Below are 46838 nucleotides of genomic sequence, written 5' to 3'. Positions count from 1 at the left end.
GAAGACCGCGCCGCGCAGGAGATCGCGGAGAATATCCAGACCCGGCTGGCGTCGTTCTTCGTCGCGGGTAGCTGACGGCTGAAGACTTTACCCTCCCCTGAAGGGGGAGGGTCGACGCGAATGTAATGAGCGGCGGGGTGGGGTGAAAGTCTCTCCCCTCGCACAGTGCCCGCGTTGAGAGATCACCCCACCCCGTCTCACATGTCGCTACGCTCCATGTGAGCCGACCCTCCCCCTCCAGGGGAGGGTAAGCTGGATCCCACTCCATGGTCGCGCTTCGCGGAAGAGAGATCGACGCTTTTCTCGCCCGGCCCGATCCGGCGCGTCCCATCATCCTGCTTTACGGTCCCGATGCCGGCCTCGTGCGCGAACGGGCCGATGCGCTGCTGGCGTCCGCAGTCGACGACCCCGACGATCCGTTCTCGCTGGTGCGGCTCGATGGCGATGAGCTCTCCGCCGAGCCATCGCGGCTGGTCGATGAAGCCATGACCATACCGATGTTCGGCGGCCGCCGCGCCATTCGCGTCCGCGCCGGCTCGCGCAGTTTCGCCGGCGGAATCGACACGCTGGCCGATATGCCCCTGAAGGACTGCCGCATCGTGATCGAGGCCGGCGAGCTGCGGGCCGAATCGCCGTTGCGCAAGGCCTGCGAGCGCGCCAAAACCGCGGTCGCGATCGCCTGCTATACCGACGACGCCGGCGCGATCGCGCGATTGATCGACAGCGAGTTGCGGGTTTCGAACCTGGGCATCGCGGCCGACGCCCGCGCGGTCCTGATGTCGCTGCTCGGCGGCGACCGCCAGGCCTCGCGCAACGAACTGAAGAAGCTTGCGCTGTACGCGCACGGCGCGCGCGAGGTTACGCTCGACGACGTGATGGCGGTGGTCGCCGACGCCTCCGAGCTCAAGCTCGACCCGATCATCGACGGCGCCTTCGCGGGAAAACCGGACCTGGTGGAAACCGAATTCGCCAAGGCCATGGTGGCCGGCACCTATCCCGGCATGATCATTTCAGCCGCGCAGCGCCATGCCGCGTGGCTGCACAAGAACAGCCTCGCCGTGGCCGAGGGCGCCCCGGTATCGAGCTTGCTCGACAGCGGATTCCCGCGGCTGCATTTTTCAAGGAAGCCGAGCGCCGAGGCCGCGCTGCGCAATCTCAGCACGGCGCGGCTGGCCGGGATCATCGAACAGCTCGCGACCGCCGCGCTGGAGACGCGCAAGCAGGCGACGCTGGCCGCCGCGATCGCGCAGCGCGCGCTGATGTCGATCGCGGTCAATGCGAAGCGGCGGGGGTGAGTTAATCTTCACCTCTCCCGCTTGCGGGGGAGGTCGCGCGCGAAGCGCGCGGGTGGGGGCATGCATCCGCACCGCGGGCTGTTGAAGCACCCCCACACCGGCCCTCCCCCGCAAGCGGGAGAGGGAGAAGAACGCTACCTACCCCGTCGCCTCCAGCCGCCTTAAAATCTCGTCGAGCTGGTCGAGGTCGCCGTAGCGGATCTGCACGGTGCCGCCGGGATCGCGATGGTTGATGCTGACGGCCAGGCCCAGCATGTCGCTGACTCTCTTCTCAAGCGTGACCGTGTCGGGGTCCTTGACCTTGCCGCCACGCGCCTTTTGCGGTTTGCGCACCGGCACGCCCTCGACATGCGCCAGCGCTTCGGCCTGGCGCACGTTGAGACCTTCCTCGACGATGCGCTTCGCCGCCGCCACCGGATCGGGCACGCCGATCAGCGCGCGCGCGTGACCCGCGGACAGCTGGCCCGAGGCGATAAGGGCCTGCACGCCGTCAGGCAGCTTGGTCAGCCGCATCATGTTGGCGACATGGCTGCGGCTCTTTCCGACGATTTTTGCGATTTCGTCCTGGGTGCGCTTAAACTCGTTGGCCAGCGCGTGATAGCCCTGCGCCTCTTCCAGCGCATTGAGATCCTCGCGCTGCACGTTTTCGATGATCGCGATTTCGAGCGCGTCGGAATCGCTGACATCGACCGGCACGATCGGCACTTCGTGCAGTCCGGCGATCTGCGAGGCGCGCCAGCGCCGTTCGCCGGCGATGATTTCAAAGCGATCCTGCGCGCCCTTGACCGGACGCACCACGATCGGCTGGATCACGCCATGCTGCTTGATCGAATCCGAGAGCTCGCCGAGTTCGGCATCGGAGAAGCTGCGGCGCGGATTGCGCGGATTGGGTTTGAGGAATTCGATCGGCACCTTGCGCTGCGAGCGCGGCCGCTCCAGATGCGCGGCCTCGCCGCCGACATCCCCGATCAGACTTGCAAGACCGCGGCCCAGTCGCGAACGCGCTTCGTCGGCCATCGCCAGCTCCCTTGGATTCACTCGTCGCACTCCGGAATTAGACGCCTGGATTCTTTCATCCTTCGAGGCTCGGGGCGTTGCCCCTCGCACCTCAGGATGACGCTGTGCCTGTTGCCGTCACCCTGAGGTGCGCGCTCTTGCGCGCCTCAAAGGGCGATGCCCAACTCAATGCGTGCGTAGCTCGCGCTCGCGCTGGATCACTTCGGTCGCTAGCTTGAGATAGGCTTCGCTGCCGACGCATTTGAGATCGTAAACCAGCACCGGCTTGCCGTAGGACGGCGCCTCGGAGATGCGCACGTTGCGCGGGATCATGGTGTTGTAGACCTTGGCGCCCATGAACTGGCGGACGTCGGCGACGACCTGGTTCGACAGATTATTGCGCGAGTCGAACATGGTCAGCACGATGCCGTGGATCGACAGGTTTGGATTGAGGGTCGAGCGCACCTGCTCCACCGTCTGCAGCAATTGCGACAGGCCTTCGAGCGCGAAGAACTCGCATTGCAGCGGCACCAGGATCGCATCCGACGCCGCCATCGCATTGACGGTCAGAAGATTGAGCGACGGCGGGCAATCGATCAGCACATAGCTGTAATCGGCATCGGGGGCGGCGTCGGTGTTCAGGGCGGCGATCGCATCGCGCAGGCGGAAGGCGCGGTCGCGGGTCGCGCCGAGTTCGAGCTCGAGGCCGGAAAGATCCATCGTCGATGCCGCGATATGCAGGCGCGGCACCGCGGTCGGCACCACGGCGTCGCGCAGCGGCGCCTCGCCGATCAGCACGTCATAGGTCGAGCAGCTGCGGCTGCGGCGATCGATGCCGAGGCCGGTGGAAGCGTTGCCCTGCGGATCGAGGTCGACGATCAGCACCCGCTCCCCGATGGCCGCGAGCGCGGTGCCGAGGTTGATCGCGGTGGTGGTCTTGCCGACGCCGCCCTTCTGGTTGGCGAGCGCCAGGATGCGCGGATGGCCGGCCGGGTGATTGGCCTTATCCTCTTGATCTATTTGATCTATTACGGTCATACGCTGGCGCCATTTGCTGTCGCGGATGGATTTCGTCGTTCGATCCGGTCGAGCTCGACGATCCAGCCTTGTCCGCCGGTGCGGCTGGAATGAAGATGTGGCTTGATATTCCAATATTTAGTGGCTTCGGTCAATTCAGCCTCTACATCTTGGCCTTTGAGAAGGAGCGCCTTCGCGCCGTGTCTCACCAGCGGCTCCGCAAAGCCGATGAGCTGGTGTAGCGGAGCCACCGCCCGGGCTGTGACGCAATCGACCGGCCCGGCAATTCTATCCACACTATCCCCGATATCCGCGAGGTGAACCTGGCCGGGCGAGTTGGTAACTCGCAGCGCCTCGCGAAGGAACGCGGCCTTCTTGGCATTGCGCTCGACCAGGTGGATGATCGCGCCCGGCGTCTCCGCCAGCGCGCAGGCCAGCACCACCCCGGGGAAACCTCCACCGCTGCCGAAGTCGGCCCAGACCCTGGCCGACGGAGCGATGGCCAGCAGCTGCAGCGAATCGGCGATGTGGCGGGTCCAGAGATTGGGAAGCGTCGACGGCGCCACCAGATTGGTCTTGGCCTGCCACTCCAGCAGCAGCGCGACGTAACGATCCAGCCGTACCTCGGTTTCACGTGAAACGGGCGTCAACGCCAGCGCAGCCGCTTTGTCGGCGGGGAGGATGGGAGATTTTGTCTGGCTTGCTGCTTTGGTCATCTAGTCGGGGGTCTTCGGTTGCACGGACGTCGGAATGTTTGGCCCAAGCCCTGTTTCACGTGAAACGGTCTATGCGGATGCCGCCGCCGGTTTCTTTCGCGCTTCCCGCCGCAGATACGCCGCCAGGATACCCAGCGCCGCCGGCGTCATCGAATCAATTCGCCCGGCCTGCCCCACCGTTCGCGGGCGCGCGGCTTCGAGTTTTGATCGGGCCTCGTTGGAAAGTCCCGGCACCAGGCTGTAATCGATATCCGCCAGGATCAGTCCCTCGTCGCGCCGGAAGGCATCGACGTCAGCGGTCTGGCGCTTGAGATAGACGTCGTATTTGGCGTCGATCTCGAGATGAACGGCGATCGCTGGGTCAATGGCCGACAACTCCGGCCAGATGCCGCGGACCTCGGTCCAGCCGATCTCGGGATAGGCCAGCAATTCGAACGCCGAACGGCGCTGGCCATCCCGGTTGAGCGCCAAACCATGCTTGCCTGCCTCATTGGGGGTAATGCTCAGGGATTTTGTCAGTGCCTTGGCATGGTTCAGCGCGGCCATCTTCGCGCCGTGACGGACCGACCGGGCCTGCCCCACGCAGCCCAGCGTGATGCCCTTGTCGGTCAGGCGCTGGTCCGCATTGTCCGCCCGCAGCGTCAGCCGGTATTCTGCCCGCGAGGTGAACATCCGGTACGGCTCGGTGATCCCGCGGGTCACGAGATCGTCGATCATGACGCCGAGATAGCCATCGGCGCGGTCGAACACGATCGGTTCGGCGCCGCTGGCAGCCAAGGCGGCGTTGAGACCCGCAACGAGGCCCTGCGCTGCCGCCTCCTCATAGCCCGTGGTGCCGTTGATCTGTCCCGCCAGGAACAGCCCCGGCAAACGCCGGGTCTGCAGGGTGGAGTCGAGTTCGCGGGGATCGACATGGTCATACTCGATCGCATAGCCCGGCCGGACCATCCGGACCCGCTCCAGACCCGGGATCGTCGCCAGGATCGCGAGCTGCACCTCTTCCGGCAGCGAGGTCGAGATGCCGTTGGGGTAGACCGTGGTGTCGTCGAGCCCTTCAGGCTCCAGAAAGATCTGATGCCCGTCGCGGTCGCCGAACCGGACGATCTTGTCCTCGATCGAGGGGCAATAGCGCGGCCCTGAGCTCTTGATCTGACCGGAATACATAGGCGAGCGATGCACATTGGCTCGTATCACCTCATGCGTCGCCGGCGTGGTGCGGGTGATCCCGCACTGAATCTGCGGCGTCGTGATCCGGTCAGTCATCACCGAGAACGGCTCCGGCGGATCGTCTCCGGACTGCATCTCCACAGCCGACCAGTCGATGGTGCTCCCGTCGAGCCGGGGCGGCGTGCCGGTCTTGAGCCGCCCGAGCGTAAAGCCGGCCTGTTCGAATGATTTGGAGAGTCCCAGCGCCGGGGCTTCGTCGACGCGGCCGGCCGGCCAGTTCTTTTCACCGAGATGGATCAGGCCGCGCAGGAAGGTGCCGGTGGTGATGACAACGGCGCCGGCAGACAGCTCGCGGCCATCGATCAGCCGGATGCCGGTGACTCGGCCGTCCGATACGGCGAGTTCGTCGGCTTCGCCCTCGATCACACTCAGATTGGCCGTCTCGCGGATGGCGGCCTGCATCGCAGCCGCATAAAGCTTGCGGTCCGCCTGGGCGCGAGGCCCCCGAACGGCCGGTCCCTTGCGGCGATTGAGCATGCGAAACTGGATGCCGCCGGCGTCGGCGACCCGGCCCATCAGCCCGTCCAGCGCATCGACCTCGCGTACCAGGTGACCCTTGCCGAGTCCGCCGATAGCGGGATTACAGGACATCGCGCCGATCGTCGCAAAACGATGGGTCACCATCGCCGTCCGGGCGCCCAGACGCGCAGCGGCGCCGGCGGCTTCGCAGCCGGCATGACCGCCACCGACCACGATGACGTCGAACGTTTCTGGCGAAATATTCATGTGAGGCTTTTATCGCGGGGCGGCGAAAGCCGGAAGTGGTAAGTTCGCCTCGTGAGCCTGTTTCACGTGAAACACCGGTTCCGGAGGGCGAAAAGGCGTTGTTTCACGTGAAACAATCCAGTTCCATCACGTTCCATGAAATGAACAAAGAAATATTACTTACTTCCCTATACAAAAATCCCGGAAGATCACGTCGAGAATATCCTCGACATCGACCCGCCCGAGCAACCGCCCCACCGAATAGGCCGCAGCCCGTAGCTCCTCGGCGGCAAGCTCCTCCCCGTTGCCGACGATCTCAACACTGCGCCGCAACGAAGCCGCCGTCTCCTTCAGCAATTTTCGCTGCCGTGCCCTGCCGATCAATCCACCGTCGTCCGAACCGAAATAATCATGGGCGAATCCAACCACCGCCGCGACCAGTTCCGGCATCCCGTCACCCCGGCTGGCCGAGATCCGAAATTCGGCCGCAGCGTCGCCCCGGCCCCCACCCCGATTTGCTTGCGCCCCAACGGCCGGATCCGAGTCGAGATCAATCTTGTTGCGCACCAGCCAAACCGGCGCAGTGGCCCCGGATAGAATTTTCTGGGGCTGCGCATCGGCCAGCCACAGCACCAGGTCGGCCTCGGCCGCACGGGCGCGAGCGCGCCGGACGCCCTCCTGCTCCACCGGATCGTCGGTCTCGCGAATCCCGGCGGTGTCGATCACCGTCACCGGATAGCCGTCGAGATCGAGCTGCACCTCGATGATGTCGCGCGTGGTGCCGGCATGCGGCGAGACGATCGCCACCTCGCGCCGCGCCAGATAATTCATCAGCGTCGATTTTCCGACATTCGGCGGGCCCGCGATCGCGACCACCAGGCCGTCGCGCAGCCGTTCACTGCGGCCCTGTGCCGCAAGGACTTCTTCGATTTCCGCAAGCAAGGCTTCGACTTTCAGCAGCGCCGGCGCGATCAGTTCGGCCGGCACGTCAGCCTCGTCGGAGAAATCGATCCCGGCTTCGATCAATGCCGAGGCCTCGATGATCTGGGCGCGCCAGTCGCGCGCGCGGTCGCCGAGCAGACCCTTCAACTGCCGCAGCGCCTGGCGGCGTTGCCGCTCGGTGTCGGCATGAATCAGATCGTCGAGACCTTCGGCCTCGGTGAGGTCGAGCTTGCCGTTCTCGAAGGCGCGACGGGTAAATTCACCCGGCTCGGCGGCGCGGATATTCTCGAAAGCAGCAAGCGCCGTGAAAAGCGCCGCCAGCACCGCGCGGCCGCCGTGAACGTGAAATTCCGCGACATCCTCGCCAGTCGCGCTGGCCGGTCCCGGAAACCACAGCACCACCGCATCGTCGATCGGCTGCTGCGCAACATCCCGCAACAGCACCCGCGTCGCCATCCGCGGCGCCGGAATCTTGCCGGCCAAAGCGGTCAGAACCGGACCGGCCTGGGACCCGGAGACTCGCACCAAAGCAATGGCGCTTGGCGGCCGGCCCGACGAAAGGGCAAAAATCGTCTGTTCCCGCGGATGCATCGCCTATTTGTGCCGGAGCCCTTGAAAAGGCAACGCTATTACCGCCAGCCGTTGGCTTCCCCCGAACCGGGGCGAGTGGGCGGGGGATGGATCGTAGGCCGCAGCATTCCCGCAGCGTAATTGTTGCAACGCATTATATCCGCCAACCCCGGCAGATGCCAAATATCTCATTACTTCAATATCTTAATACGACATCCGCGAACCGGTTGCCACGTCATGCCGCAGTTATGCTGCAACATGGACCGCAGCATAACCCTCCCAGTGGCATCGAAAAGGGCGCCCTCGCCTGTGCGAGGACGCCCCGTTCGCGATCCGCCAGATCGATCAGGTATTCATCGACTCGAAGAATTCCGCGTTGTTCTTGGTGTTGCGCAGCTTGTCGAGCAGGAAGTCGATCGCATCCATGGTGCCCATCGGATTGAGGATCCGGCGCAGCACGTACATTTTCTTCAGAAGTTGCGGATCGGTGATCAGCTCTTCCTTGCGGGTGCCGGAACGCGAAATGTCGATCGCCGGGAAAGTCCGCTTGTCCGAGACCTTGCGATCGAGAATCAGTTCGGAATTGCCGGTGCCCTTGAACTCTTCGAAAATGACCTCGTCCATGCGGCTGCCGGTATCGACCAGCGCGGTCGCGATGATGGTGAGCGAACCACCCTCCTCGATGTTGCGCGCGGCGCCGAAGAAGCGCTTGGGCCGCTGCAGCGCGTTGGCGTCGACGCCGCCGGTCAGCACCTTGCCGGATGAGGGCACCACGGTGTTGTAAGCGCGCCCCAGGCGTGTAATCGAGTCCAGGAGGATCACGACGTCGCGGCCGTGCTCGACCAGCCGCTTGGCCTTCTCGATGACCATCTCGGCGACCTGGACGTGACGAACCGCCGGCTCGTCGAAGGTCGAGGAAACCACTTCGCCCTTCACCGAACGCTGCATGTCCGTGACTTCCTCCGGACGTTCATCGATCAGCAGCACGATCAGATAGCATTCCGGGTGATTGGCGGTGATCGAGTGCGCAATGTTCTGCATCAGCACGGTCTTGCCGGTGCGCGGCGGCGCCACGATCAGGGCGCGCTGGCCCTTGCCGATCGGCGCGACGATGTCGATAACCCGCGCAGAAAGGTCCTTTCTGGTGGGGTCTTCGAGCTCGAGCCGGAAGCGCTGATCGGGAAACAGCGGCGTCAGATTGTCGAAATTGACCTTGTGCTTGGACTTCTCCGGGTCCTCGAAATTCAGCGTGTTGACCTTCAGCAGCGCGAAATAACGCTCGCCTTCCTTCGGGCTGCGAATATGGCCTTCGATGGTGTCACCGGTGCGCAATCCGAAGCGACGGATCTGCGACGGCGAAACGTAGATATCGTCAGGTCCCGGCAGATAATTGGCGTCCGGCGAGCGCAAAAAGCCAAAACCGTCGGAGAGAACCTCGACGACGCCCTCCCCGATGATGTCGGTTTCCTGGATCGCGAGCTGCGTGAGAATGGCGAACATCAGCTCCTGCTTGCGCATCGTGCTGGCGTTTTCGACCCCCTTTTCCTCCGCGAACGAGACGAGCTCGGCCGGCGTCTGGGCTTTGAGGTCTTGAAGTTTCATTTCCCGCATTGGGATGGTCCTGTGGAGTAACGTGGGGGAGGGTTGCGAGGAGGCTTTGAGAAAATGCGGACGCGAGCAAAAGCAAGGTCCGCAGGTCTGAGCAAGGAAAGCGCCGGTGAGGCTTCAAACCTGATGCGGCGGCCGGTTCGATGGAAAACCGGAACACGACCACATCCGCCTGCGTGGGGTGGGATTTCAGCAATATAGAAAATCGGACGGACTTCCGCAAGCAGGCCCGCGGTTCGGGATGTTGACGGCGAAACCCCTCAAAACGGCTTAACGATCACGAGAATCACGATGACGACCATCAGAACGGTTGGTACCTCATTGATAATACGGTAAAATTTCTGACGCCTGACATTCCTGTCAGCAGCAAAATCCTTCACCAGTCGGACGAAAAACCCGTGCACGCCCGACAGCACCAGCACCAGCAGCAATTTACCGTGGAACCAGCCGGCGGAAAGCCAGCCACCGGACCAGGCGAGGTATAGCCCGGCCAGCCAGGTCACGATCATCGCCGGATTGATGATTGCCTTCAGCAACCGGCGTTCCATGATCTTGAACGTCTCGGACTGCTTCGATCCGACCTCAGCGTCGCAGTGGTAGATGAACAGCCGCGGCAAATAGAGCATGCCAGCCATCCACGAGATGACCGCGATGACATGCAGCGCCTTGATCCATTCGTACATCGCGACGTCTCAACCCCGGTTGGCAAATTTCCGCCGCAGCCCCGGAACGTGTCACCGGATCGCAGCGTTGCGGTGAAGCAGGCTTAGCACGAGGGCGGTCCTGGCTCGACGGCAGACATATCCTCACCCCCAGCCTTTCTAAATAACCTAGTTTAGAATCTTAGGTTTGAGTCTAAGTAGCTGTGATTAGCGCCAGCGCAAAACCACCGCGACGTTGTCAGCACTTGTTCACATCCATCAACATATCCCGCGCTCATCCTGACAAGCCGGATATCATGATCTGTTTCATATGCTTGGCTGACTTGACGGACGGTTTATCAAGAGACAAGTCCACATAACCACACTATCATTGCACCGACCGCATGGAGTTATCCCGAACAGGAGGCCTGTGCAGAAAAAGCCGGGTTATCCCGGACAGCCCGGTTCGTGTTCGATTCTCTCAGGTAAACTCCACAGCGATTCACAGGATACACAGGGGTCTAGGTGCCTACGACCGGCAATTATTTTCATCTTCATCTGGTGTCCGATTCGACCGGTGAGACCCTGATCACGGTGGCGCGTGCGGTAGCCGCGCAATACGCCAATGTGACGCCGGTCGAACATGTCTATCCGCTGGTGCGCAGCCAGAAGCAGCTCGATCGCGTGCTCGATGAAATCGAGGAAGCTCCCGGAATCGTGTTGTTCACCCTGCTGGAAAAGGATCTGGTCGCCCGGCTGGAAGCCAAGTGCAGGGAAATGAATATCCCGAGCCTTTCGATTATCGGTCCGGTGATGCAATTGTTTCAGGCCTATCTCGGCGCCGCCACGACCGGCCGAGTCGGCGCCCAACACGTCCTGAACACGGAATATTTCAAGCGCATCGATGCGCTGAATTACACGATGATGCATGATGACGGTCAGCATGTCGAAGGGCTGGAAGAAGCCGAGGTGATCCTGGTCGGTGTATCGCGCACCTCGAAAACACCGACCTCGATCTATCTCGCCAATCGCGGCATCCGCACGGCCAATGTGCCGCTGGTCCCTGGCATTCCAATCCCGCATCAACTGGAGACGTTGAAGAAGCCGCTGGTGGTCAGTCTTCACGCCACGCCCGAACGCCTCATTCAGGTTCGGCAGAACCGGCTGTTAAGCATGGGTGACCGGGACAATGACACCTACATCGATCGGCAATCGGTCACCGACGAGGTCGCCTACGCGCGGAAATTGTGCGCGAGATTCAATTGGGCCCAGCTCGACGTGACACGGCGGTCGATCGAAGAAACGGCTGCTGCAATACTGAAACTGTTCACCGACCGGCAACGGCAGCGGATTTCCGAATGACGCTGTGGCGCGGCAAAGATCCGTTGATCCTGGCGTCGCAAAGCCGCACGCGGCAGATGCTGCTGGCCAATGCCGGCATTCATTTCGAAGCCGTTCCGGCCGACATCGATGAGCGCGCCGTGCAGCAATCCTCCGCCCTGTCAGCGCCTGGTGAAATAGCTGCGCTTCTTGCGCGCGTGAAGGCGCTTGACGTGTCGATACGCCAGCCGGAAAAATATGTCGTCGGCGCCGATCAGACCCTGGCGCTGGAGACCAGGCTGTTCAGCAAGCCGGCCGGCCGTACCGCGGCCGGCGAGCAGCTACGCGATCTAGCTGGCCGAACTCATGAACTGCACTCCGCCGTTGCGGTCGCGCGCGACGGCAAGATCATGTTCGAAAACACCGCTATCGCACGCATGACCATGCGGCAGCTCAGCGGGGCTGAAATCCAGACCTATCTGGATATGGCAGGAGAGGCGGTGACCTCCAGCGTCGGCGCCTACCAGCTCGAAGGGCTGGGGGTGCATCTGTTCGAGCGCATCGACGGCGACCACTTCACCATCCTTGGACTGCCACTGCTGGCCTTGCTCGGGTTTCTGCGCAACGAGCGGCTGCTTGGCATCTGAACAATTCCCGGGAACAAAAATTGGCGAACGTTGAATGATTATTCTTGGGCTGACCGGTTCGATCGGAATGGGCAAATCCACCACCGCGAAATTGTTCGCGGAAGCCGGCGTCCCGGTCTACGACGCCGATGCGGCCGTTCACCAATTGTATGAAGGCGAGGCGGCGCCGGCGATCGAAGCGGCATTTCCCGGTACCACCGTTGACGGCAAGGTCGATCGTCCGAAATTGTCGGCGCGCGTCGTGCACGATCCCGCGGCCATGAAACAGCTCGAGCAGATCGTCCACCCGATGCTGGGCGCCTCGCGGCAAAAGTTCTTCGCAGATGCCGAGCGGGCCGGCGCACCGGTGGCGGTGGTCGACGTGCCCTTGCTGTATGAGACCGGCGGCGAGAAACGCGTCGATGCGGTGGTGGTGGTGACGACCTCGCCGGAGAACCAGCGCGCGCGAATCATGGCGCGGGGCACCATGACCAGCGAAGCGCTCGATTCCATTTTGGCGCGTCAGCTGCCGGATGCCGAAAAGCGCAAGCGGGCGGATTTCGTGGTGGATACATCTGACGGTCTCGACCCGGTGCGGGTCCAGATCCGCGACATTCTGCAGCAGGTTGCTAAAATGCCGCAACGGCGCAGCTGATTCGCCGCCTTCCGGACCAGACCCATGCGCGAAATCGTTCTCGATACCGAAACCACCGGCCTCGACCCGCTGCGCGGCGACCGGCTGGTTGAAATCGGCTGTGTCGAGATGATCAATTGCATGCCGACCGGACAGACCTTTCACCGCCACATCAATCCGGAACGTTCCATGCCGGCCGAAGCCTTCGCCGTGCACGGCCTTTCCAGCGAGTTCCTTGCCGACAAGCCGCTTTTCGCCCATGTGGTCGACGAGTTCCTGGAGTTCATCGCCGATGCGCCGCTGGTGATCCACAACGCGTCGTTCGATATCGGCTTCATCAATGCCGAACTCGACCGCATCCAGCGGCCGGCCATTTCGCGCGACCGGCTGGTCGACACGCTGCTGCTGGCCCGCCGCAAGCATCCGGGGGTGTCGAACCGGCTCGACGATCTCTGCTCGCGCTATGCGATCGACAATTCCCGCCGCACCAAGCACGGCGCCTTGCTCGACGCCGAGCTGTTGGCCGAGGTCTATATCGACCTGATCGGGGCCCGGCAGTCGCAACTGATCCTGGCAACGGAGAGCCGCGATGTGCGCGCCGGCGGGTACGGCGAAATGCCGCGGCGGATGCGCGAGGCGCCGCTCGCGCCGCGCGTCAGCGATGAAGATCGCGCGGCCCATCGGGCTTTTGTCGCCACGCTGGGCGACAAGCCGGTCTGGAACGATTTTCTGGCTGGTTGACGGGAACCGGGTCCGTTCGCGTTAGCTCGGCTTTGCCTGCGAGGCCTGTGCCGCGGCCTGCCGTTCCAGATTCTGGCGATACAGACCGACGAAATCGACCGGATCCAGCATCAGCGGAGGGAATCCGCCGTCACGCACCGAGGTCGCAATGATCTCGCGCGCGAACGGGAACAGCAGCCGCGGGCATTCGATCATGACCAGCGGATGCAGGTTTTCCTGCGGTACGTTCATGATCCGGAACACGCCGGCATAGGCGAGATCGAAGCTGAACATCACCTTGCCGGCGTTTTCGGCCTTGCCCTCGACCGAAAGCGTCACTTCGAACTCGTTTTCGGCAATATTGTTGGCGCTGACGTTGATCTGGATGTTGATCGCGGGCTGCTGCTGCTGCGGCGCCAGCGAGGCCGGCGCGTTCGGATTCTCGAACGACAAGTCCTTGGTATACTGCGCCAACACGTTCAACTGGGGAGGAGCGGCCGCCTCGGGAGGTGTGCCATTGCCGTTGGTCATGAAAATCTCTCCTGGAGCCGAGCGGGCGGGTTTTACGTCTGAATTCGCTCGCGACGTATGAAAAGGCCGATGTCGGGGCGAGTGGCTATCATAGCCGCGGCTTGGTCCACAAGGACGACCATCGCCTGCGGCCGTCCGGGGCGCCCCAAGGGATCGGCCGGCTCGGGGGATCAGGCATCCGGTAGCCAGGCCGGATCGCCGCGGGAGGGCCTAAATTGTTGAATATGCGCCATTTCCGGACATGATCGGGTTTCCACCCACCGCAAAAACGCGCTACAATTCCGTCAGGGCAACAGGCAAGAGCCTTCGCTTGCAAGAGCCTTCGCTAGCAAGAGCCTTGGCCAGGCCCCGTTTCGTGCCTACATGCTGCAGACCCAATCCATGATTTAATCTCTGCCGTTTCCTGATCGAAACGCTCTACCACCGGCCCAATCCCGGTGCAGACCAGAAAGCGAATGCGACGTGGACATTTACACTATCATCTTCCTGGCGCTGGCGGTCTTTATCTTCCTGCGCCTGCGTAACGTTCTTGGACAGCGCACCGGAAACGAGCGGCCGCCGTTCGATCGCGCGTCGCGCAACGTGCTGCATGGCGCGCAGGACAATAATGTGGTGCCGATCCCGGGCGCGGTGATCGACCAGGCGCCGCTGGCGCCGACCGCGGATGTGGTCCCCCCGACCGACCGCTGGAAGGGTCTGGCCGAACCTGGCACGCCGCTGGCGCAGGGCCTCGACGCCATTGCCGCCCAGGATTCCTCGTTCGATCCCCGGCATTTCCTCAGCGGCGCCAAGAGCGCCTACGAGATGATCGTGCTGGCTTTCGCCAATGGCGACCGCCGCGCGCTGAAGGATCTGCTGTCGTCCGAGGTCTATGAGAGTTTCGAGGCGGTGATCAAGGATCGCGAGAAGCACGAGCAGAGGACGGAAACGCGCTTCGTCTCGATCGACAAGGCCGAGCTCGTCGGGGCGGAAGCCCGCGACCGCGCGGCGCAGCTGACCGTTCGCTTCGTGTCGCAGATGATCACGGCCACCCGAGACAAGGCCGGCACGGTTGTCGACGGCAGCGCCGAAACGGTCGCCGATATCACCGATGTCTGGACCTTCGCCCGCGACATCACCTCACGCGATCCGAACTGGAAGCTGGTTGGCACGGGAAGCGCTCAATAACGCGCGCGGCGCCGGCTGGTATGCCGTCGCGGTCGGCGCGACCGCTGCGGTATTGTCGCTGGCGCCATCGAGCGGGTTCGCCGGGCATCGTTCCCATGCTTCGCATCACGCGCGTCCGCATCTTCCCGCTGCCCGTCCCCTGCCATATCCGCAGCTCGCCTCGCCGCTGGAAATCGGCGGCGGCCAATATGCGCCGGTGGCCTGGGCCGATATCCTGGGCTGGCGCGAGGACGATCATCTGCTCGCCTACAAGGCGTTTCGCATCAGCTGCAGGCCGATCGTGGCGGAACGCAAGCCTCCGGCCGAACCGAAGGCGCTGGGTACCTCGCTGCGCGATCCCTGCCGGGCGGCCCGGGCGCTCGAAATTGACACCGCGGCCAGGGCCAAGACGTTCTTCGAAGAGCATTTCCTTGCCTTGCGAATTTCGCGGCTTGGCGAAGCCGAAGGGTTTGTGACCGGCTACTATGAGCCCATCCTGGATGGATCCAGAACCCAGACCGAAATCTACACCGTGCCGGTCTATCGCCGCCCTTCCAATCTATTCGTCCGCGGCGCCAGGGAGAGCCACGCGGGCTTGCCGAACAAGGGCCAGGTGTTCCGCAAGATCGGCCGCCGCAAGCTCGTGCCCTATTACGATCGCGCCGAGATCGAGGACGGCGCGATTGCCGGCCGCGGCCTCGAAATCGTCTGGCTGAAGAACCAGACCGATTTGCTGTTCACGCAGATCCAGGGCTCGGCGCGGGTGCGCCTCGAGGACGGCTCCACCGTCCGCATCAATTACGACGCGCATAACGGCTTCTCCTACACGCCGGTGGGCCGCATCCTGATCGAACGCAACATCATCCCCCGGGATCAGATGTCGATGCAGAAGATCCGGGAGTGGATGCAGCAGAACCCCGACGGCGCCAACGAATTGCGCAGGCAGAACCGCTCCTATGTGTTCTTTCGCGAAGTGAATCTTTCCGCCGCCGAAGAACCGGTCGGCGCGCAGGGTGTTTCGCTGAGCCCGGGCCGCTCGATCGCGGTCGACAAGGCGTTGCATGTTTATGGCACGCCGTTCTTCATCGAGGGCGAACTGCCGATCGAATCGGAACAATCGAAGACGCCGTTCCGCCGGCTGATGATCGCGCAGGACACCGGATCGGCGATCGTCGGTCCCGCGCGCGCCGATCTCTATTTCGGCGCCGGCGCCGAGGCCGGAAAAATATCGGGCCGGTTCCGGCACAATGCGCGCTTCGTCATGCTGGTCCCGAACAGCCTCGATCCCTCGGCGAGGGGCCGCAAGATGCCGGTACCGGACCCGCGGCCATCGGAGAAAATCGCAAAGCTGTTTCCGCAGGTCGATCCCCTGAAGGATCAGCCCCAGGACGGGACGGCTGCGAAAAGTGCGGCACCTGCTGCAGCACAGCCTCCCGCCGCCGTCGCTCCCGCGGCCACCGCATCGGCCGAGATCGCCAAACCCGTGCCGTTGCCGGAAGCGCGGCCGAATGTCGCCCCGAGCCGCGAAACGCGCCGCCATCGAGACCGCCATCATCGTCATCACCGCCACGGCCGATGAAACGTCCGCCCCCGATTCCGGAACTGCCCGCAGCGCCGCGGCGCCGGCGCAGCCTGAGCGAGGAAGAGCGCACGCTGTGGGAGAGCGTCGCCAAGCAGACAAAACCGCTGCGCAAAAGGGCCCGCGCCGCCAAGGCGCAGATTGCGCCCGCGGATCCCGCAACGCCGGCCGCCGCAAAACCCGCAACCCCGCCGAAGCTGCTTCCACCGGCTAAATTGCCGCGCGTTGCCAGACCCGCGTTGCCGCCGACCGCTCCGCCGCTGGCCCCGCTCGGGCGCCGCGAGCGTTCGCAGCTGTCGCGCGGACGCAAGGAGATCGATGCGCGGCTCGATTTGCACGGCATGACGCAAACCCGCGCCCATCGGGTGCTGTTCGGCTTCCTGCAGCGCGCCCACAGTGAGGGCCTGACCTTCGTGCTCGTCATCACCGGCAAGGGCAAGATTGGCGCGGAATCCGAACGCGGGGTGCTGCGCCGCCAGGTGCCGCAATGGCTGAGCCTGCCCGAATTCCGTTCGCTGGTGGTCGGTTTCGAGGAAGCCCATATCGGCCATGGCGGCGAAGGCGCGCTGTATGTGCGGGTACGACGATCGAGAATCTAACCCGTAGCGTTTTCGAGCGAAGTGGGTACCGGTTCGCGTAAAGAAAACGCGTCAAAATCAAAACGGCCGCACGATCCCGACGCGCGGGATCAACGTCACGATCGCGCCGAGAATGGTGGTCCTTCGATCATCGCTCGATATCATCGGCACCTCGCTCGAAGCCGGCAAGGTCTTGACCGCATGCAGGATCAGGAACATGCAGACCGCCCAGTTCGAAATCCAGCGTGAATAATCGAACACGATCGCGAACATCACCAGATAGGCCGCGCTGACGGCAACGATGCCGGCGATAACGATGCGGCGGTGCAACGGATCCGAGAGCGACCGGATCAGCCCGGCGAAATATTTCCAGAGCGGGGCGTGCAGCCAGATCAGCAGTGCGAATACCGGCACGCCCAACAGGTTGGACGGCATGCGTTCCCACGTATCGTGTATCTCCTGGGAAAGCGGCTGATACCATATAAGGCCAAAGGCATGGGTGTAGCGCAGCAGGTCCTGTTGCGACGGGTCGGCAATGCGGCCCTGCAGACGGGCGATGAATTCTGCCGCCGGGACCGACATCGTTCCTAGGAACTGCGCGGCGAAGAACAGAATGCCGACGGCCACCAATGCTGTCAGGCCGGCGATCGCACTCGATCGCGTTGGCCGCCGCCTCAGGTAATGGCGCAGCACCACGATGACCGCGATGGTCGGCACGTACATCAGGAAGTGGATGTGGTGGATCAGGATCAGGATCATCGAGGAGGCGGCGGCGAGCAGGACGAACCAGATCGAGCGCGCCGGGATCAGCAGCAAGCCGATCGCAAAAGCACAGCCGTAAATGTCGAAGTGGCCGAGCGTGTGCATGAAATTCTTCAGAAAGAACGGCGATCCCGCCATGAACACGAACAGCGGCAGGTGCGCGTCGTCAAAGCCAAAGGTGCGCCGGAACAATTTTGCGAACAAGGCGAGCGTGATCAGCCACACCGCGCCTGATAGCGCGAACACCAGCCACACCGGCACCTTGTCGAAGAACAACGCGACGCCCGCGCCGATCAGTGCGCGTTTTGTAAAGCCGAAATGATAATCGACCAGCAGATGAATGTAGGGAACATAGGGCTCGCGCGTCAGCTTGTAGAGCAAGACGCCGATCAGCACGGCGATGTTGACCGCGAGCATCAGCCGCCAGGGATTTTCCCGCAAACGCAGATTCATTCGGCACCCGAGACAGCGGTTCGATCCGCTGCGAACTATCACATGCCGGATATGCGGCGTGCAATGCCGCGATAACATTCGGCGTCGCCCCGGCGAACGCCGGGGTCCATACGCCGTGACATCGCGGTCAGGCTGGGTGGTAGATATGTCATCTACATGAGATGACCGGGGTTATGGGTCCCTGCGCCCCGTGCGCAATTGCGCACTAGGCAGGGACGACGATTGATGGATGCTTACAAAATAAACCGGCTCAGATCCGCGTTCTTGGCGAGGTCGCCGACATGTTTCTGCACATAGGCGGCGTCGATCTGGATGGTCTCGCCATGACGGTCGGGGGCGGCGAAGGAAATCTCGTCGAGCACCCGCTCCATCACGGTCTGCAGGCGCCGTGCGCCGATATTCTCGACGGTGGAATTGACCGCGACGGCCACATCGGCCAGCGCGTCGATGGCGTCGGGCGTGATATCGAGCGTGACGCCTTCGGTCTGCAGCAGCGCGATATATTGCTTGATCAGCGACGCTTCAGGCTCGGTCAGGATGCGTCGCATGTCGTCGCGGGTCAGTGCTTCCAGTTCGACACGGATCGGCAGCCGCCCCTGCAGTTCCGGCAGCAGGTCCGACGGCTTGGCGATGTGAAACGCACCTGAAGCGATGAACAGGATGTGGTCGGTCTTGACCGCGCCGTGCTTGGTCGAGACGGTGGTGCCTTCGATCAGCGGCAGCAGGTCGCGCTGCACGCCTTCGCGCGAAACGTCGCCGCCGGTGCGGCCGTCGCGCACGCAGATCTTGTCGATCTCGTCGAGAAACACGATGCCGTTGTTCTCGACCGCATGAATCGCTTCCTGAACCAGCTGATCGCTGTCCAGCAGCTTGTCGGATTCCTCGTTGACCAGGAGCTCGTGGGAATCCACCACCGTCAGGCGGCGGGTCTTGGTCCGTCCGCCCATCTTGCCGAAGATATCGCCGATCGAGATCGCGCCCAGCTGCGCGCCGGGCATGCCGGGAATCTCGAACATCGGGGCGCCGCCGGAAGATTGCGTCTCGATCTCGATTTCCTTGTCGTTGAGTTCGCCGGCGCGCAGCTTCCTGCGAAACGAATCCCGCGTCGAAGGGCCGGAGCCGGGGCCGACCAGGGCATCGAGCACGCGCTCCTCGGCGGCGAGCTGCGCGCGGGCCTGCACATCCTTGCGCTTGCGTTCGCGGGTCTGCGCGATCGCGACCTCGACCAGGTCGCGGATGATCTGCTCGACGTCTCGGCCGACATAGCCGACCTCGGTGAATTTGGTGGCTTCGACCTTGATGAACGGCGCGCCGGCCAGTTTCGCCAGCCGCCGCGCGATCTCGGTCTTGCCGACACCGGTCGGCCCGATCATCAGGATGTTTTTCGGCAATACTTCCTCGCGCAGCAGGCCGGTGAGCTGCAGCCGCCGCCAGCGGTTGCGCAGCGCGATGGAGACCGCGCGCTTGGCGTCGGCCTGGCCGACGATGAAGCGGTCGAGTTCGGAAACGATTTCACGGGGAGAGAAGTCGGTCATGGGTCCTAGCTAGGTTCAAAAGGTGGCCGGCACAAGCGGCATCGGATGATCGGCGGGGGCGGCGCCACGCCGGAGCGTCATGGGTTACGCACCATCAGCAGGGCCTCGCCTTCGGTAGTATCTACCAGCCGGTCCCTGATGAAACCCGCGTTTTCATATGCCCTGATGGCGCGGTGGTTGGTCGGATCGGGGTCGGTCACGACCTGCGGCGCGCCGATCTTGAACCGGTCATCGACGAAGCTGCGAATGAAAGCCGAGCCATGGCCGCATCCGATCATATCGGGCTCGCCGATGAACTGATCGATGCCGCGCGTGCCCGGGGGTTGTTGTCCGATGCCTGTATTCCATGCGGTGAGGTCGTAGCACTGGATGTAACCGAACGGACGGCCGGGTACCGAGACGATGAATTGATCCATCGCCGGCTCGTCGAGGTCGCCGCTTACCAACGAGTATTGTTCCGCGGGATCGCCCCACCATTCCCTGACATGAGGCAACGCGAGCCAGCGCCGGATCAGCGGAAGATCGGCCGCGATCATCGGACGGAAAATGTAAGGCGGAGCCATGACCGGCCGCGTTCCCTAAAGCGTCTCGAGGGTCACATTGCGGTTGGTATAGACGCAGATGTCGGCGGCGATATCGAGCGCCCGGCGCACGATGGTTTCGGCGTCCCTGTCGGAGTCGACCAACGCGCGGGCGGCCGCCAGGGCGTAGTTGCCGCCGGATCCGATCGCCATCACGCCGGTTTCCGGCTCCAGCACGTCACCCGTGCCGGTCAGGACCAGCGAGACATCCTTGTCGGCGACGATCATCATCGCTTCCAGCCGCCGCAGATAGCGGTCGGTGCGCCAGTCCTTGGCGAGTTCGACCGCGGCGCGGGTCAATTGCCCAGGATATTGCTCGAGCTTGCTTTCCAGCCGCTCGAACAGCGTAAAGGCGTCGGCCGTGGCGCCGGCAAAGCCGCCGATCACGTCGCCCTTGCCGAGTTTGCGGACTTTTTTGGCGTTGCCCTTGATGATGGTCTGGCCGATCGAGACCTGGCCGTCGCCGCCGATCACCACCTTGCCGCCCTTGCGGACCGTCAAAATGGTGGTGCCGTGCCAGACCGGCGACTGGGATTGTGATGCTTCCATGGAATTCCCTGTGTTCGCCCAAATCTAGGGATTGGCGCGTGCGGTTACAATCGCTGCCGTTGGATGCGTGATTTCGGTCACCATAGGGCGAAGTTCGGCGTCCCGCGGCCCATCCCGCAGTAGCGAAGGCGGCAGCGGCCTGTTAAAAGGGCCGCGTTTTCGGCCAAAGGAAAGCAGTTTTCATGCGCACGGCGACCATCAAGCGCAAGACCAAAGAAACCGATATCGAGGTAACGGTGAACCTCGACGGATCAGGCGTGTCCAACGTCGCGACCGGGGTCGGCTTTTTCGATCATATGCTCGATCTGCTGGCCCGGCATTCGCGCATCGACTTGACCGTGAAGGCGGTTGGCGATCTCCACATCGACGACCATCACACGACCGAAGATGTCGGCATCGCGATCGGCCAGGCCGTGAAGCAGGCGCTCGGCAACATGGCCGGGATCACCCGCTATGCCGGGGTCCATCTGCCAATGGACGAGACGCTGTCGCGGGTCGTGATCGACATTTCCGGCCGTCCGTTTCTGGTGTTCAAGGTGGAGTTTCCGCGCGACAAGATCGGTGCGTTCGATACCGAACTGGTCCGCGAATGGTTCAACGCCTTTGCGATCAATGCCGGCGTGACTTTGCACGTCGAGACCCTATATGGCGAGAACAGCCATCATATCGCCGAATCCTGCTTCAAGGGTCTGGCGAGGGCGCTGCGTGCGGCTGTCGCGATCGATCCGCGCGCCGCGGGCGAAGTGCCGTCCACCAAGGGTCAGCTCGGCGGCTGATTTACCAGCGTGATCCGGAAAAGTGGGAGCCGGTTTTCCGAAAAGATCATGCCCAAACCAAAGGTTCTCGGCGGAGAGATGCGATGCCGGTCTACACGGTTCATGCGCCAGTAATAAACGATGCGGAGGTTCGGGCGGCCGACAGGTTCGCCTTTGTTCGCGACGGCTTTCATTTCTGGGCTGCCCTGCTGGGGCCGGTCTGGCTGCTCTGGCATGGGTTGTGGCTGGCGCTGATCGGATGGATTATCGTGATGACCGCGGTCGGCTTCGGAATGTCGGCGCTCGGCGTTGGCGGAAACGCAATCCTGCTCGTCGACATCCTGCTGGCGCTGCTGATGGGCTTCGAAGCGGCGAGCCTGCGGCGCTGGACCCTGTCGCGGCGCAACTGGCGCCATCTCGACATCGTGGTGGCCGAGGATTGGGAAACCGCGGAGCGGCGGTTCTTCGATCGCTGGACCGCCAAGCAGCGCTCGCTCGTCAACGATCAACTGGCGATCGAGCGCGGCGGGCCGCCACCGACACGGGATATTCCGGGCCAGCCGTTTTCGCGGCCGCCGCCGTTGCCGCGAAGCGAGATCATCGGATTGTTTCCGGAACCGGGAGGTTCGCGGTGAGCGTCGCCATCATCGATTACGGCTCCGGCAATCTGCACTCGGCCGCGAAGGCGTTCGAACGCGCGGCGCGCAGCATGAATGTGCCGGAAAAGATCGTGGTGACCCGCGATCCCGAGACCGTGTACCGCGCCGATCGCATCGTGCTGCCCGGGGTTGGCGCGTTCGCCGATTGCCGCGGGGGTCTCGATGCGCTCGACGGCATGATCCAGGCCATGACCGAAGCGGTGCGCGACAAGGCGCGTCCGTTTTTCGGGATCTGCGTCGGCATGCAGCTGATGGCGACCCGCGGCAAGGAGCGTGTCACCACCGACGGCTTGAACTGGATCGCTGGCGACGTCGAAAAGATCGTGCCGCGCGAAGAAAATCTGAAAATTCCGCACATGGGCTGGAACACGCTCGACATGGTCCGGGAGCACCCGGTGCTTGAGCGATTGCCCCTCGGCCCGAAAGGCCGTCACGCCTATTTCGTGCATTCCTACCACCTCAATGCCACCAACGAGTCGGAAGTGCTGGCGCGCGCCGATTATGGCGGGCCTGTCACGGCGATGGTCGGCAGGGACACCGCGATCGGCACCCAGTTTCACCCGGAGAAGAGCCAGCGTTTCGGGTTGGCCCTGATTGCGAACTTCTTGAGATGGAAGCCGTGATTCTTTTCCTGACAGCGGCATCCTTTTCCCTCCCCCCGCGAGCCCTTGCGAGCGGTGGGGAGGGTCGACGCCGAAGGCGGCGGGGTGGGGGGTGTCTCGGCAAGGACCGCAGCATCGGTGAACGCCGCGCCACCCCCCACCCCCGACCCCTCCCCACCACTTCGTGGGGGGAGGGGAGTTCACCTGCGTCCTTGCGAGAAGGCGTTGCATGATTCTTTTCCCCGCCATCGACCTGAAGAACGGCCAGTGCGTCCGCCTCGAGCAGGGCGACATGGCGCGCGTCACCGTCTTCAACCTCGAACCAGCGGCGCAGGCGCAGAGCTTTGCCGCGCAAGGGTTCGAATATCTGCATGTGGTCGACCTCGACGGCGCCTTTGCCGGCAAGCCGATGAACGCGGCTGCCGTCGAATCGATGCTCAAGGCCGTCACCATGCCGGTGCAGCTCGGCGGCGGGATTCGCGATATCGCCACGGTCGAAGCATGGCTCGGCAAGGGCGTCACCCGCGTCATCATCGGTACCGCGGCGGTGCGCGATCCCGAACTGGTGAAGGGGGCTGCGAAAAAATTCCCCGGCCGCGTCGCGGTCGGTCTCGATGCGCGCGACGGCAAGGTAGCGGTCGAAGGCTGGGCCCGGACCTCGCAGGTCACCGTGCTGGAAATCGCGCAGCGTTTCGAGGATGCCGGTGTCGCCGCGATCATCTTCACCGATATCGCGCGCGACGGTCTGCTGAAGGGGCTCAATCTCGACGCCACCATCGAGCTTGCCGAAAGTATCTCCATCCCCGTTATCGCCTCCGGTGGTTTTGCCTCGATCGAGGACGTCAAGGCGCTGCTGACGCCGCGCGCGCGGAAACTGGCCGGCGCGATCGCGGGCCGTGCGCTCTACGATGGCCGTCTTGACCCCGCCGCCGCGCTGGCGCTGATCCGCAGCGCGCGCGCCGCGGCCTAGGAGCGATCCATGTTCAAGGTGCGCGTGATTCCCTGTCTCGACGTCAAGGATGGCCGCGTGGTCAAGGGCGTCAACTTCGTCGACCTGCGCGATGCCGGCGATCCCGTCGAGGCGGCGATTGCCTATGACGCCGCTGGCGCCGACGAACTGACTTTTCTGGACATTACGGCGACCCACGAAAATCGCGGCACCATGATGGAGGTGGTTCGCCGCACCGCTGAAGCGTGCTTCATGCCGCTGACCGTGGGCGGCGGGGTGCGCACCATCGACGACATCAAGATGCTGCTGCGATCCGGCGCTGACAAGGTGTCGATCAACAGCGCCGCCGTCAGCCGCCGCGAATTCGTCAAGGAAGCCGCGGAAAAATTCGGCGATCAGTGCATCGTGGTGGCGATCGACGCCAAGCGGGTCAAGCGCGGCGGTGGGGGCGAGCGCTGGGAGATCTTCACTCATGGCGGGCGCAATTCCACCGGGATCGATGCGATCGAATATGCCCAGGAAGTGGTCTCGCTCGGCGCCGGCGAAATCCTGCTGACGTCGATGGACCGGGACGGCACCAGGCAGGGGTTCGACCTGCCGCTGACCCAGGCGGTGGCCGACAGTATCCGGGTTCCTGTCATCGCCTCCGGCGGGGTGGGCAACCTCGATCATCTGGTCGAGGGCATCCGGCAGGGTCATGCGACCGCGGTGCTGGCGGCGTCGATATTTCACTTCGGGGAATTCACCATACGCCAGGCCAAGGATCACATGGTGCGCGCCGGGCTGCCGATGCGGCTCGATCCCTGACGACTTCTTATGACAGAAGTGCTACATCCCCCCGGGAGAAAGCGCCCGGATACCGTGGCGCGTGCGTGAGTTTGAGTTGATGTCGCGTTTCACGATTCATGATCTGGCTGCCACCATCGACACCCGTGCGGCGGCAGGGGGCGATACGTCCTACACCGTCAAGCTCCTCAGCAAGGGTGCCGAGCATTGCGCCAAGAAGCTTGGCGAGGAGGCGGTGGAAACCGTGATCGCCGCGGTCGAGAATGACCGCGAGCACCTGATCGCCGAAAGCGCCGATCTGCTGTTTCACCTGCTGGTGCTGTTGAAATGTCGCGACGTCCGGTTCGAGGAGGTCGAGGCCGCGCTGGCGCAGCGCGCCGGCACCTCCGGACTGGAAGAGAAGGCCGCGCGCAAGCGCGACACGTAACAGCCGGATCAACTAAAACCGAGGGCAAGGCTAGAGGCGGCTGATGGACATCAGGGCACCGGATCAACAATACAATCCATACCGGATATTCTCGCGGGAGCAGTGGGCGCGCCTGCGCGACGATACGCCGATGACGCTGGAGCCGGGCGAGTTCGAGCGGCTGCGTTCGATGCATGACCGCCTCGATTTGAAGGAGGTCGAGGACATCTTTCTGCCGCTGTCGCGGCTGCTGTCGATCTATGTCGACGCCACGCTGCGGCTCTATCAGGCGCAACGGCAATTCCTCGGCATCCGCGATCGCAAGGTGCCCTACATCATCGGCGTCGCCGGATCGGTCGCGGTCGGCAAGTCGACCACCGCGCGCGTGCTGCAGGCCCTGCTGGCGCGCTGGTCGCCGCGGCCCAAGGTCGATCTCGTGACCACCGACGGCTTTCTGTTCCCCAATGCGGTGCTGGAACGGCAGGGCCTGATGCAGAAGAAGGGCTTTCCGGAGAGCTACGACCTGCCGGCGCTGCTGTCGTTCCTCAGCGACATCAAGGCGGGACGGCGGCAGGTGCGGGCGCCGGTCTACTCGCATCTGACTTACGACATCGTTCCGAACCAATGGGTCGAGGTCGACCGTCCGGATATCCTGATCTTCGAGGGCGTCAATGTCCTGCAGACCGGACGGCTGCCGCGCGACGGCAAGGCGGTTCCTGTCGTGTCGGACTTCTTCGATTTCTCGGTCTATATCGACGCCGACGAACCGGTGCTGCGCGACTGGTACGTCCGGCGCTTTCTGGCGCTGCGCGACACCGCGTTTACCGACCCGCGATCGTATTTCCATCGCTATGCGCTGCTGTCCGACGAGGAAGCCACCGCCACCGCGCTGGCGATCTGGGAGCGCACCAACCTCGCCAACCTTGAAGACAACATCCTGCCGACCCGGCCGCGGGCGACGCTGATCCTGAAAAAGGGCGCCGATCACGTGGTCGAAACCGTGGCGCTGCGGCGGCTTTGAGTCGACGCACTACGCAGCGAGATGCCTCGAAGCCGCCAGGCCCGCCAGCGCCTCGGCGAGCTTTTCGCGGTCGAGCGGCTTGATGAGAAAGCCATCCATGCCGGCCTCGAAGCAGGCGTAGCGGTCTTCCACCAGCGTATTTGCGGTCAGCGCGAGGATCGGCGTCTGCCGGCCCGGCTGGCCGGCCTCGTGCGCGCGGATCCGCCGCGTGGTCTCGATGCCGTCGAGCCGCGGCATCTGGATATCCATCAGCACCAGGTCATAGGGCGCGCCGGCGGATTTGGCGGCGAGCCAGGATTCCAGCGCCTCCTCGCCATCGGTGGTGAGGACGGCATGGTGCCCCAGGCGCGTCAGCAATGAGCGCATCAACAGCGCGTTGATTTCGTTGTCTTCCGCCACCAGGATTGAAAGCCCGGGCGCCGGCGCGATGGAAGGCATCGCGACATTGTCAGGCGCATCGATCAGGGCATCGCCGGCCAGATCGGGCGCCGTCACTTCCGGCGCCATGCTCAGGCGGGTTGCCAGCGAAGCGGCGCGCAGCGGCTTGATCAGATAGCCGGTGAAAGCCGTGGAAATGGAGGATTGCAGTTCATGCCGGGTGGCCGGCGTGAACAGCACGATGCGTTGCGTCGCATGGGTGCGGGCGGCTTCGGCCAGCGCGGCGACTTCGCTGGCGCCGAGGGCGTGGTCGAGCAGCACGGCGTGCCAGGTCCGTTCCGGCAGCAGCGCCTGTGCCACCGAGATATCCGAGATCATGCAGGTCTGGCCGCCCCAGCGCTGCAGCCGCCGCGCGATCAGCGAAGCCTCGATGCTCTGCGGCGTCACCAGCATGATCGATTGATCGGTCAGGTCCGGCGCGGCAAAGGCCGGTTGCTCATTTGCCTTGCTTTCGGCGGCTGCGAGCGGAATCGACACTTCGAAGGTCGAACCTTTGCCAAGCTCGCTCTGCAGCGTGATGCGCCCGCCCATGCGCTTGACGATGCGCTCGGAGATGCTGAGGCCGAGGCCGGTGCCGCCATAGCTGCGCGCGATGCGCTCGTCGGCCTGCTCGAACTCGCGGAAGATCCGCTGCCGCGCCTCGGGCGCAATGCCGATGCCGGTGTCGCGCACCAGGAAACTGATTTCATTGGGCCACAGGCCGGGCTCGACGATCAGCGCCACGCCGCCGGTCGAGGTGAATTTGATCGCGTTGCCGGCGAGATTGAGCAGTACCTGGCGCAGCCGCGCAGCGTCGCCGATCACTTCCATCGGAAGACGCTCATCGACATAGGCCGCGATCTCGAGTTGCCGCGCCTGCGCCCGCGGCGCCAGCAGTTCGGTGATGTCCTCGATCAGCGCCGAAAGCGCGAACGGGCGGTGTTCGAGATCGATCTTGCCGGCCTCGATCTTGGAATAGTCCAGAAGCTCCTCGATAAGCGACAACAGCGCGTCGCCCGAGGTCTTCACCGCCTTCGCATAGGTCACCTGCTCCGGCGTCAACGGCGTATCCAGCAGCAGGCCGCTCATGCCGATGATGCCGTTCAGCGGCGTGCGGATTTCATGCGACGCCATCGCCAGGAAACGCGACTTGGCGCGGTTGGCGGCGTCGGCGTGATCGCGCGCCTCGCCGAGCGCGCGCTCGGTCTCGATGCGGTCGGTGACGTCGCGGCCGACGCTCTGCATCTCCGCTGGTCGACCGGCATCGCTGCGGACCAGGCCTTCGCGCCAGGCGATCCAGCGCGGGCCGAGCGCGGTCGCGATTTTCTGGTCGTGGATCCTGGTGCCGTTGCTCTCGATCGCAGTGGCGCCCTGCTCCAGAACGTTGAGCGCAAAGCGGCTGCCGACCAGTTTTTCGCGCGGCAGTTCGGCCAGTTCGCACCAGGCGTCGTTGGCGAAGGTGATGTGGCCGTCGCCGTCGCGCAGCACGATCAGGTCGCCCTGCGATTCGAACAGGCTGCGGGCGCGTTGTTCGGCTTCCTGCAGTTCCCAATTGCGGTCGACCATCGCTTCGTTATGCAGCGCCATCTTGCGCATGGTCTGCCGCACCCAGCGCAGCCGGAAACTCAGCGTGGCGAGCGCGAGGCAGGCGAGCGCGAACAGGAAGCTGGCGCCGATCGCGAAGGCGTGGGGATCGTAGCCGGAGCCCTCGACCCGGCTGCCGGAGATGAAGCCATAGGCGCCGCCGAAAGCGGCCGAGAAGATCATGAAGGAGCGGACGGTGAAGGTCAGCCACGGATGGCGCCGGGCGAAGCGGCGTATGTGGAGCCTGATCCGGAAAAACCGCCGCTTCATGCCGTGACCCTGGTGCTGTACCGCCGCATCTGTCGCGGCGCTGAAGATGGCGCGGCGACCTTGCGAAGTGCTTGAGGCCGGATGGCCTGGCGTCGTCCGATCGGAACGTGGTTTATGGAAAGTTAAGGAAAATTCAGAGCGCGGCAGCGAGCCGGCGTGGCGCGCCATTGGCGCCGACGATCAGGGCGGCAGCATCGCGCGCCGAGAAGTGCTTCGAACTGACATAAATCCGGTAATCGGCGGGGCCGTCCGGCGACAGGTAGATCACGGGGTCGGATACTGTTGATGTGGCGGAGATCGCCACGAAGCGGGTGGCGGCGTTGACCTCGCAGCCTTGTGAAGCGGGGGCTTCCGCGCTGTCGATATCGTCGAGCACGGCAAAATCGGCGGCGGCGGCATTGTCGGTGAGTTGCACCCGCACGGTGGCGAGGGAGGGATCGCGGGTGAAGCTGACGTGCGACTGCGCCTGCCAGGACAGCGAGGTGAGCTGGACCGAACCCTCGCCGATCGCCAGACAGGGCCGCGCGCCGGGCAGGAAATCGCCGCGCGCCAAAACGGCGGCAACCAGCAACGGAACGGCCGAAGCCAGGATCTTCAAACGCAGCATGATACGCACTCGCTCGCCGACAAGCCCGCGAACCGCTGCGGCTTATGGTTGGCAGAGTGTAAAGAAAACTCGTTACCACGGGGTTGACGGGCTCAACACGTCATGGTCGTCCCTGCAAACGTTCGCTGGAACATTTATTGAGTCTGTGGCATCACGCCGCGCTGCGCAGATCCTCCGCCAGCGCGCGATAGGACAGCGCTTCGGCCAGATGCAGCCGGCCGATCTTGTCGGATCCGTCGAGGTCGGCGAGCGTGCGGGCGACGCGCAGTACGCGGTGATAACCGCGCGCCGACAGCCGCATCGTCTCCGACGCATCGCGCAGCAGCTTGGTGCCCGCAGCGTCCGGCTGCGCGATCTGCTCGAGCACCGAGGCCGGCGCTTCCGAATTGGTGCGGATGTTCGGCAGGCCGGCCGCGGCATAACGCGCGAGCTGGATGTCGCGCGCGGCGGCGACGCGGGCGGCCACTTCCGCCGAGCCTTCGGCCGGCGGCGGCAGGATCAGGTCGGCGGCGGTCACCGCCGGCACTTCGATGCGCAGATCGATACGATCCATCAGCGGGCCGGAGATGCGTGCCTGGTAATCTCCGGTGCAACGGTCGACCCGTCCGCGCTTGCAGGCGTAACCGGGCTCGTAGGCGTGGCCGCAGCGGCACGGGTTCATCGCCGCGATCAGCATGAAGCGCGCGGGATAGGTGACGCGGTGGTTGGCGCGCGAAACCGCGACCTCGCCGTTCTCCATCGGCTGGCGCAGCGAATCCAGCACGCGGGCATCGAACTCCGGCAATTCGTCGAGGAACAGCACGCCCTGATGCGCCAGCGAGATCTCGCCGGGTTTGGCGCGCATGCCGCCGCCGGTCAGCGCCGCCATGCTGGCGGAATGATGCGGGCTGCGGAACGGCCGCCGCGCCGTCAGCGCGCCGTCGCGGATCTCACCGGCGACGGAAGCGATCATCGAAACTTCCAGCAGTTCGGACGGCGACAGCGGCGGCAGGATCGAGGGCAGCCTTGCCGCCAGCATCGACTTGCCGGCGCCGGGCGAGCCGATCATCAAGAGGTGATGTCCGCCGGCCGCCGCGATCTCGAGCGCGCGCTTGGCGCTTTCCTGGCCCTTGATGTCGCGCAAATCGAGCCGGTTGATTTCGGCCTCGTGCACCCTGGGCTGCGGGCGCGACAGCACCTGCGTGCCTTTAAAATGGTTGGCGATCTGGATCAGCGAACTCGCCGCCACGATCTGGATATCGGGGCTGGCCCAGGCCGCCTCCGCGCCGCAGGCGGCGGGACAGATCAGGCCCTCGTCGCGCGAATTGGCGCCGATCGCCGCGGGCAGCACGCCGGCGACCGGCGCGATCGATCCGTCGAGCCCGAGTTCGCCGAGCACGGTAAAGCCCCCCAGGGCGTCCGGCGGGATCGCCCCGATCGCCGCCATCAGGCCGAGCGCGATCGGAAGATCATAATGGCTGCCTTCCTTGGGCACGTCGGCGGGCGCGAGGTTGACGGTGATGCGGCGGGCGGGCAGCGCCAGACCGGAGGCGATCAGCGCCGAGCGGACCCGTTCGCGGGCCTCGGACACCGCCTTGTCCGGCAGCCCGACAATGGCGAAAGCGGGCAAACCGGGCGCGACCTGCACCTGCACGTCGACCGCGCGGGCCTCGATCCCCTCAAAGGCTACGGTGGAAACCCGCTGGACCATGCCGACCTCTCCTGAGGGAGAAGCTAGCGGAACCCGGGGACGAGAGCAAGAACATTAGGGGAACATGTATCTTGCAGGGCGGAATCGTGCTATCTGGACGGCAAATGAGCCCATCCCGACAGAACCTGTGCACTTGGTAGAGGATGCCGCGACCGGCGACCGACTGCTTATCTATGGAACTGAAAAAGGCATCCGGATCGAACTTCGGTACGATGGCGATACCCTGTGGATGACTCAGAGCCAGATCGCAGAACTTTTTGGCCGAGATGTGTCTACAATATCTAGACATATCAATAACATAATAGAAGAGGGAGAACTCTCAGAAGATAGTTCTTTGCAAAAAGCGCAATTATCCACAGGGCGCCCGGCCACGCTCTACAGCCTCGATATGATCATCTCAGTTGGCTATCGGGTGTCATCATCCCAAGCGACCCTGTTCAGGCGCTGGGCTACTGACAAGCTCGTTCAGTTTGCGACAAAAGGCTTCGTCATTGACGCAGAGCAACTCAAGGCGCCGGAAGCCAGGGACCGCGTTGCAGAGTTACGCGAAATTATTCGCGACATCCGTTCCGACGAAGCGAATGTTTATCGCGAGCTTCGGAGCGTTTGCGCGATGTGCAGCGACTACGATCCGAAGTCAACGAAGTGGCATGAATTCTACGCACACACCCAAGCGAAGTTCATGTGGGCAGTTACCACGCACACGCCATCGGAAATGATCGTGAGCCGCGCAAACGCAGACCATGAGAATATGGGGTTGCGAACGTGGAGGGGCGAAAGGGTTACTCAGGCTGACGCGGATGTTGCAAAAAATATCTTGTTGAATCGGAGATCAAAGAACTCAACCGGCTCACGACCATCTTACTCGATATATTCGAAGATCAGCTAGACTTGGGCCGAATAAGCACGATGCTCGAAGTCGAAACTCTACTGGATTCCCAATTGAAGTCACTGGGGCGAAATGTGCTTCGGGGTGGAGGGACAGTAAAGGCGGCGAAAGCGAAGGCCCACGCTCTAAACGAGTACAAGCAATTCAATGAGAAGCGGAGAGCTGTGCGGCACGCTGAGGCAGATGCAGCGCTAGCGCTTCTGAAACAACAAGAGAAGCTCCTTCCAGAACCGAAGCGAACCAAGAAGTCGAAGGGCTCTAATGACTGATTGCGGTGAAGCAGGCCCTAATATCCCAGCCCCCGCCTGACCCCGCAGTCATGCCGGCCACCCGAACCGGCCCCCGCTATACTCTGCCCGAAAAACTGCCCCATCGATGGAGCGGTCATCAGCCTCTCGAACGTCGCCGGCGACAGATCGCAATACTGGAGATAGGCGCCCTTGATGCCGACGATCATGCTGGCCTGCGTCCGGTCGTAACAGGCGCGCTGGATCAGCGTGCTGCGCGGGGTGTCGCGGCATTCATAGGTCGCGAGGTCGACGACGCCGCGGTCCTTGACGTCGACCTTCTCGGAGCCGAACTCGGCTGTCAGCAACAGCGCGACAAGTGCGGTGGCGGCTCCGATCATGCCCACGCGTCTTTCGTTGGCGCCACGCGGGGGTGGGCCACTGGCCCACCCCCGACGGCATTTCCTTACAGCTGCATGTTCATCGGCTCGGCGATATACCGAAAACCGTCGCCGGCCTTCACCACATGGCCATAGCCGGGCCAGGCGAAGTGATAGGACATCACGGGCGTCTTGTTGGCCGCCAGCGTGTCCAGCAGCTTCACCCGCGTGTTGGCCGCCGCCTTCGGGTCGGTGTCGTAGGCGAACTCCATCCGCGGCTTTTCCAGCAGCAGCACCTGGTGGTGGGTGAGGTCGCCGAGGAAGCAGAACGATTTGCCTTTCGAGGTCACCATGAACACGGTGTGGCCGACGGTATGTCCCGGCGCCGATATGGCCTGGATGCCCGGCAGGATCTCCTGGCCGTCCTTGATGAACACCAGCCGGTCCTTCACCGGCAGCAGGTTCTTGCGAGCGTGGATCACAAAATCCTTCAAGGGACCGCCGAGCTTGCCCTCGTCGGTCCAGAAATCGTAATCGCTCTGCGCGATATAGACCTGCGCGTTCGGAAACAGCGGCTTGTCGTCGGCGCCGACGATGCCGCCGATATGATCGATATGCGCATGCGAGCAGACGATGGCATCGATATCCGCCGGCTTGATGCCGGATTCGGCGATGCTCTTCTGCAGCCGTCCGGTAGTCGGGCCGAACGCCTTCGAGGTGCCCATGCCGGTGTCGAACAAGACGAGCTTGTCGCCCATGTTGACGATCGGCGAGTTCTGTTCGAGCACGACATTGTCAGGCGACAGGAAGTTGTCGGTCAGCATCTTCTTGACCTCTTCCTTCGGCACGCCGATGAAGGCGCCGCCGGGATCGCCAAGCGGCAGCGGGCCGTCGGAGACGACGGTGACCTCGGCATCGCCGAAATTGAAGCGATGGAAATAGGGCGCCTGGGTGCCGAGCTTCGGCGCCTTTGCCAGCGCGCTGCCGCCGAGCATGGCCGTTGCGCCCAAGCCGGCGCCGAGTGCGAGCAGGGAGCGTCGCGAAACATCCAATGTCATGCGTTGTCCTCCGTTTGTTTTTATCGAAATTGTGCGTTGCAGCCCCGGACTGACCTGTCCGCGTGATAAAGCGGGCATCCGCTCAGGTTGCACCCGCCTGCAAGTGGTGACAAGCGAAATAGGCCTTTGGAAGGCGCAACAATCCCTCGAGACGGGGCGCCTCCGCAGGAGGAGGGTTCCTCATGGTGAAGAGCGCGGCAGCGCGGCTCGAACCATCAGTTCATCTTCGAGGCCGCCACCGGATCGGGCTGCTGCGGCGCCTCCAGCATCTTCAGCGCGGCGTCGAGCGCGTTGCGCAGATTGGCGGCGGCGGTCGGGCTGCAGCGCAGCCGCCCGGACGACAGGAATTTGACGTCGGTGAGGCCGTTCGGCGCGGGAACGAGAATGCGGGTCGCAAGCTCGATCTCGACGGTGCCGTGCATGATGCCGTAGGCCCCCACGATGTCGAAATAGACCAGCGAGGCCGCCGCACCGGTGTCCTCGTAGACGAGACCGGCGCCCGGTTGCGGATTCTCATGGTCAGCCATGCGGCCTCTCCTCGCGTGATTCGACTGATGCACGCTAGGCTGATCGGCGTAGCCGCAACAGCGCTGATTACCCCCGCTTCTTCTCGATCACATCCCAGATCTTCGCCGCGACATCCGGGCCGCCCAGCCGCGCGATGGCGCGGATGCCGGTGGGGGAGGTGACGTTGATCTCGGTCAGAAAACCGTCGATGACGTCGATGCCGACGAACAGCAGGCCGCGCTCGCGCAGTTTGGGGCCGAGCGTGGCGCAGATCTCGCGTTCGCGGGGGGTGAGGTCGGTGGCCTGCGCGGCGCCGCCGCGCACCATGTTGGAGCGCAGATCGTCGGGCGCCGGCACGCGGTTGACGGCGCCGGCGAATTCGCCGTCGACCAGGATGATGCGCTTGTCGCCGTGCCTGACCTCGGGCAGGAAGCGCTGGATCACCCAGGGCTCCCTGAAGGTCACCGAGAACATGTCGAACAGCGAGCCGAAGTTCATGTCCTGCGGCATGACGCGAAACACCGCGGCGCCGCCATGGCCGTGCAGCGGCTTCATCACCACGGCGCCGTGCTCGCTGCGGAACGCGTTGATCTCGTCGAGGTCGCGCGAGATCAGCGTCGGCGGCATCAATTCCGGAAAATCCATCACGAAGACTTTTTCCGGCGCGTTGCGCACGCTGGCGGGATCGTTGACCACCAGGGTTTTGGGATGGATGCGTTCCAGCAGATGCGTCGAGGTGATGTAGGCGAGATCGAACGGCGGGTCCTGCCGCAGCAGCACAACGTCGAACGAGGCCAGCGGCGTGCGCTCGGGCTCACCGAGCGTGCAATGGTCGCCGACCTCGTCGCGCACGGTCAGCGTTTGCACCGGCGCCACCACCTCCTCGCCGCGCAGCGAGATTTTCTCGGGCGTGTAATAGGACAGCGCGTGGCCGCGCTTTTGCGCCTCCAGCAGCAGCGCAAAGGTCGAATCGCCACGGATGTTGATGCGCGCGATGGGGTCCATCTGGACGGCGACGTTCAGTTTCATTGAGGGGGTCCGGGGTTGGCGGGATGCTGGTTTCGGTAAGGGTCAGGTGCTGGCGTCGAAGGCCGCTAACAGATGGCGCGGCAGGCGCCGCGGCGCAATCAGCACGGCGTCGAAACGCAGCTCCATTTCCGCATGCTCGGGATGCGCCATCAGCCAGGCCTCGGCGGCGGCGATGATGCGGGCCTGCTGGCGCGGCGTCACCGCATAGGCGGCCTCGTCCAGGCTGGCGCGCGCCTTGACCTCGATGAACGCCACCAGATTGCGCTTGCGCGCCACCAGGTCGATCTCGCCATGGGGCGTGCGAAACCGTTTTGCCAGGATGCGATAGCCTTTGGCCATCAGCCAGGCGCCGGCGCGCGCTTCCGCCGACAGGCCGGTGCGAAACGCCGCGACCCGCGCCGGCGAGGCGGCCTTTGCCGGTCGGTCGGTCGGCGCTGCGCCGTCAGTTTTCGCCATCGTCGTCCGTCGCTTGCTGCTGCATCTCCTTGGCGAGTTCGAGCGCGCGGGCATAGATTTCGCGGCGCGGCCGGCCGGACAGTTCGACCGCATGCGCCACCGCATCCTTGACGCTGTCGCGCTGCAATGAGCCGCGCAGCATATCGTCCAGCGCCTCCTCGGTCATGACTGACGCGCGGGCCGCCGGCGGGCCGATCACCAGCACGAATTCGCCACGGGTCTCCAGCGTGTCGGCTTTAGCGGCGAGTTCGGACACCGGCCCGCGTAAAATCTCCTCATGCAGTTTGGTCATTTCGCGGCAGATCGCGGCATCGCGCGTGCCCATGATGCCGGCGAGATCGGCCAGCGTGTCCTGCACCCGGTTGCCGGAGTCGAACATGACCAGCGTGGCGTCGATCCGGGACAGCTCATTCAGCCGCGCGCGACGCGCGGTGCCGCGCGACGGCAAAAAGCCCTCGAAGAAAAACCGGTCGGTGGGCAGTGCCGCCACGCACAGCGCCGCCAGCACCGAGGAGGGGCCGGGCAGTGCGATCACGGCATGGCCGGCGGCGCAGACCTCGCGCACGAGTTTAAAACCGGGATCGGAAATCAGGGGGGTGCCGGCATCCGAGACCAGCGCGATCGAGGCGCCCTGCGCCAGCTTCTGCAGGATGACGGGGCGGGCCTGCGCGGCGTTGTGCTCGTGATAGGGTTTTAGCAGTGCCGAAATGCCGTAGCGCTCGGTCAGCCGGCGCGTCATGCGGGTGTCTTCGCAGGCGATGATATCGACGCCGGCCAGGGTTTCCAGCGCGCGGATAGTGATGTCGCCGAGATTGCCGATCGGGGTCGCGACGAGATGCAAGCCGGGAACTGCCTTCGGCGCGGTCAGGACGTGGCCGCCCAGTGAAAATGTGCGACTTACGGGATCTGCAGGGCCATCGGATGTATTTATGGACGCGGGTTTTGGGCGCATAATGCCAATCTAGAGGGGAGACGGCGCGGACGCCATAAGGCTGGTGCGCTGCAGCGGCGGGGACATGCCGCGCACCCATATGGCTGTTCAACCCGGCGCCGGTCAGGGTGAACAGAATCCTTTTGATTTGGTTAACTATTCGTCGACAATATGCCTGAATCCACCCGCCTGGTCATCAGGAGGCAGAAGTACCGGCGAAATCCGCCGGTCAAGAGATAGAGATACGATGGTAGGGCCGCTCGAACCCAAATCCTGGCCTTCCAGATTACAGCCGTCGGGAGCCACCCGGCGGACGGCGGTCGGCCTGATTCTGGGCGCGCCCCTGCTCGGGGCCTGCGCCGGCATGGGCTCGATTTCCAATCCGTTCAGTTCGGGCCCGGATGCCGGTCCGGCGGGACCGCCGCAGCAGCCGCAGGCCGTCGGCACCGGCGGGGTCAAGGTCGGGCTGGTGCTGCCGCTGTCGGCGTCCGGCAATGCCGGCGTCGCGGCGCAGTCGATGAAGAACGCCGCCGAGATGGCGCTGGCCGAGTTCCAGAATCCCAATATCCAGTTGTTGATCAAGGATGACGGCGGCAGCCCGCAGGGCGCGAGCCAGGGAACCCAGCAGGCGCTCGACGAAGGCGCCGAGATCATTCTCGGTCCGCTGTTTGCGGGTTCGGTGCCGTCGACCGCCGCGCTGACGCGCGCCCGCGGCGTCTCCGTGATCGCGTTCTCGACCGATTCGAGCGTCGCCGGCCGCGGCGTCTATTTGCTCAGTTTCCTGCCCGAATCGGACGTCAACCGGATCGTCGAATATGCCGCCAGCACCGGCAAGCGTTCGTTCGCGGCCATGCTGCCCGACAATGCCTATGGCAATGTGGTGGAGGCCGCGTTCAAGCAGGCGGTCGGCCGCCGCAACGGGCGCATCGTCGCATTCGAAAAATACGGCGCCGACCGCGCCACGCCGGCGCGCACCGTGGCGCAGGCGCTCGGTTCGGCCGACGCGCTGTTCATCGCCGATGATGGCGACTCCGTGGTGCAGGTCGCCGACGCGCTGACCGCGGCAGGGGCCAATCTGAAAAACATCCAGCTGCTCGGCACCGGTCTGTGGGACAATCCGCGGGTGTTCGCGAGCCCGGCGCTGCAAGGCGGAATTTACGCCGCGCCGGATCCCGCCGGCTTCCGCAGTTTCTCCGGACGTTACCGCACCAAATTCGGCGCCGATCCGGTGCGCACGGCGACGCTTGCCTATGATGCAGTGGCGCTGGTCGCGGCACTGGCGCGCACACAAGGCGGCGCGCGTTTTTCACCTGAAGTGCTGACCAATCCGTCGGGCTTTGCCGGCATCGATGGCCTGTTCCGGTTCCGCTCCGACGGCACCAATGAACGCGGCCTCGCGGTGATGAGGGTGGGATCGGGCGGCAGCGCAACCGTCGCCGGCTCGCCGAAGAGTTTCGGGGCGTAGCACCGTCGTGCCTGCGAACGCAGGCACCCATACGCCGCGGCGGAAACTATTGGAAAAGACCGTCTGAGGTTTTGCCTTAACGAGAAGCCGCGGTGTATGGGTCCCGGATCAGCGTTCGCTTGCGCTCACTTGTCCGGGACGACGGGGAAATATTTCTACGCCGCCAAATCCGCCACCACGGCGTCGAGCACCGGAAATCCCGCCTGCGTCACCCGCAGCCGGCCGTTGGCGTCGACGATGATGGCGCCTTCTTCGCGCAGGATCGCGATGCGGCCGGGATCGAGGGTACGGCCTGACAACGCCGCGTAGCGTTCGGGATCGATGCCTTCCGCCAGCCGCAGCCCCATCAGCAAAAATTCGTCGGCGCGCTCTTCGCTGTTGAGGACGTCGTCGACCACGACGCCATGACCATTGGCTTCGACGCGCATCAGCCACGCCTCGGGGCGCTTTTCGGTGGCGATGGCGTGTCTCGTGCCATCGACATCGAGGCGGCCGTGGGCGCCGGGACCGATGCCGGCATATTCCTCGCCGCGCCAGTAGACCAGGTTATGTTTGCACTCCGCGCCCGGCCGGGCGTGGTTGGAAATCTCGTAGGACGGCAATCCCTCACGCGCGCAGACCTCCTGCGTGACGTCGTAGAGCGCGCGCGCCACCGCTTCGTCCGGTGTCTTCAGCTTGCCGGCGGCATGCAGGCCGAAAAACGGCGTGCCCTCTTCGATGGTGAGCTGATAGAGCGACAGATGTTCGGCGGCTTCCGAGATCGCCAGCTTCAGTTCATCCGTCCACATTTGCGGGGTCTGGTCGGGGCGGGCGTAAATCAAATCGAACGAGTAACGGTCGAACGCGGCGCGCGCGATCGCGACCGCGTCGAGCGCCTCGCGCGCGGTATGCAAACGTCCCAGCGCCTTCAGCGAGGCATCGTCCAGCGCCTGCACGCCGAGCGAAACCCGGTTGACGCCGGCGGCGCGGTAGCCGCGAAAGCGTGTCGCCTCGACGCTGGTCGGATTGGCTTCGAGCGAAACTTCGGCATCGGGCGCGACGCGCCAGTGCTTTCCGATCGCATCCAGAATGGCGCCGACGGTTTTCGGCTGCATCAGCGACGGCGTGCCGCCACCGAGAAAGATCGAGGAGACTTCACGATCAGGCGCGCGCGCCGCGGTGGTTTCGATCTCGAGAGCGAAGGCCTTGGCAAAGCGTTCTTCATCAATGGGCGCATGCCGGACATGGCTGTTGAAATCGCAATACGGACATTTCGACAGGCAGAACGGCCAGTGCACATAAACGCCGAAGGCCTTTGCTCTGTCAGCGCTGGTCAAGGCAGATCTCCGCGAGTTTGACGAAGGCGCGGGCGCGGTGCGACAGGCCCAAGCCCAGCGGCGGCAGGCCGTGCTTTTCGATACTGGTCATCTCGCCGAAGGTGCGCGTGTGTCCGTCGGGCAGAAATGCCGGATCGTAACCGAACCCGGCGTTGCCGCGCGGCGGCCACACCAGCGTGCCGTCGGCGCGCGCCTCGACCTCTTCGAGATGATCGTCGGGCCAGGCCACGCACAGCGCGGAAACGAAATGCGCTCTGCGCTGCGCCGGCGTGGTGGCGCCGCGCTCCTGCAGCAGGCGCTCGATCCGCGCCATCGCCGCGGTGAAATCCCTGGTCGGTCCGGCCCAGCGCGCCGAGAGAATGCCGGGCGCGCCATCGAGCGCCTCGACCACCAATCCCGAATCGTCCGCGAAGGCCGGCAGTTGCGCGGCCTTTGCCGCGGCGATGGCCTTGATGGCCGCATTGGCGCGAAACGTATCGCCGGTCTCGTCGGGCTCGCCGAGGCCGAGTTCACCGGCCGAGACGGCCTCCACGCCGTGCGGCGCCAGCAGTTCGCGCATCTCGGCGAGCTTGCCGGGATTGTGGGTTGCGATCACGAGCTTGCCGGTGATTCGACGGTGCATGTTGTCAGTCTACGCCAGTCGGACCGCGATCCGGAATCACGCCACGGCCATTTTCTGCAAATCCACCAGCCGCGTCACGCCCCTGCGGGCCAGCGCCATCAACGCCAAAAACTCGTCCTGCGAAAATGGCGTCTTCTCGGCCGTACCCTGCACCTCAATGATGCGGCCATCGCCGGTCATGACGAAATTGGCGTCGGTATCGGCCTCGGAATCCTCGGCGTAATCCAGATCGAGCACCGGGGTGCCCTGATAGATACCGCAGGAGATCGCCGCCACATTGTCGCGCAGCGGGTTGGTCTTGATCATGTTGCGGGTCTTCATCCAGGAGATGCAGTCGGCCAAAGCCACCCAGGCGCCGGTGATCGAGGCGGTGCGGGTGCCGCCATCGGCCTGGATGACGTCGCAATCCACCGTGATCTGGCGCTCGCCGAGCGCTTCGAGGTCGACGGCGGCGCGTAGACTGCGGCCGATCAGGCGCTGGATTTCGACGGTGCGTCCGCCCTGCTTGCCGGCGGCCGCCTCACGGCGGGTGCGTTCCAGCGTCGCCCGCGGCAGCATGCCGTATTCGGCGGTGACCCAGCCGCGGCCCTGGCCCTTGAGCCATGGCGGCAGCCGCTCTTCCAAAGTGGCCGTCACCAGCACATGGGTGTCGCCGAATTTGACCATGCAGGAACCCTCGGCGTATTTGACCACGCCCCGTTCCAGCGACACGGCGCGCAATTCATCGGGCGCACGGCGGCTTGGCCGCATGAGAAATCCTCCAAGAAAACCGGCAAAGACAGGCTCGCGGTGCTTGTAGGAGGGGGAAGCGGCAGCGGCAAGGCTTTTGGGCCTTTGCGGGCACCACATGGGGACTAATACCTGCTTGTCTCCGGCTGCTGTGATAGACAGATTAGGCTGAGTTCAGGAGAGTATTCTGTGGCCCACCACGATCCGATCGGCCTGATCGCTCCGCATGCCGGGCTTGCCCAGCTCAACGAGCGTTCGCGGGACATTTTTCGTCAAATCGTCGAGAGTTATCTCGCCACCGGCGAACCCGTCGGTTCCCGCAACATTTCGCGCCTGATCGCGATGCCGCTGTCGCCGGCTTCGGTCCGCAATGTGATGTCGGACCTCGAGCAGCTCGGCCTGATCTATGCGCCGCACACCTCGGCCGGCCGGTTGCCCACGGAACTCGGCCTGCGGTTCTTCGTCGATGCCCTGATGCAGGTCGGCGACCTGACCGAACCGGAGCGCGAGTCGATCCAGAACCAGCTCGCTTCCGTCGGCAAGGCCCAATCGGTCGAGGCAGCACTGGGCGAGGCCCTGACCCGGCTGTCCGGCCTGACCCGGGCCGCGGCCGTGGTGCTGACCGCAAAATCCAATTCGCGGCTGAAACACATCGAATTCGTGCGGCTCGAGCCGGAAAAGGCGCTGGTCGTGCTGGTCAGCGAGGACGGCCAGGTCGAGAATCGCGTGCTGACGCTGCCGTCGGGCGTGCCCTCGTCGGCGCTGGTGGAGGCCACCAATTTTCTCAATGCGCGGATCCGGGGGCGCACCCTGGCCGAGGCGCGGCTTGAGCTGGAAACCGCGCTGACGCAGAACCGCAACGAACTCGATCAGCTGACCCAGAAGGTGATATCGGCGGGTATCGCGAGCTGGTCCGGCGGCACCAGCGACGACCGCCAGCTGATCGTGCGCGGTCACGCCAATCTCCTGGAAGACCTGCACGCGCTGGAAGATCTGGAGCGGGTGAAGTCGCTGTTCGACGATCTCGAGACCAAGCGCGGCGTGATCGACCTGTTGGGCCGCGCCGAGCGGGCCGAAGGCGTGCGGATCTTCATCGGTTCGGAGAACAAGCTGTTTTCGCTGTCGGGTTCGTCCACCATCATCGCGCCCTACAGCGACGCCGCGGGGCAAATCGTCGGCGTTCTCGGCGTGATCGGGCCGACGAGGCTCAACTACGCCCGTGTGATCCCGACGGTGGACTATGCGGCGCGCATCGTCAGCCGGATGCTGGGCGGCTGATCCGGCCAAAATCGGGTAGTTGAGCTTGATTTTCCCCGCCTAAAGCACGATATCCGGGCCAGCAAATCCCCCACTGACCTCGTTCCAGCGATTTTTTCGAGAAGGCAAGCCATGACTGATCCCAACGGGCAGAAGGACATTCCGGCCGATCCGGCGAAGGCCGCCGAGCCCGTGATTTCCAAGCCCTACATCATGCCCGACGATCCCGAGGAAGGCTCGGTTGAGGCCCTGACCAGGGAACTCGCCGAAACCCGCGACAAGATGCTGCGCACGCTGGCGGAAATGGAAAACCTGCGCAAGCGTACCGCGAAGGAAGTGGCCGACGCGCGGGCCTATGGCATCACCGGTTTCGCGCGCGACGTGCTCGATATCGCCGACAATCTGCAGCGTGCGCTCGACGCGGTGCCGGCCGAGGCCAAGGCCAATGCCGATCCCGGGCTGAAGTCGCTGATCGAGGGCGTCGAGCTGACCGAGCGGTCGCTGCTCAACACGCTGGAGAAGAACGGCGTCAAGAAATTCGATCCGGCGGGCGAGAAGTTCGATCCGAATTTCCAGCAGGCGATGTACGAGGTCCCCGACACGTCGGTGCCGGCGGGCACCGTGGTGCAGGTCGTGCAGGCCGGCTACACCATCGGCGAGCGCGTACTGCGCCCGGCGCTGGTCGCGGTGTCGAAGGGCGGTGCGAAAGCGGCGCCGGGTGCCGACGTCACGACCTGAATCGTTTACAGCGGCGTTATCAAACCGCGTTCAACCTGTCCGCGAGAGCAGTGAAGCTGTCGACACAAAAGTCCAGCCAACTCTCTGCCGCGATATCGGGTGTGGCATCAGGACCAAACTCGAGAGGCCGGGCAACAAAAGCGGTGCGCATGCCGAAAGCCTTGGCCGCTCTCAGATCATATTTATGGCACGCAACCATCAGAATCTGGTCCGGCCGATAGCCGAGATAATCTACCGCTAGCTGGTAGACTGCCGGCGCAGGCTTATAGGTCTCAACCAGCTCGGCCGTCAGTATTGCGTCAAAGGGCAAATTTGCATGTTTGACCACGGCGACCACTGCGGCCATTCCGGCATTGGACAGCGTCGAGGTGGTGAAACGACCTCGCAGGCGAGTCAGTCCCTCTACGGAGTCCGGCCAGGGGTCCAGTTTGGTCCAAACCGCGTTTAGCTCATCACGTTCGGGCGCAGTGAAGAAGCCACCAAGGCCACGTTTCTCCAGCAAGACATCCAGGGCTTCGCGATAGATCCGGTCAACTCGCATCCACGGCCGCCGACCGTCGATGATCGCATCAAGCGCCTGCCGGTAAAGAGTGCGCCAATCGGCTGATAGCATCGCCCAGTCGATCGATAACCCCTTGTTACGATTGACCGCGGCTCCGATGCGCAGGATCGGTTGATAGAAATCGACGCATGTACCCTGGATGTCGAACGTGATGGCCGCCAAGCGGTCACTTTCTGTGGTTCCCTTGTCCTCCGCCACCAACGTTACCCTTGTCCCATTCCTGTACGCACGAACGGGCCTAGCTGGCCCATCGACTTCGGTCCGGGTGCTTGTAGATGAATGCCAGGCGGGCGAACACACCTCATTCCGATGAACCTGGTCGTTTCCGGCGGCGCCTCGATCGTTCCGACCGACCCGGCCTATCCCACCAGCGGCTTCTCGTTCACCTTTGGCCAGTAGGTCCCAAAACTCCAGAGATTGCCTTCGGGATCGCGGCAGGCGAAATCGCGGCTGCCGTAGTCGGTGTTGTGCAGCTCCATCTCGATTTTGGCGCCGGAGGCCTTCGCCTTGGCGTACAGCGCGTCCGGATCGTTGACGGCGACATAGAGCGAATCGGTGCGGCGGCCGTTGATGTCGCCGACCAGCCGGCCATATTCGTCGTCGCGGCTTTGGCCCAGCATCAGGATGGAAGTCCCGTAGGCGACTTCGGCACGCTGCACCACGCCGTCGTCGTTGCGGTAGACGACGCGTTCGGTGAAACCAACGACGTCCTTCAACCAGCGGATCATCGCCTCGGCGTCCTTGTAACGAAGGGTGGGATAGAGGCGTGGCGCTTCGATGTTGCTGATGTCGGTCACGGAGAACTCCTGCTGAGTTGCCTGTCCACGCGATGATGCGGCAAGCCGGGCGTTGTCCGCTTGAAGATTTGTTACCACTCCGCGTGTTGCAGGCGGGTCAGCCGGCTGTCGGTCAGCGCCATGCGCCGCGCCCTGGCGGTCGGCGGCTCGCCGGCAAGTGCGGTGAATTCGCGGATCAGATGGGCCTGATCCGAAAACCCGCTGTCCGCTGCAATGCCGGCCCAGCCGGATGGCGTTCCGGCTCGTGCCAGGCCGCTGGCGAGATGGAACCGCATCATGCGCGCAATCGATTTGGGGCCGAGACCGAACTGGTGACGAAATCGCTCGACCAGATGCTTGCGGCTCCAGCCGATCTCCTCGGCCAAAGTGGCGATCCGGATGCCGCCGCCGCGGCGTGCCAGCAGGCGCCAGGCAAATTCCAGTTCCGGGGACGGCAAATGGTTGGCGCGATCGGCGACAAATTCCTCGACGATATCGAAGCGGCGCTGCCAGCCTTCTGTCGCGCCGAGACGCTCGCGCAGCCGTGTGCCGTCGGCGCCGAGCACGTCACCGACCTCGATCATGCGGGCGGCGAGGTTGCCGACGGCGCCGCCGAAAAACCTGAAGGCACCGAGCGGCGTGAAATCCACCTGCACGCATTCGGCGCCGCCGTCGGATTCGATGTAGACGGCGCCGGCATACAGTCCCGCGGCGAAGCTGTTGTGGCGGTCGGCCGCATCGGGTACACGGCCGAGCGCGATGGTGAACGGCGTGCCAAAACTGATGATCAGCGGAATCGCCAGCGGTGCGGCCTCGCGCTGCGAAAACCGTCCAGCCGCCATCTCGCGATAGCCCGAGATGGCCGAGATAAGTCCGGCGGTCCGCTGTGACGGCAGGCGGCGGACCATCTCGAACGCGACGGGAGCTGCAGAATCCGGCATGCTGCTTTTAGACGACGATATCGCCGGATTGAATCCGTTTGACGCCGGCCTTGGCCATATCCGCCCAGGCTTTTGCAAGGGAGCCCTGGGTGTCGATGCCGCGGCAGGCGTCCTCGATCACGGATGTTTCGAATCCGGCCTTGCGCGCATCCAGCGCGCTCCACGCAACGCAGAAATCGGTTGCCAATCCGGCCAGGAACAGGCGCTTGATCTTGCGCGACTTCAGATAGGCGGCGAGCCCGGTCGTGGTCTTGCCGTCGGCCTCGGTGAAGGCGGAGTAGCTGTCGACTTCCTTGTTGAATCCCTTGCGGATGATCAGCGCGGCCTGCGGAATCGCGAGCTCCTTCGACAATGCCGCGCCCTCGGTGCCCTGCACGCAGTGATCGGGCCACAACACCTGCTTGCCGTATTTGAGATCGACGGTCTCGAACGGCTTCTTGCCGCCGTGGCTGGTTGCGAACGAGACGTGGCCTGACGTGTGCCAGTCCTGTGTCAGCACCACATTGGCGAAACCCTTGGCGATGCGATTGATCACGGGAACGACCTGATCGCCGTCTTTGACGGCGAGGCTGCCGCCGGGCAGGAAGCAGTTCTGGACATCGATCACCAGCAGCGCCGAAGCCGCATCGGGCTTGATCGAAGCTGCCGCCCAAAGCGGGTTTGCAGAGACGGTGGCGATCGCCGCCGTGCCCAGGCCCATTCCTAAGCCTGCGAGAATTTGCCTTCGGTCCAACATGCTACATCTCCCTGTAAGATACGCTGTCGCCAGCAAATCACCTCGCTTGGGGAGCGTAAAGCAGGTTTAGGCCGCAGCGGGCGCACGAATCTTCGGCAGATCGCGCAAGATTCAGCGCGGCTGGATGCCGTCGCGCACGGCGCGGAAGCGCGGAAATGCCTTGCTCCATTCCTCGCGCGGCGCGCTGCCGATGATGCGCAACGAATTCTGGCCGCCGAAGCGCAGCCACTGCACCACGGTAACGGGGGTGTTGTCCTTGCCGCTCACCGCGTCGATACGGGTTTCATAGCCCGGCATGCCGTCGATGCGCAGCGGCTCCGACATCGTGATCCTGGCCTCGCGCACGCCGGGAATAGTGGTCGCGGCCTGCTGGGCAAAACGTCCGCGATCCTCAGGCTGGGTCGGCGTCGCCCCGACAATGCCGACCACCATGAAGGGGGCGGCCTCGAAACCCCTGCTCTCGTCGCTGTCGGCGATGACGATCGCCCCGCCAATGGCCAGCGTGCGGACATTCTTGAAACCGCTAAATTCGATGACCTTGAAGGGCATCTGCGCCAGCTGCTCCTCGACCGGAACTTCCTTTCGTACCGCCGCCGAGGCGAACATCTGCCGCACCGCGTCGTCGGTATAGATTCTGGAGGCGTTTTCCGGAACCTGCACGGCGATATAGCCGGAGAAGGCGCCGCCCGGCAGGATCATCGAATAACGCCGTACATTGGTCGTGCCATCCTTGCCGGTTTCGATGGTGTAATAGGCAAGGCCGGCCGCGGTCTCGATGGTCTCGGGCTTCACGCCGCCGGCGCCCGCAGGATTGTTCTTGAAGGCGTTCATGACTTCGCTGTAGGCGTCGGCTGGAAGCTCCGCCAGCAACACCTTGACGCCCTGATCCTCGGTCTCGAATCCGACGAAGGTTTTGGCGCGGTTGAGCCCGACCAGCGGCGTGATGCCGACCCTGATGCCCGGCGGAAAAACCGGGTCCGCGGCAAGCGCGGGGCCGATGGCCGGGACCAGCAGGGCAAGCACGAAGATCAGTCGAATGAGCATCATGAAAGGTCTACTGGGTTTGCATTGAGGCCGTTCAATGGTCGGCCGGTGCGACCCTTTGCCGGGCCTCGAATAGTCAGCTTTTAGCGGTTTTGGCGCTGCGGCAACAGGGAGGGCTGCGATTCCGTTCCCGGTCGGCGGCTGAAATAGCGCTTTTTCGCCCCAGCCCCCTGACCTGGCGGCCGTTCCGGCCGCACGACCAGACTCTGGCGGCCTGCCCCGCACGGAGACACCATCTTCCAAAGCTCAGGGTTTTCATGGGCTAAGGTTGCGCCCGGTCCTTGCAGGCCCCACCCCCCCTCCTATATGAGGCTCATCGTCGCAATATCGCGAGTAATTGATCGTTTGGGGGTTTGGATTGGTGTGCCGTCAGGGCCCAGCCAACCTGCCGCAGCAAGAAGGAATGAAGACCATGGGAAAGGTCATTGGGATCGATCTCGGCACCACGAATTCGTGCGTTGCCGTAATGGATGGCAAGACTGCGAAAGTCATCGAGAACGCCGAGGGCATGCGGACGACCCCGTCGATCGTCGCTTTCAGCGATGATGGCGAGCGCCTCGTCGGGCAGCCCGCCAAGCGCCAGGCGGTGACCAATCCCGAGCGGACCTTCTTCGCGGTCAAGCGCCTCGTTGGCCGCCGCTACGACGATCCGATGGTCGAGAAGGACAAGAAGCTCGTCCCCTACAAGATCGTCAAGG

At 64.0% G+C, this 46838-nt stretch carries 48 protein-coding genes and 1 pseudogene; 20 read left to right on the top strand and 29 right to left on the bottom strand.

Annotated elements, in window-relative coordinates; translation table 11 throughout:
• The first annotated feature begins 266 nt into the window (after nucleotides 1-266).
• Nucleotides 267-1295 (top strand): DNA polymerase III subunit delta, encoded by a 1029-nt coding sequence (holA, locus tag Q8N40_RS18445; protein WP_305712831.1) that lies wholly within the window; start codon nucleotides 267-269, stop codon nucleotides 1293-1295.
• Between the two features lie 138 nt (nucleotides 1296-1433).
• Here holA and Q8N40_RS18440 read toward each other — a convergent pair whose 3' ends face one another.
• From Q8N40_RS18440 to hemJ, 7 genes are all read right to left on the bottom strand, one after another.
• Entirely contained in the window at nucleotides 1434-2312 is an 879-nt protein-coding gene (locus tag Q8N40_RS18440) for a ParB/RepB/Spo0J family partition protein (protein ID WP_305712830.1), read from the bottom strand.
• 165 nt (nucleotides 2313-2477) lie between these two features.
• Nucleotides 2478-3329, bottom strand: a complete 852-nt coding sequence (locus Q8N40_RS18435) for a ParA family protein (RefSeq protein WP_305712829.1) — start codon at nucleotides 3327-3329, stop codon at nucleotides 2478-2480.
• Entirely contained in the window at nucleotides 3326-4024 is a 699-nt protein-coding gene (rsmG, locus tag Q8N40_RS18430; protein WP_305712828.1) for a 16S rRNA (guanine(527)-N(7))-methyltransferase RsmG, read from the bottom strand. The genes Q8N40_RS18435 and rsmG overlap by 4 nt, the downstream gene beginning before the upstream one ends.
• Nucleotides 4025-4093: 69 nt before the next feature.
• The gene (gene mnmG, locus Q8N40_RS18425) at nucleotides 4094-5977 is read right to left on the bottom strand and encodes a tRNA uridine-5-carboxymethylaminomethyl(34) synthesis enzyme MnmG (RefSeq protein ID WP_305712827.1); all 1884 of its coding nucleotides are present in this window, start codon (nucleotides 5975-5977) and stop codon (nucleotides 4094-4096) included.
• A gap of 159 nt (nucleotides 5978-6136) precedes the next feature.
• A complete protein-coding gene (mnmE, locus tag Q8N40_RS18420) occupies nucleotides 6137-7489 on the bottom strand; it encodes a tRNA uridine-5-carboxymethylaminomethyl(34) synthesis GTPase MnmE (protein ID WP_305712826.1) in 1353 nt (450 codons plus the stop codon).
• A gap of 324 nt (nucleotides 7490-7813) precedes the next feature.
• Nucleotides 7814-9079 (bottom strand): transcription termination factor Rho, encoded by a 1266-nt coding sequence (rho, locus tag Q8N40_RS18415; protein WP_305712825.1) that lies wholly within the window; start codon nucleotides 9077-9079, stop codon nucleotides 7814-7816.
• A 257-nt stretch (nucleotides 9080-9336) separates the two neighbouring features.
• Nucleotides 9337-9759, bottom strand: coding sequence for a protoporphyrinogen oxidase HemJ (hemJ, locus tag Q8N40_RS18410; protein ID WP_305319262.1), 423 nt, complete (start codon nucleotides 9757-9759; stop codon nucleotides 9337-9339).
• Between the two features lie 483 nt (nucleotides 9760-10242).
• Here hemJ and Q8N40_RS18405 point away from each other — a divergent pair, with 483 nt between their 5' ends.
• The 4 genes from Q8N40_RS18405 to dnaQ are packed head-to-tail and all read left to right on the top strand — an operon-like array spanning nucleotide 10243 to nucleotide 13038.
• Nucleotides 10243-11079 (top strand): pyruvate, water dikinase regulatory protein, encoded by an 837-nt coding sequence (locus Q8N40_RS18405; RefSeq protein ID WP_305319261.1) that lies wholly within the window; start codon nucleotides 10243-10245, stop codon nucleotides 11077-11079.
• Nucleotides 11076-11684: a Maf family protein gene (locus Q8N40_RS18400; RefSeq protein ID WP_305712824.1), complete on the top strand. Its 609-nt coding sequence runs from the start codon at nucleotides 11076-11078 to the stop codon at nucleotides 11682-11684. The genes Q8N40_RS18405 and Q8N40_RS18400 overlap by 4 nt, the downstream gene beginning before the upstream one ends.
• 34 nt (nucleotides 11685-11718) lie before the next feature.
• Nucleotides 11719-12318 (top strand): dephospho-CoA kinase, encoded by a 600-nt coding sequence (gene coaE / locus Q8N40_RS18395; RefSeq protein WP_305712823.1) that lies wholly within the window; start codon nucleotides 11719-11721, stop codon nucleotides 12316-12318.
• Nucleotides 12319-12342: 24 nt separating this feature from the next.
• Nucleotides 12343-13038 carry a DNA polymerase III subunit epsilon gene (gene dnaQ, locus Q8N40_RS18390; protein ID WP_305712822.1) on the top strand — a complete coding sequence of 232 codons (696 nt, stop codon included), beginning with the start codon at nucleotides 12343-12345 and terminating at the stop codon, nucleotides 13036-13038.
• A gap of 21 nt (nucleotides 13039-13059) precedes the next feature.
• Here dnaQ and secB read toward each other — a convergent pair whose 3' ends face one another.
• Entirely contained in the window at nucleotides 13060-13548 is a 489-nt protein-coding gene (secB, locus tag Q8N40_RS18385; protein ID WP_305319257.1) for a protein-export chaperone SecB, read from the bottom strand.
• Nucleotides 13549-14010: 462 nt separating this feature from the next.
• On the opposite strand from secB, the gene Q8N40_RS18380 reads away from it, so the two are divergent.
• Genes Q8N40_RS18380 through Q8N40_RS18370 form a run of 3 tightly spaced genes read left to right on the top strand, consistent with a single transcriptional unit; the run spans nucleotide 14011 to nucleotide 16872 of the window.
• Nucleotides 14011-14715, top strand: coding sequence for a Tim44/TimA family putative adaptor protein (locus Q8N40_RS18380; RefSeq protein WP_305319256.1), 705 nt, complete (start codon nucleotides 14011-14013; stop codon nucleotides 14713-14715).
• Nucleotides 14639-16273: a murein transglycosylase A gene (locus Q8N40_RS18375; RefSeq protein WP_305712821.1), complete on the top strand. Its 1635-nt coding sequence runs from the start codon at nucleotides 14639-14641 to the stop codon at nucleotides 16271-16273. The genes Q8N40_RS18380 and Q8N40_RS18375 overlap by 77 nt, the downstream gene beginning before the upstream one ends.
• The gene (locus Q8N40_RS18370; RefSeq protein WP_305712820.1) at nucleotides 16270-16872 is read left to right on the top strand and encodes a Smr/MutS family protein; all 603 of its coding nucleotides are present in this window, start codon (nucleotides 16270-16272) and stop codon (nucleotides 16870-16872) included. The genes Q8N40_RS18375 and Q8N40_RS18370 overlap by 4 nt, the downstream gene beginning before the upstream one ends.
• Before the next feature lie 57 nt (nucleotides 16873-16929).
• Here the strand turns inward: Q8N40_RS18370 and Q8N40_RS18365 are convergent, their stop codons facing one another.
• The 4 genes from Q8N40_RS18365 to hslV all read right to left on the bottom strand — a co-directional run bounded on the left by Q8N40_RS18365 (nucleotide 16930) and on the right by hslV (nucleotide 20731).
• Nucleotides 16930-18066, bottom strand: coding sequence for a hypothetical protein (locus Q8N40_RS18365; RefSeq protein WP_305712819.1), 1137 nt, complete (start codon nucleotides 18064-18066; stop codon nucleotides 16930-16932).
• A gap of 233 nt (nucleotides 18067-18299) precedes the next feature.
• Nucleotides 18300-19601 carry an ATP-dependent protease ATPase subunit HslU gene (gene hslU / locus Q8N40_RS18360; RefSeq protein ID WP_305319252.1) on the bottom strand — a complete coding sequence of 434 codons (1302 nt, stop codon included), beginning with the start codon at nucleotides 19599-19601 and terminating at the stop codon, nucleotides 18300-18302.
• A 77-nt stretch (nucleotides 19602-19678) separates the two neighbouring features.
• Nucleotides 19679-20164, bottom strand: a complete 486-nt coding sequence (locus Q8N40_RS18355; protein ID WP_305712818.1) for a GNAT family N-acetyltransferase — start codon at nucleotides 20162-20164, stop codon at nucleotides 19679-19681.
• Nucleotides 20165-20179: 15 nt separating this feature from the next.
• Entirely contained in the window at nucleotides 20180-20731 is a 552-nt protein-coding gene (gene hslV, locus Q8N40_RS18350) for an ATP-dependent protease subunit HslV (RefSeq protein ID WP_305319250.1), read from the bottom strand.
• A gap of 182 nt (nucleotides 20732-20913) precedes the next feature.
• Here hslV and hisB point away from each other — a divergent pair, with 182 nt between their 5' ends.
• The 7 genes from hisB to coaA all read left to right on the top strand — a co-directional run bounded on the left by hisB (nucleotide 20914) and on the right by coaA (nucleotide 25909).
• Nucleotides 20914-21507 carry an imidazoleglycerol-phosphate dehydratase HisB gene (gene hisB, locus Q8N40_RS18345; protein WP_305319249.1) on the top strand — a complete coding sequence of 198 codons (594 nt, stop codon included), beginning with the start codon at nucleotides 20914-20916 and terminating at the stop codon, nucleotides 21505-21507.
• Nucleotides 21508-21590: 83 nt separating this feature from the next.
• Nucleotides 21591-22121 carry a DUF2628 domain-containing protein gene (locus tag Q8N40_RS18340; protein WP_305712817.1) on the top strand — a complete coding sequence of 177 codons (531 nt, stop codon included), beginning with the start codon at nucleotides 21591-21593 and terminating at the stop codon, nucleotides 22119-22121.
• A complete protein-coding gene (hisH, locus tag Q8N40_RS18335) occupies nucleotides 22118-22768 on the top strand; it encodes an imidazole glycerol phosphate synthase subunit HisH (RefSeq protein WP_305712816.1) in 651 nt (216 codons plus the stop codon). The genes Q8N40_RS18340 and hisH overlap by 4 nt, the downstream gene beginning before the upstream one ends.
• A 208-nt stretch (nucleotides 22769-22976) precedes the next feature.
• Nucleotides 22977-23717, top strand: a complete 741-nt coding sequence (gene hisA / locus Q8N40_RS18330) for a 1-(5-phosphoribosyl)-5-[(5-phosphoribosylamino)methylideneamino]imidazole-4-carboxamide isomerase (RefSeq protein ID WP_305712815.1) — start codon at nucleotides 22977-22979, stop codon at nucleotides 23715-23717.
• A gap of 9 nt (nucleotides 23718-23726) precedes the next feature.
• Nucleotides 23727-24503, top strand: a complete 777-nt coding sequence (gene hisF, locus Q8N40_RS18325) for an imidazole glycerol phosphate synthase subunit HisF (RefSeq protein WP_305322911.1) — start codon at nucleotides 23727-23729, stop codon at nucleotides 24501-24503.
• Nucleotides 24504-24582: 79 nt separating this feature from the next.
• A complete protein-coding gene (locus Q8N40_RS18320) occupies nucleotides 24583-24909 on the top strand; it encodes a phosphoribosyl-ATP diphosphatase (RefSeq protein ID WP_305322910.1) in 327 nt (108 codons plus the stop codon).
• A gap of 43 nt (nucleotides 24910-24952) precedes the next feature.
• Nucleotides 24953-25909, top strand: a complete 957-nt coding sequence (coaA, locus tag Q8N40_RS18315) for a type I pantothenate kinase (RefSeq protein WP_305322909.1) — start codon at nucleotides 24953-24955, stop codon at nucleotides 25907-25909.
• 9 nt (nucleotides 25910-25918) lie between these two features.
• Here coaA and Q8N40_RS18310 read toward each other — a convergent pair whose 3' ends face one another.
• From Q8N40_RS18310 to Q8N40_RS18300, 3 genes are all read right to left on the bottom strand, one after another.
• Nucleotides 25919-28180 (bottom strand): response regulator, encoded by a 2262-nt coding sequence (locus tag Q8N40_RS18310; RefSeq protein WP_305712814.1) that lies wholly within the window; start codon nucleotides 28178-28180, stop codon nucleotides 25919-25921.
• Nucleotides 28181-28313: 133 nt separating this feature from the next.
• Nucleotides 28314-28787 (bottom strand): hypothetical protein, encoded by a 474-nt coding sequence (locus Q8N40_RS18305; RefSeq protein WP_305712813.1) that lies wholly within the window; start codon nucleotides 28785-28787, stop codon nucleotides 28314-28316.
• Between the two features lie 151 nt (nucleotides 28788-28938).
• Nucleotides 28939-30477, bottom strand: a complete 1539-nt coding sequence (locus Q8N40_RS18300) for a YifB family Mg chelatase-like AAA ATPase (protein ID WP_305712812.1) — start codon at nucleotides 30475-30477, stop codon at nucleotides 28939-28941.
• Between the two features lie 64 nt (nucleotides 30478-30541).
• Between Q8N40_RS18300 and rhuM the strand changes: the two are divergent.
• Nucleotides 30542-31635 (top strand): annotated as a pseudogene (gene rhuM, locus Q8N40_RS18295) (RhuM family protein).
• A 17-nt stretch (nucleotides 31636-31652) separates the two neighbouring features.
• On the opposite strand, the gene Q8N40_RS18285 reads toward rhuM, so the two are convergent.
• From Q8N40_RS18285 to rsmI, 6 genes are all read right to left on the bottom strand, one after another.
• On the bottom strand, nucleotides 31653-31994 hold the full coding sequence (locus tag Q8N40_RS18285; protein WP_305712832.1) for a KTSC domain-containing protein: 342 nt from the start codon (nucleotides 31992-31994) through the stop codon (nucleotides 31653-31655).
• Between the two features lie 65 nt (nucleotides 31995-32059).
• Nucleotides 32060-33031: an MBL fold metallo-hydrolase gene (locus tag Q8N40_RS18280; RefSeq protein ID WP_305712810.1), complete on the bottom strand. Its 972-nt coding sequence runs from the start codon at nucleotides 33029-33031 to the stop codon at nucleotides 32060-32062.
• A 215-nt stretch (nucleotides 33032-33246) separates the two neighbouring features.
• Nucleotides 33247-33558, bottom strand: a complete 312-nt coding sequence (locus Q8N40_RS18275; protein WP_305712809.1) for a hypothetical protein — start codon at nucleotides 33556-33558, stop codon at nucleotides 33247-33249.
• Between the two features lie 67 nt (nucleotides 33559-33625).
• Nucleotides 33626-34567 carry a glutathione synthase gene (gene gshB / locus Q8N40_RS18270; protein ID WP_305318097.1) on the bottom strand — a complete coding sequence of 314 codons (942 nt, stop codon included), beginning with the start codon at nucleotides 34565-34567 and terminating at the stop codon, nucleotides 33626-33628.
• A gap of 42 nt (nucleotides 34568-34609) precedes the next feature.
• Nucleotides 34610-35023, bottom strand: a complete 414-nt coding sequence (locus Q8N40_RS18265) for a YraN family protein (RefSeq protein WP_305712808.1) — start codon at nucleotides 35021-35023, stop codon at nucleotides 34610-34612.
• Nucleotides 35010-35975: a 16S rRNA (cytidine(1402)-2'-O)-methyltransferase gene (gene rsmI / locus Q8N40_RS18260; RefSeq protein WP_305712807.1), complete on the bottom strand. Its 966-nt coding sequence runs from the start codon at nucleotides 35973-35975 to the stop codon at nucleotides 35010-35012. The genes Q8N40_RS18265 and rsmI overlap by 14 nt, the downstream gene beginning before the upstream one ends.
• A gap of 226 nt (nucleotides 35976-36201) precedes the next feature.
• Here rsmI and Q8N40_RS18255 point away from each other — a divergent pair, with 226 nt between their 5' ends.
• On the top strand, nucleotides 36202-37419 hold the full coding sequence (locus tag Q8N40_RS18255) for a penicillin-binding protein activator (protein ID WP_305318100.1): 1218 nt from the start codon (nucleotides 36202-36204) through the stop codon (nucleotides 37417-37419).
• A 155-nt stretch (nucleotides 37420-37574) separates the two neighbouring features.
• Here Q8N40_RS18255 and hemW read toward each other — a convergent pair whose 3' ends face one another.
• The 3 genes from hemW to rph are packed head-to-tail and all read right to left on the bottom strand — an operon-like array spanning nucleotide 37575 to nucleotide 40107.
• A complete protein-coding gene (hemW, locus tag Q8N40_RS18250; RefSeq protein ID WP_305712806.1) occupies nucleotides 37575-38735 on the bottom strand; it encodes a radical SAM family heme chaperone HemW in 1161 nt (386 codons plus the stop codon).
• Entirely contained in the window at nucleotides 38722-39357 is a 636-nt protein-coding gene (rdgB, locus tag Q8N40_RS18245; RefSeq protein WP_305712805.1) for an RdgB/HAM1 family non-canonical purine NTP pyrophosphatase, read from the bottom strand. Before rdgB ends, hemW begins: the two co-directional genes overlap by 14 nt.
• Nucleotides 39358-39393: 36 nt before the next feature.
• Nucleotides 39394-40107: a ribonuclease PH gene (rph, locus tag Q8N40_RS18240; RefSeq protein ID WP_305712804.1), complete on the bottom strand. Its 714-nt coding sequence runs from the start codon at nucleotides 40105-40107 to the stop codon at nucleotides 39394-39396.
• A gap of 168 nt (nucleotides 40108-40275) precedes the next feature.
• On the opposite strand from rph, the gene hrcA reads away from it, so the two are divergent.
• Both hrcA and grpE read left to right on the top strand, forming a co-directional pair.
• Nucleotides 40276-41364: a heat-inducible transcriptional repressor HrcA gene (hrcA, locus tag Q8N40_RS18235; RefSeq protein WP_305318104.1), complete on the top strand. Its 1089-nt coding sequence runs from the start codon at nucleotides 40276-40278 to the stop codon at nucleotides 41362-41364.
• A 111-nt stretch (nucleotides 41365-41475) separates the two neighbouring features.
• Entirely contained in the window at nucleotides 41476-42081 is a 606-nt protein-coding gene (gene grpE, locus Q8N40_RS18230; protein WP_305318105.1) for a nucleotide exchange factor GrpE, read from the top strand.
• A gap of 19 nt (nucleotides 42082-42100) precedes the next feature.
• On the opposite strand, the gene Q8N40_RS18225 is transcribed toward grpE, so the two are convergent.
• The 5 genes from Q8N40_RS18225 to Q8N40_RS18205 form a co-directional block, all read right to left on the bottom strand.
• Nucleotides 42101-42841 (bottom strand): haloacid dehalogenase type II, encoded by a 741-nt coding sequence (locus tag Q8N40_RS18225; RefSeq protein WP_305318106.1) that lies wholly within the window; start codon nucleotides 42839-42841, stop codon nucleotides 42101-42103.
• Nucleotides 42842-43002: 161 nt separating this feature from the next.
• Entirely contained in the window at nucleotides 43003-43440 is a 438-nt protein-coding gene (locus tag Q8N40_RS18220) for a VOC family protein (RefSeq protein WP_305712803.1), read from the bottom strand.
• A 71-nt stretch (nucleotides 43441-43511) separates the two neighbouring features.
• A complete protein-coding gene (locus Q8N40_RS18215) occupies nucleotides 43512-44360 on the bottom strand; it encodes an AraC family transcriptional regulator (RefSeq protein WP_305712802.1) in 849 nt (282 codons plus the stop codon).
• Between the two features lie 7 nt (nucleotides 44361-44367).
• The gene (pncA, locus tag Q8N40_RS18210; RefSeq protein WP_305318109.1) at nucleotides 44368-45096 is read right to left on the bottom strand and encodes a bifunctional nicotinamidase/pyrazinamidase; all 729 of its coding nucleotides are present in this window, start codon (nucleotides 45094-45096) and stop codon (nucleotides 44368-44370) included.
• A 111-nt stretch (nucleotides 45097-45207) separates the two neighbouring features.
• The gene (locus tag Q8N40_RS18205; RefSeq protein ID WP_305712801.1) at nucleotides 45208-46143 is read right to left on the bottom strand and encodes a hypothetical protein; all 936 of its coding nucleotides are present in this window, start codon (nucleotides 46141-46143) and stop codon (nucleotides 45208-45210) included.
• A 409-nt stretch (nucleotides 46144-46552) separates the two neighbouring features.
• Here Q8N40_RS18205 and Q8N40_RS18200 point away from each other — a divergent pair.
• A partial coding sequence (locus tag Q8N40_RS18200; RefSeq protein ID WP_305712800.1) for an Hsp70 family protein occupies nucleotides 46553-46838 on the top strand: 286 nt, incomplete at its 3' end.

Origin of the sequence: Bradyrhizobium sp. (genome assembly GCF_030693485.1) — a bacterium.
In the GTDB taxonomy this organism is placed as follows: Bacteria; Pseudomonadota; Alphaproteobacteria; order Rhizobiales; family Xanthobacteraceae; genus Bradyrhizobium.
The sequence above is the reverse complement of the archived record's forward strand: the minus strand, read 5'-3'. Positions and strand labels throughout refer to the sequence as shown.

What these genes read in the sequence shown, in the direction of transcription:
- holA (WP_305712831.1), top strand. Translation starts at nt 267, where the DNA reads ATGGTCGCGCTTCGCGGAAGAGAGATCGACGCTTTTCTCGCCCGGCCC.
- Q8N40_RS18440 (WP_305712830.1), bottom strand. Translation starts at nt 2,312, where the DNA reads ATGGCCGACGAAGCGCGTTCGCGACTGGGCCGCGGTCTTGCAAGTCTG.
- Q8N40_RS18435 (WP_305712829.1), bottom strand. Translation starts at nt 3,329, where the DNA reads ATGACCGTAATAGATCAAATAGATCAAGAGGATAAGGCCAATCACCCG.
- rsmG (WP_305712828.1), bottom strand. Translation starts at nt 4,024, where the DNA reads ATGACCAAAGCAGCAAGCCAGACAAAATCTCCCATCCTCCCCGCCGAC.
- mnmG (WP_305712827.1), bottom strand. Translation starts at nt 5,977, where the DNA reads ATGAATATTTCGCCAGAAACGTTCGACGTCATCGTGGTCGGTGGCGGT.
- mnmE (WP_305712826.1), bottom strand. Translation starts at nt 7,489, where the DNA reads ATGCATCCGCGGGAACAGACGATTTTTGCCCTTTCGTCGGGCCGGCCG.
- rho (WP_305712825.1), bottom strand. Translation starts at nt 9,079, where the DNA reads ATGCGGGAAATGAAACTTCAAGACCTCAAAGCCCAGACGCCGGCCGAG.
- hemJ (WP_305319262.1), bottom strand. Translation starts at nt 9,759, where the DNA reads ATGTACGAATGGATCAAGGCGCTGCATGTCATCGCGGTCATCTCGTGG.
- Q8N40_RS18400 (WP_305712824.1), top strand. Translation starts at nt 11,076, where the DNA reads ATGACGCTGTGGCGCGGCAAAGATCCGTTGATCCTGGCGTCGCAAAGC.
- coaE (WP_305712823.1), top strand. Translation starts at nt 11,719, where the DNA reads ATGATTATTCTTGGGCTGACCGGTTCGATCGGAATGGGCAAATCCACC.
- dnaQ (WP_305712822.1), top strand. Translation starts at nt 12,343, where the DNA reads ATGCGCGAAATCGTTCTCGATACCGAAACCACCGGCCTCGACCCGCTG.
- secB (WP_305319257.1), bottom strand. Translation starts at nt 13,548, where the DNA reads ATGACCAACGGCAATGGCACACCTCCCGAGGCGGCCGCTCCTCCCCAG.
- Q8N40_RS18375 (WP_305712821.1), top strand. Translation starts at nt 14,639, where the DNA reads ATGTCTGGACCTTCGCCCGCGACATCACCTCACGCGATCCGAACTGGA.
- Q8N40_RS18370 (WP_305712820.1), top strand. Translation starts at nt 16,270, where the DNA reads ATGAAACGTCCGCCCCCGATTCCGGAACTGCCCGCAGCGCCGCGGCGC.
- Q8N40_RS18365 (WP_305712819.1), bottom strand. Translation starts at nt 18,066, where the DNA reads ATGAATCTGCGTTTGCGGGAAAATCCCTGGCGGCTGATGCTCGCGGTC.
- hslU (WP_305319252.1), bottom strand. Translation starts at nt 19,601, where the DNA reads ATGACCGACTTCTCTCCCCGTGAAATCGTTTCCGAACTCGACCGCTTC.
- Q8N40_RS18355 (WP_305712818.1), bottom strand. Translation starts at nt 20,164, where the DNA reads ATGGCTCCGCCTTACATTTTCCGTCCGATGATCGCGGCCGATCTTCCG.
- hslV (WP_305319250.1), bottom strand. Translation starts at nt 20,731, where the DNA reads ATGGAAGCATCACAATCCCAGTCGCCGGTCTGGCACGGCACCACCATT.
- hisB (WP_305319249.1), top strand. Translation starts at nt 20,914, where the DNA reads ATGCGCACGGCGACCATCAAGCGCAAGACCAAAGAAACCGATATCGAG.
- Q8N40_RS18340 (WP_305712817.1), top strand. Translation starts at nt 21,591, where the DNA reads ATGCCGGTCTACACGGTTCATGCGCCAGTAATAAACGATGCGGAGGTT.
- hisA (WP_305712815.1), top strand. Translation starts at nt 22,977, where the DNA reads ATGATTCTTTTCCCCGCCATCGACCTGAAGAACGGCCAGTGCGTCCGC.
- hisF (WP_305322911.1), top strand. Translation starts at nt 23,727, where the DNA reads ATGTTCAAGGTGCGCGTGATTCCCTGTCTCGACGTCAAGGATGGCCGC.
- Q8N40_RS18320 (WP_305322910.1), top strand. Translation starts at nt 24,583, where the DNA reads ATGTCGCGTTTCACGATTCATGATCTGGCTGCCACCATCGACACCCGT.
- coaA (WP_305322909.1), top strand. Translation starts at nt 24,953, where the DNA reads ATGGACATCAGGGCACCGGATCAACAATACAATCCATACCGGATATTC.
- Q8N40_RS18310 (WP_305712814.1), bottom strand. Translation starts at nt 28,180, where the DNA reads ATGAAGCGGCGGTTTTTCCGGATCAGGCTCCACATACGCCGCTTCGCC.
- Q8N40_RS18305 (WP_305712813.1), bottom strand. Translation starts at nt 28,787, where the DNA reads ATGCTGCGTTTGAAGATCCTGGCTTCGGCCGTTCCGTTGCTGGTTGCC.
- Q8N40_RS18300 (WP_305712812.1), bottom strand. Translation starts at nt 30,477, where the DNA reads ATGGTCCAGCGGGTTTCCACCGTAGCCTTTGAGGGGATCGAGGCCCGC.
- Q8N40_RS18285 (WP_305712832.1), bottom strand. Translation starts at nt 31,994, where the DNA reads ATGATCGGAGCCGCCACCGCACTTGTCGCGCTGTTGCTGACAGCCGAG.
- Q8N40_RS18280 (WP_305712810.1), bottom strand. Translation starts at nt 33,031, where the DNA reads ATGACATTGGATGTTTCGCGACGCTCCCTGCTCGCACTCGGCGCCGGC.
- Q8N40_RS18275 (WP_305712809.1), bottom strand. Translation starts at nt 33,558, where the DNA reads ATGGCTGACCATGAGAATCCGCAACCGGGCGCCGGTCTCGTCTACGAG.
- gshB (WP_305318097.1), bottom strand. Translation starts at nt 34,567, where the DNA reads ATGAAACTGAACGTCGCCGTCCAGATGGACCCCATCGCGCGCATCAAC.
- Q8N40_RS18265 (WP_305712808.1), bottom strand. Translation starts at nt 35,023, where the DNA reads ATGGCGAAAACTGACGGCGCAGCGCCGACCGACCGACCGGCAAAGGCC.
- rsmI (WP_305712807.1), bottom strand. Translation starts at nt 35,975, where the DNA reads ATGCGCCCAAAACCCGCGTCCATAAATACATCCGATGGCCCTGCAGAT.
- Q8N40_RS18255 (WP_305318100.1), top strand. Translation starts at nt 36,202, where the DNA reads ATGGTAGGGCCGCTCGAACCCAAATCCTGGCCTTCCAGATTACAGCCG.
- rdgB (WP_305712805.1), bottom strand. Translation starts at nt 39,357, where the DNA reads ATGCACCGTCGAATCACCGGCAAGCTCGTGATCGCAACCCACAATCCC.
- rph (WP_305712804.1), bottom strand. Translation starts at nt 40,107, where the DNA reads ATGCGGCCAAGCCGCCGTGCGCCCGATGAATTGCGCGCCGTGTCGCTG.
- grpE (WP_305318105.1), top strand. Translation starts at nt 41,476, where the DNA reads ATGACTGATCCCAACGGGCAGAAGGACATTCCGGCCGATCCGGCGAAG.
- Q8N40_RS18215 (WP_305712802.1), bottom strand. Translation starts at nt 44,360, where the DNA reads ATGCCGGATTCTGCAGCTCCCGTCGCGTTCGAGATGGTCCGCCGCCTG.
- pncA (WP_305318109.1), bottom strand. Translation starts at nt 45,096, where the DNA reads ATGTTGGACCGAAGGCAAATTCTCGCAGGCTTAGGAATGGGCCTGGGC.
- Q8N40_RS18205 (WP_305712801.1), bottom strand. Translation starts at nt 46,143, where the DNA reads ATGATGCTCATTCGACTGATCTTCGTGCTTGCCCTGCTGGTCCCGGCC.